General features: G+C 58.2%; 36 protein-coding genes and 1 other RNA gene. 26 read left to right on the top strand and 11 right to left on the bottom strand.

Annotated features, from left to right (window positions below; translation table 11 throughout):
* The coding region (locus O3648_RS06680; RefSeq protein ID WP_371569216.1) for a CpaE family protein at window positions 1–1,354 on the top strand (1,354 nt) is incomplete at its 5' end.
* Window positions 1,355–1,677: 323 nt separating this feature from the next.
* On the top strand, window positions 1,678–3,252 hold the full coding sequence (locus O3648_RS06685) for a sensor histidine kinase (RefSeq protein WP_279742100.1): 1,575 nt from the start codon (window positions 1,678–1,680) through the stop codon (window positions 3,250–3,252).
* A 155-nt stretch (window positions 3,253–3,407) separates the two neighbouring features.
* Here O3648_RS06685 and O3648_RS06690 read toward each other — a convergent pair whose 3' ends face one another.
* Window positions 3,408–3,656 carry a WhiB family transcriptional regulator gene (locus tag O3648_RS06690; protein ID WP_371569217.1) on the bottom strand — a complete coding sequence of 83 codons (249 nt, stop codon included), beginning with the start codon at window positions 3,654–3,656 and terminating at the stop codon, window positions 3,408–3,410.
* 476 nt (window positions 3,657–4,132) lie between these two features.
* On the opposite strand from O3648_RS06690, the gene O3648_RS06695 reads away from it, so the two are divergent.
* Window positions 4,133–4,573 (top strand): alpha-N-acetylglucosamine transferase, encoded by a 441-nt coding sequence (locus O3648_RS06695; protein ID WP_279755093.1) that lies wholly within the window; start codon window positions 4,133–4,135, stop codon window positions 4,571–4,573.
* A gap of 64 nt (window positions 4,574–4,637) precedes the next feature.
* Here the strand turns inward: O3648_RS06695 and O3648_RS06700 are convergent, their stop codons facing one another.
* Window positions 4,638–9,167 carry an FtsK/SpoIIIE domain-containing protein gene (locus tag O3648_RS06700; protein ID WP_371569219.1) on the bottom strand — a complete coding sequence of 1,510 codons (4,530 nt, stop codon included), beginning with the start codon at window positions 9,165–9,167 and terminating at the stop codon, window positions 4,638–4,640.
* 14 nt (window positions 9,168–9,181) lie between these two features.
* Window positions 9,182–9,583 (bottom strand): hypothetical protein, encoded by a 402-nt coding sequence (locus tag O3648_RS06705; RefSeq protein WP_371569221.1) that lies wholly within the window; start codon window positions 9,581–9,583, stop codon window positions 9,182–9,184.
* A 204-nt stretch (window positions 9,584–9,787) separates the two neighbouring features.
* Between O3648_RS06705 and glf the strand changes: the two genes are divergently transcribed.
* The 18 genes from glf to O3648_RS06795 all read left to right on the top strand — a co-directional run bounded on the left by glf (window position 9,788) and on the right by O3648_RS06795 (window position 26,915).
* Complete coding sequence (glf, locus tag O3648_RS06710; protein WP_279742096.1) at window positions 9,788–10,975, top strand: UDP-galactopyranose mutase; 1,188 nt, start codon at window positions 9,788–9,790, stop codon at window positions 10,973–10,975.
* Between the two features lie 2 nt (window positions 10,976–10,977).
* Window positions 10,978–12,984: a glycosyltransferase gene (locus tag O3648_RS06715; RefSeq protein ID WP_279790057.1), complete on the top strand. Its 2,007-nt coding sequence runs from the start codon at window positions 10,978–10,980 to the stop codon at window positions 12,982–12,984.
* Complete coding sequence (locus O3648_RS06720) at window positions 12,981–13,862, top strand: ABC transporter permease (RefSeq protein ID WP_279742094.1); 882 nt, start codon at window positions 12,981–12,983, stop codon at window positions 13,860–13,862. Before O3648_RS06715 ends, O3648_RS06720 begins: the two co-directional genes overlap by 4 nt.
* Window positions 13,863–13,866: 4 nt before the next feature.
* A complete protein-coding gene (locus O3648_RS06725) occupies window positions 13,867–14,640 on the top strand; it encodes an ABC transporter ATP-binding protein (RefSeq protein ID WP_279742092.1) in 774 nt (257 codons plus the stop codon).
* Window positions 14,641–15,097: 457 nt separating this feature from the next.
* Window positions 15,098–16,360, top strand: coding sequence for a CpaF family protein (locus tag O3648_RS06730; RefSeq protein ID WP_279742090.1), 1,263 nt, complete (start codon window positions 15,098–15,100; stop codon window positions 16,358–16,360).
* Window positions 16,360–17,214, top strand: a complete 855-nt coding sequence (locus tag O3648_RS06735) for a type II secretion system F family protein (protein ID WP_279742087.1) — start codon at window positions 16,360–16,362, stop codon at window positions 17,212–17,214. Before O3648_RS06730 ends, O3648_RS06735 begins: the two co-directional genes overlap by 1 nt.
* Window positions 17,211–18,143, top strand: a complete 933-nt coding sequence (locus O3648_RS06740; protein WP_279755098.1) for a type II secretion system F family protein — start codon at window positions 17,211–17,213, stop codon at window positions 18,141–18,143. Before O3648_RS06735 ends, O3648_RS06740 begins: the two co-directional genes overlap by 4 nt.
* 107 nt (window positions 18,144–18,250) lie before the next feature.
* Window positions 18,251–18,478, top strand: a complete 228-nt coding sequence (locus O3648_RS06745; RefSeq protein WP_279742084.1) for a hypothetical protein — start codon at window positions 18,251–18,253, stop codon at window positions 18,476–18,478.
* Window positions 18,478–18,933: a pilus assembly protein gene (locus O3648_RS06750; RefSeq protein WP_279742083.1), complete on the top strand. Its 456-nt coding sequence runs from the start codon at window positions 18,478–18,480 to the stop codon at window positions 18,931–18,933. Before O3648_RS06745 ends, O3648_RS06750 begins: the two co-directional genes overlap by 1 nt.
* Window positions 18,934–18,985: 52 nt before the next feature.
* Window positions 18,986–19,405, top strand: a complete 420-nt coding sequence (locus O3648_RS06755) for a pilus assembly protein TadE (RefSeq protein ID WP_279790061.1) — start codon at window positions 18,986–18,988, stop codon at window positions 19,403–19,405.
* A complete protein-coding gene (locus O3648_RS06760) occupies window positions 19,368–19,865 on the top strand; it encodes a Tad domain-containing protein (protein ID WP_279755100.1) in 498 nt (165 codons plus the stop codon). The genes O3648_RS06755 and O3648_RS06760 overlap by 38 nt, the downstream gene beginning before the upstream one ends.
* Window positions 19,866–20,112: 247 nt before the next feature.
* Window positions 20,113–21,240, top strand: coding sequence for a peptide chain release factor 2 (prfB, locus tag O3648_RS06765; protein ID WP_279755101.1), 1,128 nt, complete (start codon window positions 20,113–20,115; stop codon window positions 21,238–21,240).
* Between the two features lie 19 nt (window positions 21,241–21,259).
* On the top strand, window positions 21,260–21,754 hold the full coding sequence (smpB, locus tag O3648_RS06770) for an SsrA-binding protein SmpB (RefSeq protein ID WP_005505423.1): 495 nt from the start codon (window positions 21,260–21,262) through the stop codon (window positions 21,752–21,754).
* A gap of 123 nt (window positions 21,755–21,877) precedes the next feature.
* Window positions 21,878–22,342: a DUF4190 domain-containing protein gene (locus tag O3648_RS06775; protein ID WP_279742075.1), complete on the top strand. Its 465-nt coding sequence runs from the start codon at window positions 21,878–21,880 to the stop codon at window positions 22,340–22,342.
* A 238-nt stretch (window positions 22,343–22,580) separates the two neighbouring features.
* On the top strand, window positions 22,581–23,435 hold the full coding sequence (locus O3648_RS06780) for a DUF4190 domain-containing protein (RefSeq protein ID WP_279742073.1): 855 nt from the start codon (window positions 22,581–22,583) through the stop codon (window positions 23,433–23,435).
* 376 nt (window positions 23,436–23,811) lie between these two features.
* Window positions 23,812–24,185, top strand: a transfer-messenger RNA (tmRNA) gene (ssrA, locus tag O3648_RS06785).
* A 654-nt stretch (window positions 24,186–24,839) separates the two neighbouring features.
* Entirely contained in the window at window positions 24,840–25,475 is a 636-nt protein-coding gene (locus tag O3648_RS06790; RefSeq protein WP_279755102.1) for a hypothetical protein, read from the top strand.
* An 864-nt stretch (window positions 25,476–26,339) separates the two neighbouring features.
* Window positions 26,340–26,915: a hypothetical protein gene (locus O3648_RS06795; protein ID WP_371569229.1), complete on the top strand. Its 576-nt coding sequence runs from the start codon at window positions 26,340–26,342 to the stop codon at window positions 26,913–26,915.
* Window positions 26,916–27,025: 110 nt separating this feature from the next.
* Here O3648_RS06795 and O3648_RS06800 read toward each other — a convergent pair whose 3' ends face one another.
* The 8 genes from O3648_RS06800 to O3648_RS06835 all read right to left on the bottom strand — a co-directional run bounded on the left by O3648_RS06800 (window position 27,026) and on the right by O3648_RS06835 (window position 36,993).
* Window positions 27,026–27,967 carry an inositol monophosphatase family protein gene (locus O3648_RS06800; RefSeq protein WP_279754227.1) on the bottom strand — a complete coding sequence of 314 codons (942 nt, stop codon included), beginning with the start codon at window positions 27,965–27,967 and terminating at the stop codon, window positions 27,026–27,028.
* 69 nt (window positions 27,968–28,036) lie between these two features.
* Complete coding sequence (gene rsgA / locus O3648_RS06805; RefSeq protein ID WP_279754226.1) at window positions 28,037–29,164, bottom strand: ribosome small subunit-dependent GTPase A; 1,128 nt, start codon at window positions 29,162–29,164, stop codon at window positions 28,037–28,039.
* Window positions 29,165–30,649, bottom strand: a complete 1,485-nt coding sequence (gene aroA, locus O3648_RS06810; protein WP_279754225.1) for a 3-phosphoshikimate 1-carboxyvinyltransferase — start codon at window positions 30,647–30,649, stop codon at window positions 29,165–29,167.
* Between the two features lie 261 nt (window positions 30,650–30,910).
* Window positions 30,911–31,234: a mycothiol system anti-sigma-R factor gene (gene rsrA, locus O3648_RS06815; protein WP_279754224.1), complete on the bottom strand. Its 324-nt coding sequence runs from the start codon at window positions 31,232–31,234 to the stop codon at window positions 30,911–30,913.
* Window positions 31,235–31,323: 89 nt separating this feature from the next.
* Entirely contained in the window at window positions 31,324–32,028 is a 705-nt protein-coding gene (locus O3648_RS06820) for a sigma-70 family RNA polymerase sigma factor (RefSeq protein ID WP_279754223.1), read from the bottom strand.
* 157 nt (window positions 32,029–32,185) lie between these two features.
* The gene (locus O3648_RS06825; protein WP_095343185.1) at window positions 32,186–32,260 is read right to left on the bottom strand and encodes a 50S ribosomal protein bL37; all 75 of its coding nucleotides are present in this window, start codon (window positions 32,258–32,260) and stop codon (window positions 32,186–32,188) included.
* A gap of 230 nt (window positions 32,261–32,490) precedes the next feature.
* The gene (locus O3648_RS06830) at window positions 32,491–33,090 is read right to left on the bottom strand and encodes a GDSL-type esterase/lipase family protein (RefSeq protein ID WP_005505446.1); all 600 of its coding nucleotides are present in this window, start codon (window positions 33,088–33,090) and stop codon (window positions 32,491–32,493) included.
* A gap of 234 nt (window positions 33,091–33,324) precedes the next feature.
* The gene (locus tag O3648_RS06835; protein ID WP_371569234.1) at window positions 33,325–36,993 is read right to left on the bottom strand and encodes a multifunctional oxoglutarate decarboxylase/oxoglutarate dehydrogenase thiamine pyrophosphate-binding subunit/dihydrolipoyllysine-residue succinyltransferase subunit; all 3,669 of its coding nucleotides are present in this window, start codon (window positions 36,991–36,993) and stop codon (window positions 33,325–33,327) included.
* A gap of 589 nt (window positions 36,994–37,582) precedes the next feature.
* Here O3648_RS06835 and O3648_RS06840 point away from each other — a divergent pair.
* The 5 genes from O3648_RS06840 to O3648_RS06860 all read left to right on the top strand — a co-directional run bounded on the left by O3648_RS06840 (window position 37,583) and on the right by O3648_RS06860 (window position 43,157).
* Window positions 37,583–38,917 carry a hemolysin family protein gene (locus O3648_RS06840; protein ID WP_279788837.1) on the top strand — a complete coding sequence of 445 codons (1,335 nt, stop codon included), beginning with the start codon at window positions 37,583–37,585 and terminating at the stop codon, window positions 38,915–38,917.
* Window positions 38,914–39,996: a hemolysin family protein gene (locus O3648_RS06845; RefSeq protein ID WP_279754220.1), complete on the top strand. Its 1,083-nt coding sequence runs from the start codon at window positions 38,914–38,916 to the stop codon at window positions 39,994–39,996. The genes O3648_RS06840 and O3648_RS06845 overlap by 4 nt, the downstream gene beginning before the upstream one ends.
* Before the next feature lie 339 nt (window positions 39,997–40,335).
* A complete protein-coding gene (locus tag O3648_RS06850; protein ID WP_279754219.1) occupies window positions 40,336–41,340 on the top strand; it encodes a metal ABC transporter solute-binding protein, Zn/Mn family in 1,005 nt (334 codons plus the stop codon).
* A complete protein-coding gene (locus O3648_RS06855; protein ID WP_279740338.1) occupies window positions 41,341–42,240 on the top strand; it encodes a metal ABC transporter ATP-binding protein in 900 nt (299 codons plus the stop codon). It begins immediately after the preceding gene.
* Window positions 42,237–43,157 (top strand): metal ABC transporter permease, encoded by a 921-nt coding sequence (locus O3648_RS06860; RefSeq protein ID WP_279740337.1) that lies wholly within the window; start codon window positions 42,237–42,239, stop codon window positions 43,155–43,157. Before O3648_RS06855 ends, O3648_RS06860 begins: the two co-directional genes overlap by 4 nt.
* Window positions 43,158–43,218: the final 61 nt, after the last annotated feature.

The raw sequence follows: 43,218 nt of genomic DNA on the forward strand, positions 1-43,218 counted from the left end.
CTCGCTCGAACAGGCTGTGGATGCGGCGCTCGCCCGGCCCACCGCAGGATACGGCGTGCCTGCGCAGATTCCGGCTCAGCTGCCCAATCAGCCTATTGCCCGCCGTCCCGAGGCCGCCTACGGTCAGGATGCCGGTTACGGCTACGATGCAGGGTACGGCTACGGTCAGGATTATAGCGCTGCTGGCTATGGATCGGGCGGCTACGGCTACGACTCCGCCGCAGGCACTTCCTCAAATACCGTCGTGCCCTACGGAAGTTACGGAATCGACCCCGCAGTATCCGCTGGAAACGCACCCGGCGTGCACGACCCGGTAGAAGCCTCCTCTGTTGTGCCCAGCAACGAAGAATCCGTGCTCAGCCAGGCCGCCGCCATCGTCGACTCTTTCGCGCCCGGTAATGACTACGCCCTGCACGTGCAGAACGACAATAACGACGGCACCCTGCCTCAGCTCCCGGACATCAACCAGGACCTCGCCGCGCCCTCCCCCTACCAGCCCGGCCACCGCCTCGGCACAATTGTGACCGTCTGGGGTACCCACGGTGCGCCCGGTCGAAGCACCATTGCCTTCAACCTCGCCGCCCTCGCCGCGCAGCAGGGCCAGCAGGTCTGCCTCATCGACGCAGACACCTACGCGCCCAGCCTGGATGCGCTCATGGCACTCGAGGATACCGGCTCCGGCCTGGCAATTCTCTGCTCGGACGCCGACCGCGCCCAGCTCGACGAGAAAAAAGCCGGCGCCATTATGGAGCGTGTGCCCCTCAAAAACGGCACCTTCGACTTCTTGAGCGGCATTACTTCCTCCTCGCGTTGGCCCGAGGTGCGCGCCCGCGCCTTCGCCGAGGTACTCGAATGGCTCAAACACCGATATGATCTGGTCATCTGCGATGTTGCCGCCCCCATCGAGGTCGACGAGGAACTGACCTTTGATGGTCCGGCACCGCGCCGTAACGCCGCAACCCTCACCGCGCTCGGTTGCGCCGACCGCGTGATTGCGCTTGGAGAAGCGGACGTTATCGGCCTGCCACGCCTGATTAACCTCGCCCGCGAGGTGCAGTCGCGCCCGGATCTTTTCGCCCCCGAAACGGATGTGCAGTACTGGCTCAACCGCAGCCGCCGCGAAGCCGCCGGATTCAACCCCGAGGCGAAGATGCGTGATAACTGGGCACGCTACCTGTCGGTTCCGCTTACCGGTGTGATTCCGTACGAGCGTAAGGTCATGGACCGTTTGCGCCGTAACGGTGAAGCGCTGCTGGAGGTGTCGCCCCGCCACGCGGTTGTGCAGTCCTTGGAAGTGATGCTTGAAGGCATGTACGCTGTACGCGTCGGCGCATGCGTCAAGCCCGGCGCGTAGCGTGAGGCTAAAGCGCTAAAATTATTGTCTGTTAGAAGCGGGCACAAGAAGACCCGACCTGCCGGTATAAGATCCCGAAATTGGGAGCGCCACCAGATCGGGTTTTCTGCGCCTCACGCATATTGAGGGTAGGGGAGTAGCGCGAATATTTCACCTTAAAATTGAGGGGGTATCTCATTGCGCTGCGTAATATATGCGATTAAAAGTGTGTTCCAAGAAATGCTCTGTAAACTATTCCACGTATTGCCGTTTGAATGGGAATTGCGGCGAACAAGCCGTAAAATGGTTGAATCCACCCGAACTCATGGGAAGCACACAAACATATGTCTTTTACAGAAGCGACTCTGAGCGCCTACGACTTCGGTCCTGGCGATACTGAACGCATTCACCTCATCAAGGGTGAATGGCAGGTCATCTCTGATATTGCCCAGAGTGACCTGGTTTTATGGTTCCCCACCAACTACATTGTTGCCGACGGTAGCTCTCCGGATGCCGTATCCGGCCCCAGCGCAACCAGTAATTTCTGTGCCATTGCTCACGTGCGCCCCTCCAATGTCCGAACCCTCTTCCACCACGACATCATTGAGCACGAGATGGATGAGGCAATCCGCGACGAGGCATACCGCGTCTGGATTGACCAGAACATCAGCACTTACACCGACGAAGGAAGCGGTGAAGGCCTTGGCGCCCGCCCGCGCGTACACGTGACCTTCGTTCCCATCGTGCGCAATAACCGCACCATCGCATTGCTGACCAGCCACCGAGTCGCCGCCCCGAGCGGCTACCCGAGCATCAGCGGCGAAGTCTACGAGTATGTTGCCGATACCATGCTTTCCATGGTGCACTCCGGTCTGTGGCCCGATCCCCTCGCGGAGGGAAACAACACTCAGGGCAATCCCCGCGTAATTGATGGCATTATTGTGCTCGACCCTTCCGGTCGTGTGGTCGTCGCTTCCCCGAACGCAAACTCCATGTACAACCGTATGGGCATGACCGGCTACCTCGAAAAGCGAAACCTTGCCGATGTCACCCGCGCGATGCTCCCCGCCGGTGAACAGGCGGATGAAACCCTGCAACTGGTCCTTGCCGGTCGTAGTGACTTGCGCACCGAACTGGTCATTGCCCGTGCCCGCGTGACCATGCGATCCATCCCACTGCTGGCGCAGAAGCGTACCCGTATCGAACGTGAAGGCGCCGTGATTCTATGCCGTGATGTGACCGAGCTGCGCCGCCGCGAGCTGGAACTCATGACTAAGGATGCGACCATTCGCGAAATTCACCACCGCGTGAAGAATAACCTACAGACTGTGTCTGCTCTGCTGCGCCTGCAGTCGCGCCGTATGGCCACGGACGAGGCGCGTCAGGGCCTGGAGCAGGCGATGCGCCGCGTGGCAACGATTGCTACCGTGCACGAGGCGCTCTCGCAGGGTCTGACCCAAAACGTCGACTTTGACGAGCTGATTGAGCGTCAGTTCCACCTTGCCGCTGAGCTTGCTTCCCCCGGTCAGCACGTGTCCACCAAGCTGATTGGATCCTTTGGAGCTTTGCCGAGCCAGTTCGCCACCCCTCTGGCACTGGTTATCAACGAGGTTGTCGCGAACGCCGTGGAGCACGGCCTGGACGGTGAGACCGGCACTGTGACCCTTGAGGGCATTCGCGGTATCAATGATGAGGGTGAGAACATCCTCACCGTTGTGATTACCGATGACGGTAAGGGCATGGGTGATAAGAAGATTGAAGAATCCGGCCCCGACGCGTACCGCCCGGTGACCGGCAAGGAAGGTCTTGGTATGCAGATTGTGCGCACCCTGGTAGCGAGTGAGCTGAACGGCTCGATCCGCTGGGAGGCTAATGAACCGACCGGTACCCGCGTGGTCATTACCGCGGTGCTCATCTAAGCCTCTTCTTACATGACATATGGAACTGCCGCCGCCCCGAGTACGGGGTGGCGGCAGTTTGCTGTCTCGAAGGGTTCTGTATATGGCAAAAGCGTGGTGCAGTAACTCTAAATCACTGCACCACGCTTTTGATGCCCTATTGAATACTCCGGAAGTTAGGATGCACGGCGGGCACGAGCTGCGCGACGCTTCATCGCACGACGCTCGTCTTCACTGGTGCCACCCCATACGCCGGAGTCCTGGCCGGTCTCGATGGCCCACTTCAGGCAGACGTCTACAACCTCGCAAGCGCGGCAGACGGTCTTTGCCTCTTCAATCTGCAACAGGGCAGGTCCGGTGTTTCCTACGGGGAAGAACAGCTCCGGATCCTTATCCAAACAAGCTGCACGACTACGCCAATCCACGGTGGACCTCCTTCATGATTTACGGTCTCACGCGGTGGCAAGACACATCTATTTTCCTGTGCGCGTGTCAAATACATCCGCTGATGGGATGCTCACCCAGCGTTAGGGTGAAAATTGACTTATCAACTTTCGCATGTTGGAGCGGATGTGACAAGTACTTTTCTCTAAAAACTTCAGTATTACACTGAGTCATCTATCACTTAGGTAAACCTTTGTCTAATTGAGGGGATGGGGAATCGCATGCTGACACGCATATCCTGCGCCGCGTCTCATAGATGAGATGCGGGCGGCTGGGGGAGCGGCGCCTCATGCATAATATAAAGCGGTACCTACCCCTGAAATACCGCACCGATGACGAGGCGGTGAACCTGAGACGGGGGAGCACCCCCGCTAACGCACTAGCGCATCGGACAAATGCCAGCCCATCGGACCGAATACACCCCGGTCTGCCCCAACACTACCATGAGGAGCCCACCGTGACGTCACGCCCGTTCAACGTCATCTATGCATTCGTTCTGACCGAAGTCTTCGCGGCATACATTCTGATTCGCGGTATCCTCTACCCCTTTATCGTCAGCGGCATGTCTACCGCTCAGGCGATTGTGGGCGGCGTACTCCAGGTGCTTATCGCTGCGGGCATGACCTACTTCGGCCTGCGTTTTTACCGCGGCCGCTTCGGTTCGCGCCTGCCCATGATCCTAATTACCCTCTGTGCCCTGTGGGTCACCGCAAGCACCTTCGTCATGAACATGAGCGCTTACGGCCTGAATATTGGCCAGGCCATCACGATTGCGGGTGTTATTGGCGCAGCGGCTGCCTTCATCTTCGTGCTTATGCCCAGTAGCCGCCGCTATATTGAAGCGGTCACCGAGGCGTCGGGCGAAGAAGCAGAGAAGTACAGCCGCCGATACCGCTAAATCCCTAGAGCGTAAAACCCTAGCGCCGCTAAACCCTAGATAGCTGACTCTAGAGTGCTCAGCTCTAGACTGCTACCGGCACCTTCTGCGTAGCTGTTACAGCCTGTGTAGCCGTGGCCAGCGCCAGGGGAACCTGTGCCGCGCACACGGAGGCACCATCCATTACCACAAGACGACCAGCGGGCTGCTCGCCCTGTGTGAATCGATCCAGAGGCAGTGTGGTCACTGTGCACATGTCAGCATCCGCCAAGGATGTGGGAGCGAGCAGAAGCGCACGCGAGCATCCCATGAGCGCAGCCAGCAGGGGTGAGGAGGCGCGCCTCGGCCACGGCGTGTAGGCGACCAGCATGGCGCGGAACTCACCGCGACGCTCCAGAAGTAGCTGCTGAACGGCGGGGGAGAGATACTGCAGGTCATCGATGAATACGAGCGTGCGCGCGGGGTTTTTTACCGAGTCCAGGAGCGCACGGGTATGTTCCACACTCGGTGGCTCATCCATGGTGCCGCCCGAACCCTCAAGGACGAGGGTGCTCAGCTGCGGGTTGAGCTGAGCAATGCTTTCCAGCAGGGTGCTTTTACCCGCCGACCGGGAACCCTGCACCGGAACTACCGCGCCAGCCGGGGTGTTCAACCAGACCGGCATCTGCCCGCGGTCAAAGGCGACCAACAGTTTAGCGCCCCGTGGATTGCAGGTGGCGTGGGCGGCGGTCACGTACTCGGCCGAGGGCATGCGATAGTACTCGGGGAACTGCCGCAGAAGAGTGCCCGGGCGAGTGCCTGACCCGCTAGAAGCGCTCGCGGCGTTACCCCGCAGAACCTGAACCAGCTCCTGGAAACCCGCAACGCAGGGCGAAAGAATTGAAGCGCTCAGCGGCTGATCCCCAATCAACTCCTCATTAATGGCACCCTCCACGCAGTAGTGGCTCTGTGCCGGAGTCGGGTAGTCCTTGTTTGTTGAACGCATCAGGTCAGCATCCAGGAAGCGGCGGCTCAACAGCGTGGAATGCGCCGCAGCGGCGAAACGACCGCGCGGGTTCAACGCGGAGGTGAACGCCACCGAATAGCCGCGGCGGCACCCCTGTGAGAGCAGATCATAGAGCAGGTTCTCCGTATCGGGTTGGCGAACTAGCGACTCCAGCCAAGTGTCTAGACCATCCACGACAATGAGCGGGCGGGTGGAAGCCTCGGCACCCCACAGGTTCGGGGTGCGCAGCTCCTCCAGGCAGAACCGCAGATGTGAAAGTTCCTGCGCACCCACGAGCGCCTCAAAGGCACCGGCGTAAGGTTCCAGGTCGCGGTAGAGCGCGCCGTCAGAGGTCAGCAGAACAACCGGCGTGCGGGCGGCGAACGCCTGAGCTAAAAGCCCGTAGAGCATCGGGGCTCGTTCGGCGCTCTGCGCCAGCAATGCCAGCGCCTGCTGACCCGACCAGCTGATCGGGCGGCGCACGCCGTAGCGGGCAATCTCCAGCTCACCCAATAGATACCCTTCGGAGGCAGCACCAGAGTTTGCAGGTTCCTGCGGGGTGGCGGCCCGGTCAATGCCGTACGCTACCGGTTCGCTAACCGGCGCCTCCAACACAGGCAGCAGGGTGTTCTCGGGAAGCTCCGGCGGAATCGGGCAATACTCATCCTGAACCACCGCATTCTTCTGAAGACTCCTCGGCGCGTACTCGCGTTCATAGAGCGTACGAATCTGCTGCGCCGAACGAATCAGCAGCTCATCCTCATTTCTGCTGCCCTTCTGAATGGCAGAAGTGGCAGTCAGCTCACGCCAGCCGCCCTCCTCTAGCCTCAACACCTGCACCGGGCGGGCATCGCTGCTCGAGGGGACCGCATCCACCAGCGGGGCGCGGAACGGTAGGGAACGGCCATCCGGCAGGCGCACATACCCGGCACCCGGATGCGCGGCCGAAATATACGCCGCAGACTCATGCTCCAGCAGGTTATAGGAATCCTGCGCGCTCGCTACGCGCAAGCAAATACTCGCGGCAATATTGGCGCGAATATCCTGCGAAATAGCACCCTGCGGACGCTGAGTCGCCAACACCAGATGCAGACCCAGCGAGCGACCAATCGTGGCGATGCGCATCAGCTCAGCCATAGCATCCGGCATGGAATCGATGAGCATTCGGAACTCATCCACCACAATCAGCAGCTCGGGGTAGCGCGGAGTCATGCCCGCCTCCTGACAGGAGGCCAGATAATCGCGGTAGGAGTTTACGCCGAGCGCCTGCAGATCCACCTCGCGGCGGTGAATATCGGCGCGCAAAAATTCGAGCGCACGCTCCACCGCGGATACATCAAAATTACTCAACACGCTGAGCGCATGCGGCAGCTGAGCCAGAGGGCCCAAACCAGCCGAACCCTTGAAATCCACCAGAATCAGGCCGAGGCGCTCGGGCGGGTAACGTAGCGCAGCGCTGAGCACCAGCGAACGCAACAGCTGCGACTTGCCGGCACCGGTCGTGCCACCGAGTAACCAGTGCGGACCGTGCTCAGACAAACCAATATTCAGCGAGCCACCCGAAGAAACACCTAGGTAGCAGCGAATATCGGAGGCGTAACACTGAGCCGACCAGCGCTGCAGAACAGACTCCACCGCCATGTCATCGGCGCGGTTCCTTTGCCGCGCACTCTGCGACTGGAGAGAAGAGAAAAGATGTGCCGACTGGTGCACCTGCGCCTCACTGAGCGCGCTCTGCTCCTGCTCGCACCCGGCGCGGTACAGGTTCTCAAGAGCGGCACAGAACGCCTTAACGCTGAGCCCATCGGCGTGCTGGCACAGACCCTCACACGCCAGAGGATGCACCTGGTAGACACCCTCGATGGGCTGCACCGGAGGCGCCGCATAGCCCTGCGCGCGGTAGCGGATGCTCTGATGATGGCTACCTTCACTCGCGCACTCAACCCAGGCGGCACCAAAAAGCGCACCGGGTGCATGGGCGGAACTATCTCCCTCAGCACTATCCAGCACGCAGAGCGCTGGGGCATTCACCTTTTGTTCACGCGGGGAAGTGAACGCACGGGACTGTGAAGACTCCGCGACCGACTCAGAGGTCAGCGAGGTCAGCAGGGGAGCGTAGATAGCGCTCGCCTGCTGGGGCATGAGAATCAGCGGTGGACGAGATGCAGAAAGCTCCGACTGCAAGCTGCTCTGTAGGGCCTGCAGATACTTCTCCTGCTGTACACCCGGCAGACAATGCACACTCACCCCCGGCACCACAGCCAGAGTCTGTATCAGACGATTAGTTCGTTGCTGGCCAGCGCTATCAGCGCTACCCAGCAGAATGTGCATCGAACCGGGATAGCCCGCCACCAGCTGCACCAGGTAGGCGCGCAGATGCGCTTCCTCCAGCTTCAGGTAGTGACCGAGAGCCGGGGTTGGGAGCGGTAGATAGTGGGGTGCATCCTGCTTCTCCAGAGCGCCCAGCGGGAGGTTGCGGCCGCGCAGGTAGGGGTGGCGAGGACCGCACCCGAGCACAATAGCGAGGTAAGCGGCATCATGCAGGGCAGAGGGACCCGAAATCGCCAGGTCTCCCGCGGTCGGCAGGGCGAGAGCACGTTCCTTTTCTTGCAACGCCGCCTGATGAGTCTGCTGCGATGCGGCACGGTTCTCCGCCTGACCACCAAAGAAATGCAGAAGCATCAGCAGTGAAGATGCCGCAGACATCAGCAGAAGGAACCACATGCCTGTCACCAGCGCAATAATCAGACCCACCACAATTGGCAGGCATACGCTCAACAGAATCTGCTTGAGCTTACGCGGTGCGGGAGGGTTCACCCCCACCGGCTCAAAGGGATTGCTGGTATTGCCCAGGGGAGCGAGTGTTTGCACGGGCTCGCCGGAGGAAGAATCGGAGGAAGAGCCGGGGGTAGCGGCGGTGACACTTGCCTTCTGTGCGGTGTGTTCGCCGTCGGTGCTGGGGGAGGTAAGTACGCAGAGTGAAGAGCCGAGGCGGAAGGGCTCGTTCCAGTGCAGGATGTGCGGCTCGGCGTTCTGCCCCCTCATTCTGCCCTGTACCTTCTTACTTCCCTGCATTTTCTCGCTACCCTCGCTCGTGGCGGGATGCTTCTCGATCCAACGGATGCCGGAACTATCGGCGTAGAAGCTGCCGTGCACCGGCTTGAGGAAGGGGTCCTGCAGATGGATATGGTGTGGTTGTTCTCCTCCGCGGGCAGTTAGCGCTGCCCTGCCGAGGCTGGTGCGGCCGCGGCTGATGGGGAAGGTTGTGCCCGCGTTGGGGCCCCGCAGAATGTTCAGGAGGCTGACAGCGGGCGCGTTCAGTGGCTGAGAATTCAGGGACTGAGATTCGTTCGGAATGTGGATATTTAGCGTTGTCGAGGCGTTGAGGGGGTCCTTATTGTGCTCGGGGTGTAGTTGGAATGTCGTCTCCTGTGCTTTAGCGCGCGCGCCGGGTGCCGAGCGTTGCAGAGCGTGGTTGAGTGCCTGCTCTAGAGCCTGCTGGTTTGCGTTATCTGCGCTACCGGGGTGCAGCTGTATTCCGTTGGATGCCACCTCGCCGTCGAGTCGGAGTACGCGAGGGTAGGGGAGCGCGTCGGTGGTGTTGTGGTGGTCGAGAAAGAAGAGAGTCATACTCTCAGAAAATATTAAAAACTATCAAAGCTCAATAAATTATCTGTAAATAAACTAATATGTTCGTATTTTTTGAATTTTTCACCCCAATTTTCAAAAAGCTGTGGATAAATCGCCCCAATCACCTCTCGTATGCACCGGCGCGCGTCCCCAAATATGCCGGCAGGGGTGCTTTTCTTGTAGCGGGTGAGAGCGTTGAAGTGCCCGCTCTGATCTGTTGCTTGTGTTTGCAGCCCTATGTGGCGGCTAATTACCGTAGTAAATAGAGTGGGGTGAATATTTACCCATAAATAAAATTCTTTTATTGTGAGCAGGCCGTAAAAATGCGCAGAAGAAAGAACTTTCTTAGACCCGTTTGACCTCGGGGCTTGTGAAGAATATCCACCCAGAGAAAGAGGGCGCGAACAATAGTCCAAAAGTCCCTAAAAGCACGTCATAAGTATGTGTAGTGCTTGATAAACAGGTATCTTAGATTATGACTATATCCATCACGGGAGGGGTTTTTGTACCCGCCCGTGCGGATTGCGGCGCGACTGAGAACCCTCGGATGTGTCCAATCTGGTAGGTGAATACCGCCCTCGCAGAAGCGGCGGTGCGCCGTGATAATACAGGAGAAAACATTGACCGCTGACCTCGTAGTAGTCGGTTCGGGCCTCTTTGGTCTGACCATCGCAGAACAGGCTGCCACTGAGCTGGGCCTGAAAGTTGCCCTGCTGGACCGCCGTTCCCACATCGGTGGTAACGCATACAGCGAGAAGGAGAAGCAGACCGGTATTGAGGTGCACCGCTACGGTGCGCACCTGTTCCACACCTCCAACGAGCGTGTCTGGGAGTATGTGAACCGTTTCACCAAGTTCACCAACTACGTACACCGCGTGTACACCCGCCACAACGGCATCGTATACCCCATGCCCATTAACCTGGGTACCATCAACCAGTTCTTCAACGCAGCTTACTCTCCCGCAGAAGCAAAGGCGCTCATCGCTGAGCAGGCTGGTGAGCTGGCTGGCACCGACCCGCAGAACCTGAACGATAAGGGTATCTCCTTGATTGGTCGCCCCCTGTACGAGGCGTTCATCAAGCACTACACCGCTAAGCAGTGGCAGACCCCGCCGGAAGAGCTGCCCGCATCCATCATTTCCCGTCTGCCGGTTCGCTACAACTACGACAACCGCTACTTCAACGACAAGTACGAGGGTCTGCCCGTTGACGGCTACGCAGCATGGCTGGAGCGTATGGCGGCGCACCCGAACATTGAGGTGCACCTGAACACTGACTTCTTCGAGCCCGGCCACCAGTACTCTCGCGAGAACGTCCTGGGTCAGATTCCCGTGGTCTACACCGGTCCGGTTGACCGCTACTTCGACTATGCTGAGGGCGACCTGTCCTGGCGTACCATCGACCTGGAAGAAGAGGTCCTGCCGATTGAGGACTTCCAAGGCTGCTCCGTGATGAACTACCCCGATGCTGATGTTCCGTTCACCCGCATCCACGAGTTCCGTCACTTCCACCCCGAGCGTGACTACACTAAGGACGCAACCGTCATCATGCGCGAGTACTCTCGCTTCGCTAACAAGGGGGATGAGCCGTACTACCCGGTCAACACCTCCGTGGACCGTGAGAAGCTGCTGGCGTACCGCGACCTGGCTAAGGGCGAGAACAACGTGCTGTTCGGTGGTCGCCTGGGTACCTACAAGTACCTCGATATGCACATGGCTATCGGTGCTGCATTGTCCATGTTCGACAACAAGATCCGCCCGCACTTCGCTAACGGTGCGAAGATCGAGTCCGGTGGTGTCGACGCATAACCATGGCTGATAAGACTTTGAAGAACCTGCAGCGGGTTATTTTCCCGAGCGCAGTTGAGACCGACGTCGTCCCCCTGTATGTGGATGCGGGTGTTGCAACCGGCGTTCAGATGCCCACCCGTATTGACGGTGACGCTTCCACCTCCATTACGGAGGCTATGAACATCTCCGGTCAGTCTGTGTCGAGCGCTAGAGCGAACCGTGATGCCGCGAACAGTCTGAATAGCCGCCGCTCCATCACCGTGAATGCAGGCCAAAGCTTGTCTTTCGGTACGTACTTCAACGCGTTCCCCGCTTCGTACTGGCGCCGCTGGACCGACCTGCAGAAGGTCGTGCTGAGCGTTCAGACTCGCGGCGAGGGCATGGTCATTGTGTACAAGTCCAATGGCCGTGGCGTGATTCAGCGCGTAGATGCGAAGTTGCTCTCCGGCGAGGAGACCAGCACCTTCACCCTGCCCCTGGCACCATTCGGTGACGGCGGCTGGTACTGGTTCGACCTGGCTGGTACCGGTGACCTTGAGCTGATTGAAGCGAACTGGTTGGGCAATATTGAGCCCCGCGCGGACGTGAAGGCTGGTCAGGCGACCGTCCAGATTACTACCATGAACAAGGTGGAGTACTGCATCAACAACATTCGTGCTCTGGGTGAGAGCCCCGAGATTTTCGATGCTGTGCACGAGTTCCTGATTGTGGATCAGGGCACCCAGAAGGTGCAGGACCACGAGGACTTCGAAGAGGTTGTCAAGCCCCTCTCCGGTAAGTTCCGCATTATCAACCAGGGCAACCTGGGTGGTTCCGGCGGCTTCTCGCGTGGCATGTTCGAGGCTGTCAACAATGGATCCGATTACGTGCTACTGCTCGATGACGACGTCATCGTTGAGCCCGAGTCGATTCTGCGTATGGTGACTTTTGCGAACTACTGCAAGGAACCTACTATCGTGGGTGCGCACATGTTCGACATGTATGACCGTTCGGTCCTGCACGCATTTGGTGAGGTTGTTGACCCGTGGCGCAACTTTTACGCTAAGCCGCACCAAGACATGGGCATGGGTCACAACCTGGGCTACCATAACCTGCGTAGCACCCCGTGGTTGCACCGCCGCGTGGACGTGGACTACAACGGTTGGTGGATGTGCCTCATCCCGACCACTGTCATTAAGGAAATCGGTCTGTCTCTACCGCTGTTCCTGAAGTGGGATGACGCTGAGTACGGTCTGCGCGCTAAGGCTGCGGGCTTCGCTACCGTGTCCTTTCCCGGTGCGGGCGTGTGGCACGTGTCCTGGACCGATAAGGATGACTCCGTCGGCTGGCAGGCGTACTACCACGAGCGCAACCGCCTCATTACGGCGCTGCTACACTCGCCCTTCGATAAGGGCGGCCGCGTGCTGCTGGACTCCCTGTTCTTGGACGTCAAGCATACCCTGTCCATGCAGTACTACACCGAGGCTGGCCGCCTGATGGCGCTGAAGGATCTGCTCTCCGGCCCCGATCATCTGCACCCCTCGCTCTCGCAGCGTCTGCCGGTGATTCGTGCGATGGCTAAGGAGTACCCGGAATCTCAGGTGAAGCCGAACGTGGATGACTTCCCGGCTATTCAGACAAAGAAGCCTCCGTTCCGTGGTCGCCGTTCCTTCTCGTCTCCGGGCTACACGAAGCTTGCTTCGTGGACCGCGAAGACTGTTGCTCGTCAGCTGCTCAAGCCGGTGAGTGAAGAGGCGAAGACTCACCCGCAGATTCAGCTGAACTACGGCGAGACTAACTGGTGGACCCTGTCGAAGTTCGACTCGGCTCTGGCTACTAACGCTGAGGGTACCGGTCTGTTCTGGTACCGCCGCGACCCCGAGCAGCTCAAGTCGAAGCTGGCTCAGGCCGCTAAGCTGCACGTTCAGCTAGTGACCGGTTGGGATAAGTTGCGTGAGCAGTACCGTTCGAAGGCTGCTGAGGTTGCCTCTTACGATGCGTGGGCTAAGACCTTCGCTGAGCACACGGATTCTGAGCTGACCCGATGAACGATCTGAAGTCTGTTCCCCTGAAGGCGCCCGGCCGTGGGCGCGGCATCCTGGATGCGGTGAAGAACCGCTACCTGCTTCGACTGCTGGTCGATAAGGAAATCCAGGTCCGCTACCGCGGCTCGGTGCTGGGCATTTTGTGGTCGTACATTAAGCCGGGTGTGCAGTTCCTGGTGTTCTACATTGCCATGGGTATGTTCCTTGGCTTGGAACGCGGTATGCACAACTATGCGGTGTACCTGTTCTCGGGCATGATTGCCATTAACTTCTTTTCGGAGGGTTTTGGTAATGGTGCTCGCGCAATGGTGGTTAACAGCGCGCTGATTCGTAAGATTTACCTGCCGCGTGAGTTGTTCTCGCTGTCGACGGTGTGGGTGGCTCTGGTGCATTTTGTGCCTCAGATTGCTGTGATGCTACTGGCCTGCTTCTTGGTGGGGTGGTCCCCGACCTTCCTTGCATTTGGGTCGATTCTGGTGGGCATGCTTATCGTGATGATGCTGTCCTATGGTCTGGGTCTGATTTTTGGCGTGGCGAACGTGTTCTTCCGCGATTCGGAGAACATTGTGGACATGCTGCTGATGGTGGCTACCTGGTTCTCGCCGGTGCTGTACTCCTGGACCATGGTGCGTGAAACTCTCTACCCATGGGTGTTCAACGTGTTCATGATGAACCCGTTGACGGTTGCGGTGGAGTTGTTCCACTATGGCTTCTGGCATCCGACGCTCCGTCCTGAGGATTTGGCGCTTCCTGCTTCGCAGGTGGTTCCGCATCTCTTCAGCTTGTGGACTCCGATTGCCCTTGGTATTTCTCTGCTGACCGTTTTAATTGGTGATTTGCTCTTCCGTAAGTTTGAAGGCAACTTCGCCCAGGAGCTCTGATTCTGTGGATATTAAGAAGCTTGAGTTCCCGCCGGTGAGCCCGGACGCTCCCGTGGTGATTCACGTGGAGAATTTGGTGAAGCGCTTCGTTCTGCGCCACACCCGTTCGATGAAGGAAGCTTTTGTGTGGCTGATTAAGGGCCGCAAGGGCGATCTTTCGGAGAAGTTCAATGCGCTCAACGGCGTGAGCCTGGACATTCGTCAGGGTGAGCGTGTGGCTCTTCTCGGTCTGAACGGTTCGGGTAAGTCCACGCTGCTGAAGATGATTTCTGGCGTGATGCGCGCCGACGAGGGCGAGGTTCTCACTCGCGGCAATATTGCGGGTCTGATTGAGGTGGGCGCTGGTTTCCACCCGGATCTGACTGGTCGCGATAACGTGTACCTCAACGGTGCGATTTTGGGTATGTCCAAGGAAGAGATTGAGGCTTCCTTCGATTCGATTGTGGATTTTGCTGAGATTCACGACTTTATTGATACCGAGGTGAAGTTCTACTCTTCAGGTATGTACCTACGTCTGGCGTTTTCGGTTGCGGTGCATACGAACCCGGATATCTTCCTGGTGGATGAGATTCTTGCGGTGGGTGATGAGCCTTTCCAGAAGAAGTGCATTGCGAAGATTCAGGAGCTGTGCTCTGCCGGTAGAACTCTTGCCGTGGTGAGCCATGACTTGGATTTGGTCTCTAAGATTTGTGACCGTGGCGTGGTGCTGGAGCACGGTAACCTGCGTTTTGACGGCCCAATTAAGGAAGCTGTGAAGGTGATTCGCGGTGGCGACTAGCTGCTAAATGATTGCTGGTGATGGGGCGTGTATTCCCGATGGGGGAGCGCACGCCCCTTTGCTATGCCCAGAAGTTGTGCCTGAGAATCTATTGTTGCTCGATAAGGTTCTAGCGTTTCAACAGAGGCGGCTGCGGGGATTTAAGACGAAATGTTACGTGTGCACCGTGCACAATATGGCGGTGGCCAACGGTAATTGGTTCGAGGGATGCACATGCATTTGTTTTGCAAGTCACAACCGACTAGGTGTTTTGGGTTTTAGCACACGTTAGGTAACGATATGTGCATTTCTATGCGTCAAAAATACTCAAATATTATACTCGTAAATATTAAGGGGTGTTTTATTACATTTTGATAAATTTGATGCGCTGAGGGTAGGATGATGGTGGCGTTGAGATATTACTACTTCGCCGTATTCCAGATAACCACATAACCACACACAGCATCGGATCACTTCAATGGAGAATACCGTACTGGATACCCGGGCGGAGCATCTAAATCTGCTCGAAGAAAATATTCGTGAGGCAATGCGCCACCGCAGCCTGGACCCGCACGAGGATCAGCACGCCGTTCGCGGGCTTATTGACGAGCACCTAAACGATTACGAACAGCGACGTACCCGCATTTCTCTGCCCGATTTGGGTGACCGTGAATCCGTGATTCAGCGCCTGCATAATGAAATCTGCGGCTTTGGCGTGATTCAGCCGTTCCTCGATGATGAGAGCGTTGAAGAAATTTGGATCAACTCTCCCGACGAAATCTTTATTGCCCGCAACGGCGAAAGTGAATTGACCGGTCTGCATCTGAGTGCCGAGGCGATTAATAGCCTGCTGGAGCGCATGCTCAAGCCTTCGGGTCGTCGTGTGGACCTTTCCTCCCCGTTTGTTGATGCATCCCTGCCGGATGGTTCCCGCCTGCACGCGGTGATTCCGGATATTACCCGCAGGCACACGAGCATCAATATCCGTAAGTTCGTGGTGCGTGCCCGCCGCCTGCCCGACCTGGTGCGCATGAACTCGCTGAGTGCCGGCGCGGCGTCCCTGTTGCACGCGGCGGTGGAGAGCGGCATGAACATCCTCGTTTCGGGCGCAACCCAAGCGGGTAAGACCACGATGCTGAACTGCCTATCGGCATCTATTCCGCCGCGTGAGCGTGTGATTACGTGCGAAGAAATTTTTGAGCTCGCAGTTCCGCTACGCGATGTGGTGGGTCTGCAGTGCCGCCAACCGAACCTTGAGGGCACCGGAGCGATTGAGCTGCGCCGCCTGGTCAAGGAAGCTCTGCGTATGCGCCCCGATCGCATCCTCATTGGTGAGGTGCGTGAGGCGGAATCCCTGGATATGCTCATTGCGCTCAATGCAGGTCTGCCGGGTATGTGCACGATTCACGCGAACTCGGCGCGTGACGCGGTGACCAAGATTTGCACTCTGCCGTTGCTGGCGGGCGAGAATATTTCCTCGACATTCGTGGTGCCGACCGTGGCGTCCTGCTTTGACATTGTGGTGCATTGCGGGCGCGATTCGCACGGTCAGCGTCAGGTCGAAGAGATTAGCATGCTGGGCGGCCGCGTTGAGGACGGCGTGATTGAGATGTCTCCGCTGTTTGTGCGTCGTGAAGGGCAGATGGTGTGCGTGGCATTGGAGCTGCCGAACCCGGACCGTTGGGTTCGTGTCGGTCACCATCCCGAGCAGGTGCTGGCGGCGGCGAAGGCGGGTCAGTAATGCCTCTGTTTCTGAGCCTGATTTTGGCGTTGGGCGTCTGCCTGATTTACCTTTCCTGCTTTCCTGATAATGGTAAGCCGCCGAAGCCGAGTAACGACCCGGCGCTGGTTGTGGCACTGCGTAAGGCAGGTATGCATTCGCTGACTCCACGAACGTTTATGTGGGTGAGTGTTGCCAGCGGTGTGAGCGCGTCGGTTCTGTTGCTGATTCTTACTCAGCTTTTGCCGCTGGGTCTGCTGGGCCTGATTGGTGGTTTTGTGGCGCCTCGCGTAGTCGTGAATCATCGTGCCCGCGCAGCGGATGCCCGTATTTGGCAGTTGTGGCCGGATGCGGTGGACCACCTGCGTTCGGCCATTCGTGCGGGTTTGTCCCTGCCCGAGGCGCTGATTCAGCTCTCTTACCGCGGCCCGGAAGAGTTGCGTGATGCCTTCACCCATTTCTCGCGTGACTACCGCGCGTCCGGTGAGTTTGTGACCTCACTGAACCGTTTGAAGGAGTACCTCTCTGACCCGGTGGCAGACACCATTATCGAGGCCTTGAAGATTGCCCGCGAGGTGGGTGGGTCGGACCTGGGTAAGTTGCTGGGCACGCTGAGTGATTTTCTACGTGAGAATGCGCGTACCCGTTCGGAGCTTCTGGCGCGTCAGTCGTGGACTGTGAATGCGGCTCGCCTCTCCTGCGTGGCGCCCTGGTTTGTGCTGTGTCTGATGGCAACTCAGCCTGCCGCGCGCATGGTTTATAACTCGTTTGCAGGTGCGACACTGATGATTGCCGGCGCCGCTATTTCTTTGGCAGCGTACCGTCTGATGCTACGTATTGGTGAGTTGCCGCGTGAACGGAGGGTTTTCGGATGAACCTACCTCTGATTTTTGGTCTGCTGTTAGCGACCGGCGTGGGTCTGATTCTCTCATCGGTGCTGAATACTCGCAGTATTTCGTTCTCTGATCGTGTGGCGTCGCAGCTGCGCGGTGAGACTCTGCGTGAGTCGCTCTTGAAGGAGCAGGAGCGCCGCGAGCCGAGCCTGCTGGAGGCGATTTCGGCGTTCTGTGCGCCGCTTCTGCGTTCGCTGTCCTCGTCGTTGAGCGGCTCGTCGCTGAGTGATAGTTCGGTGCAGGAGCGTTTGCGTCGGGCTGGCTCTTCGCAGAGTGTGAGCGCGTTTCGTGCTGAGCAGCTGCTGTGGGCTCTTGCCGGTGTGACCGTCATGAGTGCCCTGACTGTCATCGGCGTGGTGCAGGAGCGTTTTTCCATTCTGGTGGCTCTTGTGCTGGTGCTGGTGAGTGGTTTGAGCGGCTTTCTGGCGCGTGACTGGTGGCTGGGCGAGGCGGTGACTAAGCGCGAGAAGCAGCTGGTCGCTGAGTTCCCGGCGCTGGCGGAGATGATGGCGCTGTCGGTGACGGCGGGCGAGTCGGCCCTGGCGGCTTTGGAGCGTATCTGCCTGACTTCTCGCGGCGAGTTGGCTCGTGAGTTTTCTGATATTTTGGCTCAGACCCGCACCGGTGTTTCGCTCTTGAGCGCGTTGCAGGAGTTCGCGGAGCGTACTCGCGTTCCGGTGTTGAGCCGCTTTGTTGAGGGTATTGCTGTTGCGATTGAGCGCGGTACCCCTCTGGCTGATGTGTTGCGTGCGCAGGCTCAGGATGTACGCGATAACGCTAAGCGTGAGCTGATGGAAACAGCCGGTAAGAAGGAGATTGCGATGCTCGCCCCGGTGGTGTTTTTCATCCTGCCGCTGACCGTAATTTTTGCGGTCTTCCCGGGCCTGTCGCTCATGCGTTTGAACTTTTAGATTTTGCGGCGGGTACACACCGTACCGGCTGCGCCGCGATGGGCTGGGCTGATTGCCCGGTGCACCGCACCAACCACACACTACACCCTTTGATGAAGGAGAAAATCATGTTCCGTCGTTTCCGCACCACCCTCACCGTGCTGATTGCCCTGGCTATCGCATCCGTGCTGGCTCTGCGCCTGAAGAACAAGCAGGGTGACCCCGAGCGCGGCGACGTGCCCGGCTGGGTCATGATCACCATGATGAGTGCCGTGCTGGTTGCCGCTATCCTGGCGATCGCTCAGCCGGCTCTGACCAAGATGTTCAACGACGCGATTGCTCTGGTTCACCAGTAATGTGTAAGCCCCGCATCGCTTCTGAGCTGACTGCCGCTGAGCTATCCTCCGCGGAATATTCTGTGGAGGATAGCGAGCGCGGTGACGCCAGCACGGAATTCGTCATGGTCGGTGCGCTGTTGGTGTTGCTAACCATGGCGATTCTGCAGGTTTCTTTCGCTCTGTATGCACGAACCATGTTGGTGGATGCTGCGGCGGCTGGGGCACGTTACGGTACGATGCGTGACCGCACTCCGCAGGAGGGCATGGAGCGTACCCGTCAGATGATTGAGGGGGTTCTTCCGTCTTCCTATGCTGAGAATATTTCGTACCATCAGAGTAGTGATTCTACGGGGGTGCGCACCTTGGAGGTGACGGTGAAGTCGCCTTTGCCGGTGCTGGGCCCGTGGGGTTTTCCGGATTCCATTGAGGTGAAGGGGCATGCGATTTATGCGGAGCATCGTTCCGGTGATTAGTGGCTTTTCGCTTCGGCGGTGTGTGAAGGAACACCTGAAGAACCGCTCCGATTTGTACAATCCTGAAGAGGGTAGCGCCATTGTGGAGTTCCTGGGGTTGGGCATTACTCTGCTCATCCCGGTGCTCTACGGCATTCTGACGATCTTTAGCTTGCAGTCTTCAGTGATGGCGGCTCATGCTGCGAGCGCCCAGGTGGTGCTGTATGTGCAGGAGCAACCGCAGGATTCGTCGGTTGGCCCGGATTTGGCTCAGCGTCTGGCGGTGCATGCTGCCGCTGATTACGGGGTTGAGCCCTCCGATGTGAGCGTGTCGTTGAGCTGTTCGTCGGGGGAGTGCGTCTCGGGTACGAAGGCGTACGCCACGGTGACGGTTCAGGCGCGTTTGCCGCTGTTGCCTTCGTTTATGGGCGGCGGTGTGATTCCGGTGAGTTCTCATGCGACGAGTTGGGGGTCTGGTCATGCTGATTCCTAATGGTTTACCGGCTCATGCCGGTGTGCAGAGCCGGGCGCTCGCCTCAGACCCGGAAGAGGGCAGTATTGCCCCGCTGATTGTGGGCATGCTGGCGTTGCTTCTGCTCATCGGCTCGGTGACGGTGGCGATTACCGGTGCCTATCTGCAGACTCAGCATCTGCAGGATGTGGCGGACGCTCAGGCGAACTCGATTACCCGCACGATCGGCACTCCGGAGGAGACGAATAGTTCGGCGGCGTGGGAGTATGCGAGCGCGTACCTGGCTGAGGTTCAGCCGGGACAGGATTTTCATAGGTTGAGTCTGGAGAACGTGTCCGTGGATTCTGATCACAGCGTGCACGTGTACCTGTCGGCTCGTATTCGTCCGCCGCTGCTGTCGATTCTGGTGCCTGATGGCATTGAGGTGACCGCTCATGGTTCGTCGCGTTTGAAGATGAGCCAGGGCCCTTCCACCGATTAGTGCGTCTATCAACGGCGCAAGGGCTTATCAGCTCACTCTCTTATTGGTGTGTTGTGAGCCCCCATAGCCTGCGAGGGTGCATCCGTAAGGTAGTGTAACGGCTAGCGGATGCACCCTCGTTTTTTGCCTTCTTTTACATCTTCGTTCCGCGGCCTTTGCCCTCTACCCACCTGTCCTTCTGCGCTGTGGGCTGTTGCGGGCTGTAACGGCGGGACTTTCTGGCAGTTTCGCGATAGTGTTAAAAGCTATGGCATCCTTCGACTTTTCTGCTGAGATTAAAGAGCTTCGCACGATTTTCACCTCTATTGCTGCTGTGAGCGATATTGAGGGGATTGAGCGCGCCATTGAGGACCTGTCTGCGCAGGCTGCTGCACCCGATTTGTGGGATGACGTGGAGAATGCGCAGAAGGTGACGAGCGCACTGTCGTATAAGCAGTCGGAACTGAATCGTCTGCGTTTGCTGTCTTCTCGCATTGATGATGTTGAGGTGATGGTGGAGCTTGCAGAAGCTGAGGATGAGGAGACTGCCGCCGAGCTGCTCGCCGATGCTGAGCGTGAGTGCGGTGAAATCCGCGCCAAACTGGAAGAGCTTGAGGTGCTGGTGCTACTGTCGGGTGAGTACGATCAGCGTGAGGCTGTGGTGACGATCCGTTCGGGCGCCGGTGGCGTGGATGCTGCTGATTTCGCGGAGATGCTGCTGCGCATGTACCTGCGTTGGGCGGAGAAGAACGGCTACCCGACGAAGGTTCTGGATACCTCCTACGCTGAGGAGGCGGGCCTGAAGTCGGTGACCTTTGAGGTTAATGCGCCGTACGCTTTTGGTCGCCTGTCGGTGGAGGCGGGTACTCACCGCCTGGTGCGTATTTCTCCGTTCGATAATCAGGGCCGCCGTCAGACGTCGTTTGCTGCGGTTGAGGTAATTCCTCTGATTGAGCAGACGGATGCTATTGAGATCCCCGAGTCCGAGATTAAGGTGGATGTGTTCCGCTCGTCGGGCCCGGGCGGCCAGTCGGTGAACACGACGGATTCGGCGGTGCGTATGACTCACTTGCCGACCGGTATTGTGGTGTCGATGCAGAATGAGAAGTCTCAGTTGCAGAACCGTGCGGCGGCTTTGCGTGTGCTACAGTCTCGCCTGTTGCTGTTGCGTAAGGAGCAGGAGGATGCGAAGAGGAAGGAGCTTGCCGGTGATATTAAGGCAAGCTGGGGTGATCAGATGCGCTCGTATGTTCTGCATCCATACCAGATGGTGAAGGATCTGCGTACCGGCTATGAGGAGGGTAATACCTCTAATGTTTTGGATGGCGGTTTGAACGCCTTTATTGATGCTGGTATTCGCTGGCGTGCTTCGGGGCGCGCGGTTGAAGAGAGCTAAGACGTATAAGGATTGAGTGATGGCTCAGAAAAAGAAGAAAGACGCAAAGAAGGACCCGAATAACGCGATTATTGCCCAGAATAAGAAGGCTCGCCACAACTACAACATTGTGGATACCTATGAGGCGGGCATTGTTCTGCTGGGTACTGAGGTGAAGTCTCTGCGTGATGGAGGGGCGTCCATTGTGGACGGTTTCTGCCAGGTGACCGATAACGAGATGTGGCTCGAGGGTATTCATATCGCGGAGTATGGTTACGGTACGTGGACGAACCATGCAGCTCGTCGTCGCCGGAAGCTGCTGCTGCATCGTTCTGAGATTAATAAGTTGGCGCAGAAGCTGAAGGAGACCGGTTACACGGTGGTTCCGTTGAAGCTGTACTTCTCGAATGGTCGTGCGAAGGTTGAGATTGCTTTGGCGACCGGTAAGCGTGAGTACGATAAGCGTCAGGCTTTGCGTGAGCGTCAGGATGACCTGGAGGCGCGCCGCGCGATGCGTTACCGCAACCTCGGCTAGAGCTGAGGCGGCGGCGGGAACCTATCTAGTCGGTGACTTCTGGTAGATGCGGGCACGGTTCCTCGCGTATAATTGTTGGAAAATCGTGGCGTACCGCGAGCACCATATTTTATGAGGAGACATATGTCTGAGAACCCGAATTACCAGCAGAACCCGGGCGAGTTCATCCCCGCACCGCAGCAGGCCCCCGCATACAATATGCAGGGTGGCTACCCCGGCTACCAGCCGACTCCGAGCTCGGCTCTGGCGATTGCTTCGCTGATTCTGGGTATTATTGGTCTGCTGTCTGGCTGGCTGATTTTCGGTGGCGTGCTGGGTCTGGTTGGCGTGATTCTGGGTATTGTTGCCCTGGTGAAGGTGAAGAATGGTACCGCCTCCGGTAAGGGTATGGCGATTGGTGGTATTGTCACCGGTGCGCTGGGCATGATTGTTGCTGTTGGCGTGCTGATTCTGGGCTTGATTGGCATTGGTATGCTCAGCGACTGCGCTGAGAATGCGGTGCAGGATTCGAGCGGTAACTATGTGTGCACCGTTCATGGTGAAACCATGACGATGAGCCCTAAGGAATATGAATCTGTCCGCCGTTAAGTCACGTTGAGTCTTTGAAACGTTGAGGGACCGAATAGTGGTGAACTATTCGGTCCCTTGCTCTTTTTCGGCGCTGAATCTGCCCGATTGGTGGATTCTGGGGGATGATTCTGGAATCTTAGACTTCATAGATGCCCCAGGTGATGGCTTATTCATATAATGGAACTGAACTCAGCGCGCAATGGTGCATTGGGTGAGTATAAATTGTTCGCTGTAACTGTGATGGAAAGAACGACGGATGTCTGAGAATAACTACGGAAACAACCAGGGAAACGCACAGAACCCCTACGCTGCTCAGCAGCCTAATTCTTCAGCCCAGAGCTCTTACGGTCAGAATTACGGCCAGGCTCCTGCAACGCAGAGTACTTACGGCCAGGATTACGGTCAGAGCGCATCCGCCCAGAATAGCTACGGCCAGACTCAACAGAACACTACTGCGCAGAACGCGCCCCAGCAGAACCAGTACGGTCAGTTCGGTGCGCAGTCTTCTTCTCAGAATGCTTACGGCCAGAACGCTGCTCAGGGTATTTCTGCCCAGGGCGCTTCGGCTCAGGGTGCTGCAGCGCAGAACCCCTACGGCCAGGCTCAGCCCGTCCAGCAGCAGTATGGCTACGGTCAGGACGCCTCCTACCAGGCGCAGCCCGCTGACTACAACTACCAGCAGAACTCTTACCAGCAGCAGCCTCAGCAGGATGCTTACGGTTACGGCCAGCCCGCGGGTTACCCGTATGCGGCTCCGGTGACGAAGAAGGCTCCCGGCATGGCACTGGCGGCGATGATTCTCGGTATCGCGGCTGTACTGACAGGTTTCCTTGTGTTTGGTGCCCTGTTGGGTATCGCCGCGATTATTCTGGGCGTGCTGTCCCTCAAGAAGACGAAGGAAGTTGGCGCAGGTAAGGCATTCGCCCTGACCGGTATTATCACTGGTGCGGTGTCTGTCCTGATTTCGATTTGCATGCTTTTCGTAGCCATTTCTTTAGTTCAGGCTACTCAGAAGTGCCTTGAGGTTGGTACCGAGGATGGTCACGGTAACGTGGTCTGCCAGATTGGTGACAACCCGAACAACCGCATGACTGTTTCGGCTCACCGCTAAGGTTTGACAGCCTAGTGCGGTACGCGAACGGGGTGAGGCTCCCAGAAGATTTGGGGCGCCTCACCCCGTTTGCTGTGCCCGTGATCTTCTGTGCCGATTTTCTGCACCGATTTTCTGGGCCCGCCGTTGATTCGGGTGTGTGCGGTGGCGGATGTTTCGGCGGTGGAGGTGCGCTCTTCGCAGGCAGCGTTCTCTGCGTCTGTTCTTGGCGGGTGTTCTCTGTCAGTGAGCGCACCCTGCGTGTGGGGTAGGGGACTTGCACACCGTTAAACACCTCCGATATACTGAATCTCTACCGTGTTTGAATGGCACCGCGGCATCAAGGTATGTTGAGGAAAACTTTCAGAAGACGGTGGGCTTTTTGATAAAAGCATAGGGGGATGATCGGTTTCGACGATGTGAGTTGAGATGGGTGAAGCGTGCCGAGGATGCAGGGTTATCTCGTTAACGCCCTCTGCAAAAAAATTAAGTGCAGAATCTAAGCGCACTGACTTCGCACTCGCTGCCTAAGCGCGAGTTGCCGTCTGTCGGCCTGAGCATGCCTTTGGCTCAGTTACCGGCATCGACTTAAAAGGCCACTGCTGCTAGCCCTTGTTGCGGGGGCTGGCGGGACTTTTACGTGACTAGGTTCGTCGGTATATGTGTTTATGCAAGTACCGGAGCCGAAAAGTAGCGTTCGCATAAACTGCGCACGGAGAAGCCCCGTTGACGCCACATCGGACCGGGGTTCGATTCCCCGCATCTCCACGATCTCCCAACCTCCCGCTATCCCGTATGGGGTGCGGCGGTGATTATCGGTTCCAATCCAGAGGAAGAACCGCGGTAGGTTTCTACCACCCGGCAGGATGCCCCACGGCGTCACCTGCCGGGTATTTTTATGCCCAATTGGTCGGTCCTGTATTGCCGGCCCGGTTCATGGCCGCCAGCTCCCACTATGACAAACACGCTGCTGATTATGCGGTGGCGTTCATCCAAGCATTGACCCACACGGAGGGCCGCTGGGCCGGCAAACCCTTCGAACTGATTGACTAGCAAGAGCAGATTTCTGAAACCTACGAGTTGCGGGAGGTTGCGTTCGACCGGTGGGGAGCAGTCCAGATGACCCAAAACTTGGACGCCGTGGGCCTCGACCGCGCGATTAGATGCGGCTGTGGACCCGCCACTGAGAGCGTGTATGACAGAAGAGACATGTTTTTCATGTAATGTCACTTTACGTGTTGCATCTGATGAGAGTCTCTGATACACTACTGAGTAGTGGCGTAATATACATCACATAGTGATGTCAGATACGTCATTATGTGACGTGGGAATGCATTCATCATAAAGCTTATGAGGAATAAGAAATTTCACGCACATCTCCTACACGAACACCGAAATTCGGAAGGAAACGCAAGGAGAATTACAATGACAAAAATTCTAAGAGGTGCTTTTAAAGCACTGGTTGGCTCTGGAACTGCTGTTGCTCTCGTTTTGGGGTCAGGAGGTGTCACTGGAACGGCATATGCTGCTAATCTTGGTGGCAACAGCAAATTTTACGAAAGCGGCAGTGCAGTAATGCCTGAAGCTAACGTTGCGAAATTGGCTGAAGACTTGGAAAAGCTCTTCACCAGGTATATACCTCAAGTTGATGGGAAATACGTTGCAAACGAAGATGCCATCATTGAAGATGGTTATGCGGATCAACTTGAAGATTTTCGTACAGTTGCAGCAGCTTTCAACGATACTTCAAATCGATCAGGTGCAGTGTTCTCTGCTGGACCCGAAGGGAGTAGGGGCGTAGCAACTACTAACAGCGCAGGCAGTTATGCAAAATGCGTGGTTCTTAATGCGTTAGGTATTCCTGCGACTGCTTTCACGTATGGGACTTGGACTGTACTCACAACCGCAATTTCTGCTTGGAATTGGGGGCTAGCTGCTTCCACGATTGCAAGAGCTTTAGGGCCAGCATTTGTTGGTGGTTTTGGAAAAGCCCTTGGAGGTCCGGCAGTAATTGCCGCTGCGCTAGCTGTTCCAGCAGTGTCCTGCACTCTCACTCTTTAACCTGGGAGAGGTCCAATGCGTACGAAGAATATATTTACACTAGGATTTTTTCTCACTATTGTTCCGGTGTTCTGGGTGATTATCTCATTTGCCAGAGACGGGGAGTTCTTTAATCCAGTATCAATTCTAAGTGCAATTTTAGGAGGTCTTTTGGTCACTTTTGCAGCCAGAAGGACGCTTGAGAGTGATTCAAAGTTCCCTAAGGGACCCCCTAAAGGACCTAGTGTGTAAAACATCGCTTAGAAGTTTCTAAGTGGTCAACGAGATGTGGTAGCAGTTTTAAAACTGCTGCCACATCTTGCTGTATATAAAGGTAATATATGAGTCTTTTATCTTGGTTTGGTCTTAAAACACCTGCTCCATCAGCACCACAGAACACCTGGTCTTTGACGAACACCGCGTTCCCCGCATCTCCACGATCTCCCAGCCGTCCGCTATCCCGTATGGGGTGCGGCGGTGATTATCGGTTCCAATCCAGAGGAAGAACCGTGGTAGGTTTCTACCACCCGGCAGGACGCCCCACGGCGTCACCTGCCGGGTATTTTTATACCCAATTGGTCGGTCCTGTATTGCCGGTCCGTTCTGGGGTGTACCGGCGTGCCCGAGGGCGCTCAGGTGACCGCATTGTAATGAGAACGCCATCAGAGAAGACGAAAACGCGTCCTATGCCGTAGTATCGAAGGGTAGATACCGTTGTTCGGTATTGATTGTTTATTCAATCTCACCGGCAACGTTAGAGAGCAACCACAGAGCCACCAAACGAGCCACAAAGTAGCCGGTCATATAGCATAGCCGCTCATAGTGACGCCAACGCTACGATACGGTAGCCACACAGCCGCTATGACGACCACTCAAGGACACACCATGGAGAACCAGATTCCCGCCCCCTCCTTCCCGGAGCAGAACAACGCAAACTCCCCGCAGCCGGTACCTGCAGGCGTAGCACCCGCACCCGCCCTGGGCGTGGCACCCGCTAACGTGCGCGACCGGGACGACAGCTACCAGCGCATCCCGGACATCTACCGGGTGCCGGCTGAGCACCGCCGCCCCTACGGTGAGACCACCGGCGACTTCCGCGGCCCCGGCTACTTCTACTCCATCGGTGCGTTCGGTGCCTCCCTGGGTGCCCTGGCCCTGACCCTCTACGCGTGGGTTCAGGTCGCGGCACTCCACACCGAATCGATGGGCAGCTCCGGCGGTTACAGCTCTGCGTATAGCTCCGGCCTGAGCCTGAGCCCCAACATCATGGTGATTGCGCTACTGCTCGTGGGTCTGATCCCGGTGGGCGTCTCGATTTGGCTTGCCATCTACTCGGCGAAGGTGAACGTCGGTCACACCACCAAGTACACCTCGAAGATGACGACCTTCAACATTCTGGCCTACATCATCTCGGGTCTGAGCCTGCTGGGTCTGCTCGGCACCCTCACGATGCTGTCCTAAAACAGGCAACACTTGCTCTCAGCGCGATAACAGCGAGGCGGCGGCTTTCCACTTACCGGAAAGCCGCCGCCTCGCTATATTGTCACCACTACCGGGGAGGGGAGTGCAGACTAGGGTCGGGGTGCGAGCGCCTCCAGCACCTGCTGCTGGACCGCCGCCGTATTACTTGCCACCAGGGACACCGGGTGCACACCGGAGACTGAAAGGCCCGCATGCTTGGGCAAATCACCCTCTAGGGTGGAGGCGACGCCACCAGCCTCACGAATCAGCGGCAGTAGCGCCGCCACCTCGTAGAAAGACAGGGATGCGTCCACGACGGTGTCCACGGCACCCTCAGCGAGCATACACGCCGCCCAGAACGAACCGTACGCACGGGAACGACCCACTGAACCCAGAAGCTGTACAAGCTCCCCAGAGCGGTCCACAGCGCCTTCAGCAGCGGCCTTCCAGGAAGAGAGGTCGGTGTACGCGGCAGACAGCTGATCCAGCTGAGTCAGCGAAGACACCTCAAGACGAGTCGCCTGCGCCAAAGACTTACCCGTATACGCGTCCGAGCCGCGAGCAGCCCACCAGCGGCGACCCAGCGCGGGTGCAGACACCACACCCACCACCGGCTCACCCTGATCCAGCAGAGCAATCAGAGTCGCCCATACCGGTACGCCGCGGCGAAAATTATCCAGCTCAGCAATCGGTGCAATCACCCACTGGCGCGACGCCTGACCGTTATAGCCGGCATGCGTACCGGCAATACCGTCACGAGTACGCACACGCGACAGTTGCGCGTGCAGAAGCTCCTCAACCTCCTGGGCCACACCCGAGGCGTAATCTGCAGGCTCCTGCACCGGTGCCTGCGGCTCTGCGGGCTGCTGATTAGCCTGCTGCCACGGCGCCAACAGTGCCGCAGCCGGTGCCGTTTCGGCGGGCTCCACTACCTCGGATGCGGGGGAGAAGACCGGGCGGTCACGAAAACGCATGGTGCTCACACGATCGACGCTATCGGCAAGAATATGCGCAAGACGCAAATCGTCGGTGTACTGCTGGGGACGGCTCATAGTAATGATCTTCTTCAGTGTTCGGTGATGTAGTCAGCAAAAATGTGTGTGTAGTGCAGGGGAGAGAACCTAGACGAGAGCGCCCAGTTCCTTCTCCGAATCGCCCTCTTCAGGAGTCAACAGCAGCAGCTTACGCAAGGATTCCAGGCGGGCGGGACCGCTCTGACCGGCATGACCGGCAGCAACGTACGCCTCCAGACCGCACTCGGGAGCCTGCGCTGCGTGAGTACACGCCTTCGCACAATCCGCCGCACCCGGCGCCAGATCCACGAACGCCTCCACCACGGTCTCCTGCGGCACATGCGCCAAACCGAAAGAACGAATACCCGGAGTATCAATAATCCAGGTGCCCGGCTCCATCGGATCCCCATTCGCATTCACCGGACGCAACGCCAACGCCGACGAGGAAGTGTGGCGGCCACGGCCCGTCACCGCGTTCACATGGCCGGTTGCACGCTCAGAGCCGGTCAGCGCATTCACCAGGGTCGACTTACCCACACCCGAATGGCCCAGAAGCACCGACACCTGACCCAGCAGCTCCTGCAGAAGCTCCTGAACCGGCGCCGACTCCAAACCGGCAGCGCCCTCCTGACTCGGCGCCAAACCATCCGAAGACGAAGACAGCACAATCTTCAAACCGCTCGCCGCATAGTAATCCAGCAGGTTCTGCGGGTACCGCACATCGGTCTTCGTAATGCACAGAATCGGCTCAATACAGGCATCAAACGCCGCCACCACGGCACGGTCAATGAAGCCGGTGCGCGGCTCCGGGTTCGCCGCAGCAACCACAATCACCAGCTGCTGAGCATTCGCCACGACCACGCGCTCCGACGGGTCGGTGTCATCGGCGCTACGGCGCAGAATCGAGGTGCGCTCGCCCAGACGCACAATGCGCGCCAGGGTATCCTTCGCACCGGAGGTGTCACCCACCAAATCCACAAAGTCACCGGTCACAATCGCGGTGCGGCGCAGCTCCTTAGCGCGCGCCGCAATGAGGGTACGCTCCTTCTCGGTACCCTCATCAACAACGACCGACCAGCGGCCGCGGTCCACCGTAATGACCCTGCCACGAATCGCTTCTTTGAAGGTCGGGCGGTCCTTCGTGCGGGGGCGGGAGCCCTTCTTGTTCGGGCGCACGCGCACATCCGATTCATCCCATTCGGAGAAATCGCGCACGTTCATGCGGGAAGAACCCATTTAGAAGACCTCCTGGTCGGCGGTAACGGTGGAAGCGCCGGTCTGCCATTGCACCAGCATATCCTCCCACATTACGGTAAATTCGGGCATGGTCTTAGCCACGGTGGCCACATTCTGCACCACCACGTTGGGGCGGCGCAGACCAATAATCGCTGCGAAGGTCGCCATACGGTGATCGTCGTAGGTGCGAGCCAGAACCTGTGCAGCCTCAACGGTAGCGGGGATGGGCGCCTTAATCACCAGCGAATCGGCGGTGTCGTGGGCGCTGCCTCCCAGACGGTTAATCTCAGCGGCGAGCGCGGCAAGGCGGTCCGTCTCATGACCGCGCAGATGCGCAATACCGGTCAGCTCCACGCGACCCTTCACGAAAGCACAGGCAGCCGCCATAGTCGGCGCCAACTCACCACCGGCAGACAGGTCAAAGAAGAAATCACCCTCGGGAAGCTGCACCGGACCGGTTACGGTCAGACGGCCCTCAGAGTAGCGAACCTGCGCACCCAGTGCGGGCAGAAGCTCACGCCACATATCGCCCACCTGGGTCGTGCCCGCCGAAGAATCAGCCGCGGGTTCCGGCCAGTGGGGAATAGTTACCGACTCGCCGGTAACCACGGCAGCGGCAAGGAACGGACCGGCATTCGACAGGTCCGGCTCAATGGTCATCTCAAAGCCGGGGAAAGAACCGGGGTGAACCGTCCAACGGTACTCGCCACCTTCTGCTTCGTTGCCTTGGCTCGGGTAGTGCTCCTGAACCTCGATGCCCATCTGACGCAGTGCCTCCACGGTCATCTGAATGTGCGGGATGGACGGCACCGAAGAGCCCTCGTGCACCAGCACCATGCCCTGCGGCAGGCGAGGGGCCATCAACAGCAGAGCCGAAACGAACTGAGACGAGGTCGAAGCATCAATACGAACCACAGGCGCCTCAGAGACACCCTCCGCGCTCGCCAGACCGGGGGAGCGTAGCACGAAGGGCAGAGCGTTCTCGCCCTGCTCATAATCCACCTGCACACCCAGCTGACGCAGACCCTCTAGGGCAGGACCCATCGGACGCTGACGGGCATGCGGGTCACCGTCAAAAGCAAACTCACCCGGCAGCAGTGCCGCCAGAGCGGGTACAAAACGCATCACGGTACCGGCAAGACCGCACTCAATCGACACCGCCTGCGGCTGTATGGAATCTGCCTGCGCAAAGTTGAGGGGAGTGACCTTGATATCCGGACCAAACGGCGAATCGGTCGGCACCAGCTCAATACCCGCACCCAGCTGACGCAGCGCCTCAATCATCAGCGCCGAATCGCGCGAATGTAGAGGCGCACGCAAATACGAAGGGGAATCGGCCAAAGCAGCAAGCAGCAGATAACGGTTCGTGAGCGACTTAGAACCCGGAATATGCACCAGCGCATTCTTGCCAGCGGTTTCGCTGGAGGCGGGCACCAGGGGAGCGGGCCAATCGCCGGGGGAAAGTTGCACTGCTGCGTCGCTCATACATCCTCTTCTGGTTCAAATCATGGGGGCGCAGACTCAGAGACGCTGCGCCCGTTGACGTCTACCACTATTCTACCGGTTGAGGGTTTGCGAGCCGCTGAGGGCTCCAACGCTGAGATATGCGGCCCGAACGAACCAGGTAACACGAGCTAGACAGCGTGAACCAACCAATACGCGTAAAGGCGGCGCACCGTCATTGGTGCACCACCTTTACTCATCATTCGATTTCTCTACCTCAGCGGGACAACAACTTGGGGCAGTTTAGAGGTTTGCTTTGGCGCAGAAATTCTGCACATCCTGCAACAGTCTCACCTTCAACTGCTCGGGCGCCTGCTGAGCGCACGAAGAACGCATCTTCTCACGCACCATCAGCTCAAAGTCCTTTACATCCGCGCACTCGGGGCAGGCATTCAGATGCGCCTGAATTGTGTGTAGCTGCTCGGGGCTCAGCTCCCTATCGAGGAATTCGTAGAGGCGCTTGAGGGTCGATGAGCAGGGCAGGCCTCCGCAATCCTCTAGCGGCTCAGAAGCTACGGAAGCTGCAGGGGTTTGGGGGACGGAAAAATTCTTGTCTGTGCTTGACATCGGGGGTTCCTTTCACACGGAAGGTATAAAGCGTTAGGGGAAGTCTAGCCTTAACCTCATGGGGCTATCTCACCGGTAGAAGAACGGAGTTAAGAATCCGCAGGCGCCTCGGAACGAGAGCTCGCCGGCGGAGACTTTACGCCCTTGGCTGTGGTAGCCTTAGCCGGCTGCGCCTTAGCATGTGTCTTCGCTGCTACCTTTGCGATAGTCGAAGGGCGCAGACCATTCTCTCGCGCATAATCGAGTAGCTTTTCACGCAAAATCCGGCGGCCACGATGCAGACGAGACATCACCGTGCCCATGGGGATATCCAGAATCTCCGCAATATCCTTGTACGCGAAACCCTCCACATCGGAGTAGTACACCACCATGCGGAAATCCTCAGACAGCTCGTTCAGAGCCTCACGAACCTCCGTATTCGGCAGGGCGCTCAGCGCCTCCGCCTCAGCAGAACGCAGACCTACCGCATCATGCTCGCCGGCCTGAGCTAGCTGCCAATCCTCCACCGTCTCACCTTGAGACTGCTGCGGCTCACGTTTACGCTTACGGTACAGATTGATGTACGTATTCGTCAGGATGCGGTACAGCCACGCTTTCAGGTTCGTACCCTCGGTGAACTGGTGGTACGAGGCAAAAGCCTTCATATAGGTTTCCTGCACCAAGTCTTCAGCATCGGCAGAGTTGCGGCTCATCCGCAGGGCGGCAGCGTAGAGCTGATCCACATACTGCATAGCATCCGCGGTAAAGCGTTCGCGCAGCTCGCGGGTATCCGCCGCGGTGTTGGTTTCAGCCATGTTTCTCCTCTACAGGAACGCGCCAGGCGTTCACATCCATAACGTAGAATTCTTCTCTTTATTCCGCAGAACACCCACAAACATCTACGGGTAAAGCAAAACCCCGGGTCCGAATAATATCCGAAACGCCGGGGTTTTAAAGTGTATACAAGATACCTTATGCGTTGGGGCGCTTACCGTGGTTTGCGCCGCCCTTACGACGGTCCTTGCGCTTACGACCGCGCTTGCTCATCAGAGCCTCCTTATAGTGTTCATGGATGCACGCCCCACCTTCGCGGTGCGCGCTCCCTATTACCTGCCCTAGCAGAGGCGGCCACCGAAAACCGGTGGCCCACGCTATAAGGGCAACGCCGTCTATTTTTTCATAGAAACGGCATGATTGCATCTTGGAACCGGGATATGAGCTAAAAAACACGAACTTTCTTCGCATCAACTCGCAGTCCCAGCCGGGGGAGCAGGCTCTTAGCCGTGCTCAGGAATGTTCAGCCAGTTGTACCAACCGCGGTGCAGAACCAGCCACGCCATCAGACCGTAACCGGACTGACCCGGGCGACCATCATTTGCAGCAAGATCGTTGCGCCACTGCTCATGGTGAAGCAGCGGGTTGAACGTATCCACGTACACGTGGTTACGGCGGGTCACCACATCCGCGTATGCTGCCGACAGGTCAGCGATACGGCGGTTACGCTCAGCGTCCAGGGTCGGCGGCGGACCAACAACCAGAACCTTAATGTTGTTCTGCGACGCCATGTCCACAATGTTTGCCAGGTTCAAACGCGAACGAGCGCTGGTCAGACCCAAATCAATGTCAAAGGTCGACGGAGCAATAATGAGGCGGTTATCAGCACCGGGAACGAAGCGGCGGCGCGCCTCCTCAAACCAGCGTGCATTCAGCTGCTCGCTACCTTCATTGGGCGCGGCAAGGTTATATGCCGCAATGGATGCAGTGGTCTGCGGGGTGCGCGCCATAACACGGCCAAACCAGCCGAGGGTACGGGGGTCGCCAACACCGGCGAGCAGGTCATCGCCGACTGCCACAATTCGAATATTGCGTTGCTCCACGGAATTCTTTCTTCAGCAGGATGCGCCCGCCGTAGAGGCGGCAAGGCACGTGAGTAATAGTCTTCATATCTAGGATAAGCGCTCTTGAGCCTCTTTTCGAACTTAATATCCTCTCCGGTAAGTATCTGAGACTAAAAACCCGTCTTCGCACCAGAAACATCTGATGGGAAGACGGGTTTTGAAGAGCTAAAACCTTAGCTGCTTAGCCGTAGAAGACCTTAGCCGTAGAAGACCTTAGCCTTCGAAGACCTGGTTGAACAGGGCCTCAGCCTCAGCGGTGTGCAGCTTACCGGTACCAGCAGCCGGGGAAGCCGCAGCAGCACGGGAAGCAAGACGCACGCGGCGGTCCAGCAACGGCAGCAGGTTCACTGCCATGAACGGCCACTGACCCTGGTTAGCGGGCTCGTCCTGAGCCCACACAATGTCGGTAGCGTTCGAGTACAGAGCCAGCTGCTCCTTGATCTCCTGCTCGGGCAGCGGGTACAGCTGCTCCACCGAGACAATAGCGGTCTTGGTGTCGCCGCGGCGCTCGCGCTCTGCCTCCAGATCGTAGTAGAGACGACCGGAAACAAAGACCAGACGCTCAACCTGAGCCGGGTTGATGCCCGAACGGTCACCAATCACCGGCTGGAACGAACCCTCAGTGAAGTCCTCAATCGAGGATGCAGCAGCCTTCAGACGCAACAGCTGCTTGGGGCTGATCACCACCAGCGGCTTGTACGGACGGTGCTGAGCATGACGACGCAGCAGGTGGAAGTGCGAAGCCGGGGTCGACGGACAAGCCACAGTCATGTTGTTTTCAGCGCACAGCTGCAGGTAACGCTCAACACGAGCCGAGGAGTGGTCAGGACCCTGACCCTCGTAGCCGTGAGGAAGCAGCATAACCAGCGAGGAACGCTGACCCCACTTCTGCTCGGAGGAGGACACGAACTCGTCAATGATGGTCTGAGCACCGTTTGCGAAGTCACCGAACTGAGCCTCCCACACCACGAGCGAGTCGGGGCGCTCTACCGAGTAGCCGTACTCGAAGCCGAGAACGCCGTACTCAGAGAGGAAAGAGTTGTAGATACGGAACTTGCCCTGATCCTCAGAGAGGTGCTCCAGCGGCGACCATTCCTCATCAGTGATGTGGTCGTGCAGAACAGCGTGACGCTGAACGAAGGTACCGCGCTGAACATCCTGACCGCTCATACGAACGTCGGTGCCCTCCATCAGCAGCGAACCGAAGGCGAGCAGTTCGCCCATACCCCAGTTCACGTTGCCGCTACGGCCCATCTCAACGCGCTGGTCCATGAGCTTCTTTAGCTTCTTGTGGATGGTGAAGCCCTCGGGAGCCTTACCGAACGCGTCAGCGATGTGCTGCAGAGTGTCGCGGGAGATTGCAGTCTTACCGGAGTGAACGACCTCGGTATTCTGCTGGGATGCGGGCAGTTCCAGACCGGAAACATGTGCGCCAGCAGGAGCCGGTGCCGAAGACTGAGTCTCGACGAAGATAGCGTCCAGCTTCGAGTGGTAGGAGTTCAGAACTTCGTCTGCCTCTTCCTGAGAGACATCGCCACGACCGACCAAATCCTGTGCGTACAGGGTGCGGGTCGAGGGCAGGACGTCAATATCCTGGTACATCTTCGGCTGGGTCATCGACGGATCGTCAGCCTCGTTGTGACCGCGGCGGCGGTAGCAAATCAGGTCAATGACAACGTCGCAACCGAAGCGCTCACGGTACTCGAATGCCAGGCGTGCGGCGCGAACTACAGCATCTGGATCATCAGCGTTGACGTGGAAGACCGGAGCCTTGGTCATACGCGCAATGTCGGAGGCGTGGGTTGCGGTGCGGCCATCGTTCGGCAGGGTAGTGAAGCCAATCTGGTTGTTCACCACAACGTGCAGGGTGCCGCCTGTGGTGTAGGCCTTCAGACCAGCCATCTGCAGGGTCTCCATGACGATGCCCTGGCCCGCGAACGCTGCGTCACCGTGAATCAGGATCGGCAGGACCGGATGGCCTTCAATGCCCTGCTCGCGGTAGACGTCCTGCTTAGCGCGGACGATGCCTTCGAGTACGGTATTTGCAGCCTCAAGGTGCGAGGGGTTAGCAGCCACGTACACCTGGGTCTGCTTACCGGAATCGGAGGTGAAGACACCCTCGGTACCGAGGTGGTACTTCACGTCACCGGAGCCGCCCTCGTAAGGTGCTGCGGTGCCGGAGAACTCACGGAAAATCTGAGCGTAGGACTTACCGGCAATGTTGGTCAGCACGTTCAGGCGACCGCGGTGTGCCATACCAATCGCAACGCCCTTTAGGTCGTTGTTAGCGGCCTTGTCCAGAACAGCGTCCAGCAGCGGAATCAGGGACTCGCCGCCCTCCAGGGAGAAACGCTTCTGGCCCAGGTACTTGGTCTGCAGGAAGTTTTCAAACGCCTCAGCCTCAACCAGCTTGGAAAGAACACGCAACTGCTCCTCACGGGTGGGCTTAGCGGCACCGCGCTCCAGACGTTCCTGGAACCATGCACGAACCTCGGGGCCCTCAGAGTACATGTACTCAACGGACAGAGAACCGGAGTATGCCTCGTGCAGGCGCTCCAGGATGGTGCGCAGCGGCAGACGCTCAGAACCGCCAAAGCCACCGGTCGGGTAGACGCGGTCCAGATCCCACAGGGTCAGACCGTAGTTCTCCAGCTTCAGGTCCGGGTGCGAACGCATCTTGTAACCAACGGGGTTGGTTGCTGCGGTCAGGTGGCCGTGCACACGGTAAGCGTGAATCAGCTGCTGAATACGTGCAACCTTGGAAATTTCCTGAGCGTCATCGACGTGGTTGTCGCGGGCCCAACGAACCGGCTCGAAAGGAACCTTCAGGTCGCGGAAGATTGCATCGTAGAAGTCGTCGCCGCCGAGTAGGTAGTGCTCAACCAGCTTCAGGAACTCACCGGAACCTGCACCCTGAATGACGCGGTGGTCGTAGGTGCTGGTCAGGGTGATGATCTTGGATAGGCCCTGCTGAGTGATGAGCTTCTCGGACAGGCCGCGGAACTCAGCCGGGTACTCCAAAGCACCCACACCAATGATGGCCGCCTGGCCCTTGGAAAGGCGGGGCACCGAGTGGACGGTACCAATACCACCGGGGTTGGTCAGCGAAACAGTCGTGCCGCGGAAGTCCTCAATGGTCAGCGCGCCATTACGGCCACGCTTAACGATGTCGTTGTACGCATCCCAGAACTCGCGGAAGCTCAGCTGTTCAGCACCCTTCAGGTTCGGAACAACCAGGTTGCGGGAACCATCGGGGCGGGGCAGGTCAATAGCCAGACCAAAGTTCACGTGTGCGTTGTGGATTGCAACGGGCTTGCCCTTCTCATCCACACCGTAGGTCACGTTCATCGAAGGCATCGCTGCTACCGCGCGAATTACTGCGTAACCGATGATGTGAGTGAAGGAGACCTTGCCGCCACGGGTACTTGCCAGGTACTTGTTGATGGCAGTGCGGTTCTCAATGAGCAACTTTGCGGGGACCGCACGAACGGTGGTTGCGGTGGGGACAGTCAGCGACTCTTCCATGGTCGTGACGACTGCCTTAGCAGGGCCGCGGAGGGGGACAATCTTGTCTTCAGCAGGTTCCACAGGTTCAGCCTTCTTGGTAACAGCGGGAGGGGTGGGGGTAGCAGGCGCAGCCGCAGGCTTCGGTGCCGCGGGAGCTGGAGGTGTTACAGGTGCAGCAGGTACAGCGGGTGCCGCAGCAGGAGCTGCACTAGTGGTACCGGCGCCTCCCAGCGCCTTATCGATGGTCTCAAAAATGGGCCACCATGAATGGTCCACGAGGTTCTTGTCCTTCTGGTAACGCTCGTACTGTTCTTCAACGAACCATTCGTTACCGGCAAATTCCTCAGGAACCAGATGTTCTGGCAGATTTGGCACGTTATAACGCCTCTTCCAATTAGTGTGAATTTATCCGTCGCGTCCGGGGCTCGCCCGGCATAGACGACCCGCGTCTTCGAGGGGCGAATCATCACGCTGAGCATGTGCGCATCGCCTTTGGTGGCTGTTGTGTGTGCGGGTGTGCACCGTACCAACCTGCCTAGCGTGCCGTGAACGTCGGGGTTCATCCGCTTGCATGGCGGCACACTCATGCTCCTATGTATAAGTGTAAAGAGAAGCACGGTGAACTTTCCAGCTCATCGCGCTATATCCGCAATGCAATTTTTTACTCTTGCTGATTTGCTATGAGCCGTATGCATAACAATCTCAGTCTTGCACTTGTGAGCAGGCGCTCTAAGGCATCTGGAAGAGATGAAACCTTCGCTAAAATATGGGGTATGGATGACCCTTTGAGTAAGACTCTGACTACTAGTCAATGCAGAATACTGCCAGCACACGCTGCGCCCTATGGCATCAGCGCACCCGAAAATAGCCCCTCCTCGGGCGCTCAGCATCTGGACAAGATGCCTGTTGAATCTCTACGCCAGAACCAGCACAGCGCAAATTACCCCGTGGAGGCGGTGACTGCGTGGATCTGATACTCCTACTCATCGGTCTACTCCTCATCCTGGGTACCGGCTTCTTTGTCGCCGTAGAGTTCTCCCTCGTGGCACTCGAAACTGCGACCGTGCAGCAGGCAAAAGACTCCGGCGATAAAGCCGCAGACGCTGTCCTGCGTTGCCTCAAAACCCTCTCCACTCAGCTGTCCAGCTGCCAGATTGGCATCACCATCACCACGCTGCTGACCGGCTACACTCTCGATTCCGCCATCAAGGCGCTCACCACCGGTGTAATCAACAGCATGGGGTTGCCCAGCAGCGTGACCGATATGCTCACCCTGCTGCTGGCAATGCTCGTCGCAACCCTGCTGTCCATGATTATTGGCGAGCTGTTGCCCAAGGGCCTCGCCATTGCTACCCCCTACACCGTGGCACGCCGAGTTGCCCCCGCACAGCTGGCATTCACCCGGGTCATGTCCCCACTCGTGCGCCTCATGAACGGCTCCGCCAACTGGATCCTCGGACGCTTCGGCATGGAAGCCAAAGAAGAGCTCTCCGCGGCACGCACCCCCGAAGAGCTCTCCTCCATGGTGCGCCGCTCCGCAGAAGAAGGCACCCTTGACTCCGACACGGCACGCTTTGTAGACCGCACCCTGCGCTTCTCCGAGCTGACCGCCTCCGAAGTGATGACCTCGCGCGGGCAGGTCGCCATGCTCGAAGACACCGCCCCCGTTACCGAAGTCATCAAGCTGGCACGCTCCACCGGCCACTCCCGATTCCCCCTTTACAAGGGCGACCATGACAACATTGTGGGCGTCGTGCACGTGAAGAAGGCAGTCGGTGTGCCCCCGGAGGTCCGCGAAACCCTTGAAGCCGGCGCCCTCGCAGAAGACGTGCTGCAGGTGCCCGAAACCCTGCACCTGGACGCGCTGCTCACCCGGCTGCGCCAGGGCGCCCTGCAGCTTGCCGTGGTCCTCGACGAATACGGCGGAACCGCGGGCATCGCAACCCTTGAAGACCTCGTCGAAGAAATCGTCGGCGAAGTCTCCGACGAACACGACCGCGGCCGCACCGAACGCCCCCTACGCTACGGCAACGGCGACTGGGTGTTCTCCGGTCTGCGCCGCCCCGACGAAATCAACACCCTTATCCCCGGGCTCGAGGTTGAGGAAAGCCCCGAATATGAAACCGTCGGCGGCTTTATGATGGAACGGCTCGGTCGCATCCCCGAAGTAGGCGACAGCGTCCCCGTACCCGGCGGCACCCTGCGCGTGGACACCCTCGAAGGCCGCCGCGTGGACCGCATCCGATTCACCCCCGCACCTAGTGCGCAGGAACAGACCGAAAAGGGAGGCAAAGCATGAACGACTGGGTAGCCATAGCACTGCTCATCATCCTGCTCGCCGGAAACGCCTTCTTCGTCGCCGGTGAATTCGCCATTATGTCCACCCGACGAGCACAAATCGAACCGCTCGCCGAAGAAGGCAATAAACGAGCGCAGACCGTCATCTACGCGCTAGAAAATGTCTCGCTCATGCTCGCCACCTGCCAGCTGGGCATCACCATCTGCTCCCTGCTGATCCTGAACGTTTCAGAACCGGCGCTGCACCACATGCTGGAGGTGCCCCTGCACCTGGTCGGCTTGCCCCACACAATCGTGGATGTGCTCGCCTTCGGTATCACCCTGATCTTGGTCACTTACCTGCACGTGATTTTCGGCGAGATGGTTCCCAAGAATGCCGCCGTGACCCTCGCCGCCCGCGGTGTGGCTCTCTGGATCGTGCCGACTCTGGTGACCGTCTCCAAAATTTTCGCCCCCGTGGTTGCCCTGCTGAACAATCTGTCCAATAAGCTGTTGGCGCTCATGAAGGTCGAAGCGAAGGACGAAGTCGCCTCCACCTTCACCCTGGGTGAGCTGCAGACCATCGTGGCAACCTCAACCGCGGAAGGCACAGTGGAGGACGACGCAGGCGTGATTGAAAGCGCTCTCGAATTCACCGAGAAGGACGTCTACGAAATCATGGTGCCCGGCGATAAACTCGTCACCCTGCCCTTCGGCAGTACCCCAGCCGAGCTGGAACGTGCCGTGGCACGCAGCGGCTACTCCCGCTTCGTCATTGCCGACAGCGACGGAACTTACATGGGCTACCTGCACGTGAAGGACGCCCTCGCCATCGCCTCCGAACGGTTCGATGAGCCCTTCCCCTGGTACAAGCTGCGTTCCCTGGACACGCTCACCCCGACCACCGATATTGATGACGCGCTCGCCTCCATGCAGCGTAGCCGAACCCATATCGCGCAGGTTATGGATGAGCATGGCGTAACCCTCGGCGTGGTCTTCCTCGAAGATGTGCTGGAGGAGCTCGTCGGCGAAATCAACGACACCACCCAGGACGCGGTGCGTGAGCGTGTGCGCCGACAGCAGTCGCGTAAAGCCCAATAACCGCATCGTGAGATACCCCGAGTAAAACAGGGGAATCTTGAACACACAGCCCGCCCGGCACTCTCGTGAAGAAGAGCGCGGGGTGGGCTGTTTTACTGCCAAAAACGGTTGATGGTGGTACGTAAGAGGTAGTCTCAGGGGGCGGTATGAAGCGGCATTGGGGGAGCGGAATGGGCCTGGCTATATATCCCTGCTCCATAAGCTCCTGACAGAGAAATGAGCCGCCCAACATCACCTCAATGAGACCAATAATGAGACCAATAAAGAGTTGTTTATACGGGTGTGCTCATGATGTAGTTAAGAAACCTACAGAACAGAACGAAGCGAAAGAGAGCCCATATGTCGTACCCGAAGATTACCCGTAAGCACTTCCTCACCGCAATGGGCTCACTCGCTGCATCCTCCCTGCTGCTGGCAGGCTGCGCAACCGAGAACAACACCTCCTCCAGTTCATCCTCCTCGGCTGGTTCCAAAGGCAAGGTCAAGGTTGTCGCCTCCACCGACGTCTACGCAGATATCGCTAAGCAGATTGGCGGCGAATACATTGAGGTGACCGCGCTGATTGCCTCCACCAGCACCGACCCCCACTCCTATGAAGCCACCAGCGCCGACCGCCTTAAGGCAAAGGACGCATCCCTAATCGTCATCAACGGCGCAGGCTACGACCTGTTCCTTGAAGACCTCGCGGGCAAGGATAACACCTCCCAGAAGATTGTGAACGCGGTCAAGATCAGCGGTAAGCTCACCGACGCCGAATACACCCACCTGGTCGAGGACCACCGCGGCGGTGAACATCATGAAGACGGCGACGACCACGCCCACGCACACGAATTCAACGAGCACCTCTGGTACGACTTCGAAACCATGAAGAAAATCGCCCAGCAGATCGCTGAAGAGCTTGCAGGCCTCGACTCCGCACATGCTGAGGTGTTCCGCACCAACGCATCCACCTTCGCCAAGGAACTGGACGCACTGGATGCAGCAGCTAAGGCAATCGCCGGTGAGGGTAAGAAGTACCTGTCCACCGAGCCCGTACCGGACTATCTGATTTCCTCCACCGGCGCAGAGAACGCAACCCCCAGCGAATTCGTTGAGGCGGCCGAAGCCGGCAATGACGTTCCCGCCCTCGTCCTGAAGGAAACCAAGGACATGGTCACCGAGAAGAAGGTCCAGCTACTCGCATACAACGAGCAGACCTCTACCTCCCAGACCAATGAGGTGCTACAGGCAGCTAAGGACGCCTCGGTGAACTACGTATCCTTCACCGAAACCCTGCCGGAGAACACCAACTACCTGGCATGGATGAAGACCAACGTCAGCAACCTCGAAAAGGCGCTCTCCTAAGTGACTGGCAACAATAACGGTGCCACCCCCGCGATTTCTATTCGCGGGGGTAACCTCGCTTTCGGGGCCCGCACCCTCTGGAAAGATCTAACCCTCGACATCGGTGCAGGCGAATACTTCGCCGTGCTCGGACCCAACGGCTCCGGTAAGTCCACCTTCCTCAAAGTCGTTCTCGGTCTGACCGGACTCAACGCCGGCGAAATCTCTGTGCTCGGCAAGCCCGCACGCCTGGGCAACGCCGGAGTCGGCTACGTACCGCAACAGAAGTCCATCCCTACCTCCACCCCGATGCGCGCCCGCGACCTGGTGGGACTTGGCGTGGACGGGCCCCGCTGGGGCATCCGCCTGCACGGCCGAAAATACCGCGCCAAGGTGGACGAGCTCCTCGAAGCCGTCGGCGCGACCGAATACGCGAACGTGCCGGTGGGCCTTCTCTCCGGCGGTGAGCAGCAGCGCCTGCGTATTGCTCAGGCGCTCGCGAACGACCCGAAAATTCTGCTGGCTGACGAGGCACTCCTCTCCCTGGACCTCAACCACCAGTACGCGGTGGCTGAGCTGATTCACCGTTTCAATCGTGAACGCGGCGTGGCGGTAGTGTTCGTGACCCACGAGATTAACCCCATCATTGAGCATGTGGATCGTGTCCTCTACTTGGCGAATGGCCGTTTCACGGTCGGCTCGGTGGAAGAGGTTATGACCAGCGAGACCCTCACTTCCCTGTACGGAACTCCGGTGAGCGTGCTCAAATCCAACGGCCGCTATGTGGTGGTGGGTGAGACTCACGCCAGCGACCACTGCCATCTTGTGGGCACCGACCAGAACATTCATGGCTCTCACCTGAAGTCTGGTCTTTCTGAACCGCAGCGCACCCTACACCTTCCGGGAGGAACCACTCGATGACCATTCTTGCTTTCCTCCCTGCTCTGGCTCCGGTTGCCGTCGCGCAGAATGATTTGCTCTCCCGTATCTTCGTCTTTGACCGCTACGGTGAGCTGCTGCAGATGCTGCAGAACTCTATTTTTGCTGGCGCTGTTCTGGGCCTTATCGGCGGTTTCGTCGGTATTTTCGTGATGATGCGCGACCACGCCTTTGCGGTGCACGGCATCTCTGAAATGTCTTTCGCTGGTGCCGCCCTTGCCCTGTTGCTCGGCTATGACGTGGTGACCGGCTCCATGGTTGGTTCGATTGCCTCGGCTCTGCTGATTGCCTTTTTGGGCTCTAAGGCGAGTAACTCGAACTCGGTGATTGGTGCACTCATGCCGTTCGGCTTGGGCTTGGGTATTCTCTTCCTCTCCCTGTACCAGGGTCGTAGCGCCAATAAGTTTGGTCTGCTGACCGGTCAGATTGTGTCTGTGGATGCTGACCAGCTGCACACCATGATTATTGGTGCGGTGGTTATTATTTCCCTGCTGGTGATGGTGTGGCGTCCGCTGAGCTTCGCCTCCCTGGACCCGGAGGTCGCGCGCGCTAAGGGCGTGCCGATGCGCTTTTTGTCCCTGGTGTTCATGGTGATTCTGGGTATTGCTGTGGCGCTGTCGGTGCAGGTAGTCGGTTCGCTGCTGGTGCTAGCGCTACTGATTACTCCGGCGGCTGCGGCGATGCAGGTGACTGCCTCTCCGGTACGCACCCTGATCCTGTCGGTGCTGTTTGCGGAGGCGTCCATTGTGGGGGGTATTCTGCTGGCTCTTGCCGGTTCCCTGCCCATTAGCCCCTACGTGACCAGTATTTCCTTCCTAATTTATGTGGTGTGCCGTGTGATTGGTGGCGTGAAGCGTCGCCATAGCGCGTCGGGCCGTCAGCTGACTGAGAAGGCATAGAACCTATAAGAAAGAGCCCCGCCTCAGGAATGAGGTGGGGCTCTTTCATTGTCGTGCATGG

The organism is Rothia sp. 27098_8_161 (assembly GCF_041432905.1).
Classification (GTDB): Bacteria; Actinomycetota; Actinomycetes; order Actinomycetales; family Micrococcaceae; genus Rothia.

Coding starts and splice junctions, on each gene's coding strand:
- smpB (WP_005505423.1), top strand. CDS start 21,260: ATGGCTCAGAAAAAGAAGAAAGACGCAAAGAAGGACCCGAATAACGCG.
- O3648_RS06735 (WP_279742087.1), top strand. CDS start 16,360: ATGCCTCTGTTTCTGAGCCTGATTTTGGCGTTGGGCGTCTGCCTGATT.
- O3648_RS06745 (WP_279742084.1), top strand. CDS start 18,251: ATGTTCCGTCGTTTCCGCACCACCCTCACCGTGCTGATTGCCCTGGCT.
- O3648_RS06820 (WP_279754223.1), bottom strand. CDS start 32,028: ATGGCTGAAACCAACACCGCGGCGGATACCCGCGAGCTGCGCGAACGC.
- O3648_RS06740 (WP_279755098.1), top strand. CDS start 17,211: ATGAACCTACCTCTGATTTTTGGTCTGCTGTTAGCGACCGGCGTGGGT.
- O3648_RS06750 (WP_279742083.1), top strand. CDS start 18,478: ATGTGTAAGCCCCGCATCGCTTCTGAGCTGACTGCCGCTGAGCTATCC.
- O3648_RS06850 (WP_279754219.1), top strand. CDS start 40,336: ATGTCGTACCCGAAGATTACCCGTAAGCACTTCCTCACCGCAATGGGC.
- O3648_RS06720 (WP_279742094.1), top strand. CDS start 12,981: ATGAACGATCTGAAGTCTGTTCCCCTGAAGGCGCCCGGCCGTGGGCGC.
- rsgA (WP_279754226.1), bottom strand. CDS start 29,164: ATGGGTTCTTCCCGCATGAACGTGCGCGATTTCTCCGAATGGGATGAA.
- O3648_RS06685 (WP_279742100.1), top strand. CDS start 1,678: ATGTCTTTTACAGAAGCGACTCTGAGCGCCTACGACTTCGGTCCTGGC.
- aroA (WP_279754225.1), bottom strand. CDS start 30,649: ATGAGCGACGCAGCAGTGCAACTTTCCCCCGGCGATTGGCCCGCTCCC.
- O3648_RS06730 (WP_279742090.1), top strand. CDS start 15,098: ATGGAGAATACCGTACTGGATACCCGGGCGGAGCATCTAAATCTGCTC.
- O3648_RS06800 (WP_279754227.1), bottom strand. CDS start 27,967: ATGAGCCGTCCCCAGCAGTACACCGACGATTTGCGTCTTGCGCATATT.
- O3648_RS06845 (WP_279754220.1), top strand. CDS start 38,914: ATGAACGACTGGGTAGCCATAGCACTGCTCATCATCCTGCTCGCCGGA.
- rsrA (WP_279754224.1), bottom strand. CDS start 31,234: ATGTCAAGCACAGACAAGAATTTTTCCGTCCCCCAAACCCCTGCAGCT.
- prfB (WP_279755101.1), top strand. CDS start 20,113: ATGGCATCCTTCGACTTTTCTGCTGAGATTAAAGAGCTTCGCACGATT.
- O3648_RS06760 (WP_279755100.1), top strand. CDS start 19,368: ATGCGACGAGTTGGGGGTCTGGTCATGCTGATTCCTAATGGTTTACCG.
- O3648_RS06795 (WP_371569229.1), top strand. CDS start 26,340: ATGGAGAACCAGATTCCCGCCCCCTCCTTCCCGGAGCAGAACAACGCA.
- O3648_RS06780 (WP_279742073.1), top strand. CDS start 22,581: ATGTCTGAGAATAACTACGGAAACAACCAGGGAAACGCACAGAACCCC.
- O3648_RS06790 (WP_279755102.1), top strand. CDS start 24,840: ATGACAAAAATTCTAAGAGGTGCTTTTAAAGCACTGGTTGGCTCTGGA.
- O3648_RS06715 (WP_279790057.1), top strand. CDS start 10,978: ATGGCTGATAAGACTTTGAAGAACCTGCAGCGGGTTATTTTCCCGAGC.
- O3648_RS06775 (WP_279742075.1), top strand. CDS start 21,878: ATGTCTGAGAACCCGAATTACCAGCAGAACCCGGGCGAGTTCATCCCC.
- O3648_RS06700 (WP_371569219.1), bottom strand. CDS start 9,167: ATGACTCTCTTCTTTCTCGACCACCACAACACCACCGACGCGCTCCCC.
- O3648_RS06860 (WP_279740337.1), top strand. CDS start 42,237: ATGACCATTCTTGCTTTCCTCCCTGCTCTGGCTCCGGTTGCCGTCGCG.